Here is a 54868-nt window from a genome sequence, read left to right as displayed (position 1 = left end):
AGCCGCCTTGCCGAGGAGATCGCCGCGGTCGTGCGGGACCGCGGGTCGACGGTCGCGGTCGCGGAATCGCTGACCGCGGGCAGGCTCTCGGCGGCGCTGGGCGCGGCTTCGGGGGCGGGGGACTGGTTCCGCGGCGGTGTGGTCGCGTATTCGACGCAGGTCAAGCGTGCCGTGCTGGGGATGCCGGACTGCTCGCCGGTGTGTGAGTCGGCCGCGGTCGCGATGGCGCGCGGGGTGCGGGAGCTGATGGGCGCGGACATCGCCGTCGCGGTCACCGGCGTCGGCGGCCCGGACAAGCAGGACGGCGAACCCGTCGGCTCGGTGTGGTTCGCGGTCGCCACGCGGGCCGGGGTGCGGTCGCTGCACCGGGATCTCGACGGTGACGCGCCGCAGATCGTCGACGCCACGGTCGACCACGGTCTGGAACTGCTGCTCGACACGGTTCGCGGCAGTTAGCGCCGCGACCGGTTCCTTTCGTCCGATTTGCCCTGTGCTGCTTGCTGATTCGGCATCCTGCCGCGGTGGCGTTTGCTAAGATCGGCGGAACCGGCGTCGGCCGGATCGGGGCACGGTGCGGCGAAGGGAGTTCGGCTGCTCATGACGGCTGATTTCGCCGAACGCCTGAACAAACTGTTCGACATGGTGCATCCGCCGGGACGTAAGCCGCATACCAACGCCGAAGTGTCCGACATGCTCACCACCGCTGGGCACCCCATCTCCAAACCGTATCTGTCCCAATTGCGTTCGGGCCGGCGCAAGAATCCCTCCCCGGAGACCGTCGCCGCACTGGCCCGGTTCTTCAAGGTCGACCCGGCCTACTTCACCGACGACGTCTACGCCGCCAAGATCGACCACGACCTCGAATTGCTGTCCCGCCTACGCGGTTACGGTCTGCGGCGGTTATCGAACCGGGCCTTCGACCTCTCCGAGGAATCACTGAACCTGCTCACCTCCATGGCCGACAAGCTGCGGGCCAGCGAGGGACTGCCGACAACCGATCCCGAGTACGGCGAATAGCGCCTGCACGTGCGCCCGCGGTCCGAATTCGCGGCGAACCCGGAACGCGGCCCGATCCGCCCGCAGAAACAGCGGATGTTTGCTGTCTAGTGACTATTGGCCGAGTGTCCGGTATGTTCCTGGGCATGGCGGATGCTAGCGAGTTGCTCACCTACCAGGTGACGATCTCCCGGCCTGACGACTACGGCGTTTCGTGGTGGCAGGTCGGCAATGCCGGCAGCCCCGCGCAAACTGCCGCGGCGTTGTCCGAGCTGGCCACTCGCTGCGCCCTGGAACTGCCGGCGCCCGCCGGTCACTGCTGGTACGCATGCGATATCCGCCTCGCCGACGACACCCAGGTGGACTACTTCGTCGGCTCGATCCGCACCGCCCAGCTGTGCGACCTGCTCCGCGAGACGGCGGCCCGGATTCTCGATGTGACCTCGGCGGCCTCGCGGGGTGCCGGTGAGGTCGGGCATTCGGTGCCGCCGCGGCGGGGCCGTTACTGACTCGGTGAGCGCACGGCGCGGACCCCGGCGAGGACGACCCGCAGGCCGTGCTCGAATTCGTCATCGGGATCGGTGCCGAAGACGGCGGTGACCATGCGGGCGGCGCGCGGGTAGCGCTCGGCGTCGACGGCACGGGCGAGGTGGTCGGCGTCGTACGGGTTGCCGCGGGTGTACTCGGCGCCGGAGCGGGCCTGTTCCTCGATGACGAAGCCGACCGTGTAGTGCAGCATGATCGGGAAGACCCGGTGCGCCTCGGCGGGCGCGAATCCCGCGTCCTCCAGCGTGCGTAGCGTCAATTCCACTGTGCGCCACATGGCTTCGTCGCTGACGTAGGTGCCGGCCAGCACCTTGGCGCCGTCGCGGTGGCGCAGCATGGCGCGGCGCAGGCGGCTCGCCAGCGCGATCACCCAGTCCTGCCAGCTCTCGCCCTGCCGGGGCGCCTCGACGCCGGTGACGGCGGAGACGAAGACCGCCTGCGCCATCGCGTCGAGCAGTTCGCGTTTGTTCTTCACGTGCCAGTACAGCGCGGGGGCCTGCACGTCCAGCGCCGCGGCCACCTTGCGCATGGTCATGCCGTCGAGGCCGACCTCGTCGAGCAGCCCCAGCGCGGCCTCGGCGATCACCATGGTGTCGAGCTTCACCGCCACCTCTTTCCGTTGGATTGCTTGACAGCTTAACAACGTTCTGGTCTCCTTAACATCGTTAAAGCGAACTTAACGTTGTTAAGGAGACGGTGATGGAGACAACCGATGTCGTGGTGGCCGGTGCCGGCCCGACCGGACTGATGCTGGCGTGCGAACTGCGGCTCGCCGGAGTCGACGTGGTGCTGCTGGACGCGCTGCCCGCCCGGACCGGTGAATCCCGTGCCGGGGGCATTCACGCCCGGACGATGGAGATCTTCGATCAGCGCGGGCTGCTCGACGGGCTACTGGCACAGGGCCGCCCGATCCAGGCGGGGCATTTCGGCGGTCTGCCATTGGATTTCAGCGATCTCGACACCCGTTACCCGTACACGCTCGCGGTCCTGCAATCGGTGATCGAACGGGAATTGGACCGTCGCGCAACGGAATCGGGAGCTCCCGTGCGGTGGGGCGCGCCGGTCACCGGCCTGCGCCAGGACGATGCGGGGGTGACGGTCGAGGTCGGCGGTGCGGCGGAGCCGCGTCGTCTCCGCGCGTCCTACCTCGTCGGCTGCGACGGCGGCCGCAGCGCCGTCCGCAAGCTCGCCGGCATCGATTTCGCCGGAACCGACGCCACCATGACCGGAATGCTGGCCGACGTCGAACTCGCCGCACCGCCGGACGGTCCCGTCTTCGCGCAGCGTCGCGGGGTGGGTGACTTCTCGGTGGTGCAGTTCCAGCCCGGCTGGTACCGCCTCATGGTGCAGCGGTACGACCGGGTGCTGGGGCGTGGCGCGACGCTGAGCTTCGAGGACTTCTACGCGAGCTTCACCGAAATCGCGGGAACCGATTACGGCATGCACGCCCCGCGCTGGGTGTCGCACTACGGAGACGCCGCCCGCCAGGCCGACCGGTATCGCGCCGGGCGTGTGTTCCTCGCCGGGGACGCCGCGCACATCCATTTTCCCGCGGGCGGCCAGGGCCTCAACCTCGGCGTGCAGGACGCGGTGAATCTGGGCTGGAAGCTCGCGATCGCCCTGCGCGGCAACGATTCCGGGGATCTCCTCGACACCTACGAGAGCGAGCGCGCGCCCCTCGCGGCGCGCGTGCTGCACAACACCCGCGCGCAGACGGCGCTGTCGCGGCCCGGTCCGCACACCGACGCGCTGCGCGACATCATGAGCGACCTGATCGGCGCCGATCAGGCGCGGCACCGGCTGGGCCGCATGATCACCGCCCTGGACATCCGGTACGACACCGGCAGCGAGCACCCGCTGGCCGGTCGGCGCGTGCCCGACGTGGACCTCACCACCGACTCCGGCGAGACCCGGGTATGCGAACTGCTGCGCACGGGCCGGCCGATTCTGCTGCGCCGCAACGGGAATCGCGAAACCGATGGGTCCGCCTGGCGCGACCGTATCGATATCGTCGACGTCGCCGTCCGCGACGAGCGCTGGACCGTTCCCGGCATCGGTGAAATCGCCGCGCCTGCCGCCGTTCTCGTCCGGCCCGACGGCTACGCGGCGTGGGTCGCCGACGAACCCGGCGCCGAGGGGCTGGCGGAGGCACTCGGTGCCTGGGTCGGCGGCCGGGTTCGCCGTGAGATCGCTTGACGCTAAGCGGTTTCCGTGTCGGGGTCGTTGTATTTCTGGCCGACGCGGATATGGGCGGTGAGGAGGATGTGGTCGAAGTCGCTGCGGACCGACGGCGGCGGTGGTTGGGCCGTCTCCAGGTCGGCCAGCAGTTGCGCGGACAGATCGCGCAGTTTCACGTTGGTCTCCTGCGACCGCCAGCGGAGCACGTCGAACGCCTGGTGCGCGCTGATGCTGTAGACCCACATCAGTACCCCCTTGGCCTGTTCGATCACGGCCCGCGACTCGTACAGGCCGGGCAGTGTCTCGTCCAGTACTTCCTGCCGCTGCGCGGCGAAGGTGTCGGTGAGATCGAGATAGTAGCCCGCCGTGCCGATCACGGTGCCCGTGTTGTCGATGATGCGGTCGGCGATCACCATGGCCTGGTGTTCCCGGCCCGCGGTGTCGATGAACCGGTGGCGGCTGGAGAACGATCCGCCGGACCGCACCGCCGCCTCGAGGATCTCCTCGACATGCGCGCGGTCCTCGGGATGTTTGTGGGCCAATAGTAGGGCCGTCGTGGGCACGATCTCGCCCGGCGTGTAGCCGTGCATCGCGAAGATCTCGTCGGACCACTCCCACCGCTGGTCGGCGAACCAGAAGCGGAAGCTACCCACTGTCCGCGTCGGCGAGAGGTAGGTGTCTGGGTTGTCGTCGTCCGACGCGTCGACGACTTCCCCGGTCTGCTCCGTCACGGGGCAAGTATTACCGCACCGCCCCGGAAAATCCATTCTCACCAGCACTTTCGCGACACGTTTGCCAGCAGGGGGCGGCGGCCACTGCCAACGCGCGAGGTGGAAAGGGTTCATTTCTGATAGTTCAGCCGCTAATATAAGTGAAAACTTATCAAGGAGGTAGTCATGTCCCTGCTCACCGATCCGGCCGCCATCGCGGGACTGGTGGCCCGCGAGGTCCGCACCGGTTCCCGCGACGGCGCGCCCACCCGCGTCGCCGTCGCCCGCCGCACCTACGGCACCGACCGGGCGGACCTGTGGCACGCGCTCACCGACCGCGAGCGAATTCCGCGCTGGTTCCTGCCGATCAGCGGCGAATTGCGGGTCGGAGGTCGCTATCAGATCGAGGGGAACGCCGGGGGCCTCGTCGAGGAGTGCGAGGAGCCGCGGCGGTTCGCCGTCACCTGGGAAATGGGGCCGCAGATCTCCTGGCTCACGGTCACTCTCACCGCGGACGGGGACGGCACGCAGCTCGAGCTGGTGCACGAGGCGTACGTCGATCCGGAGCTGTGGACGCAGTTCGGGCCCGGGGCCGTGGGTGTCGGCTGGGATCTCGCGCTGATGGGGCTGGGCCTGCATCTGTCGAGCGGGGAACCGGTGGATCCGGCTGCGGGAGAAGCCTTCCCGACGACTCCCGAGGGTTTGGCGTTCGTGCGGACGGCGGCCCGCGGCTGGGCCGACGCGGCCGCCGCGGACGGCGACGATCCGGACACCGCCCACGCGGCCGCCGAGCGGACGGTGTCGTTCTACACCACCGTCCCCGAGGACGATCAGCCGTCCTGATGGGGCTCTCTCCCGCCAAGGTCTTCGAGGCGCTGGCCGACCCCGTCCGGCGCGACATCCTCGAACTCGTCGCCGCCGAGGAGCAGCCCGCGGGAGCCGTCGTGGCCGCCGTGCAGCGCCACACGCGGATCTCGCAGCCCGGCGTCTCCCAGCACCTGAAGGTGCTGCGCGACGCCGGGCTGGTGCTCGTGCGGGCGGAGGGCACCCGGCGCCTCTACGCCCTCGACCGCGCCGGCCTGGAGACCGCACGCGCCTGGCTGGCCGAACTCGCCGACCCACTGGCCCCCTTCGCGCAACCGCTCGACGCGCTCGCCACCGAGGTCGCACGCGGTAAGCGCACCCGCCGCAACCCCACCCACACCACACCGAACACGACAGCCCCCGCCGCCCACCGCGAAGAACCCCCGGACACGAACATCCGCCCCGCATGACCACACCCCGCCCCGTCCCACCGACAATCGCACTACCTCACCGGGTGAGACCGGGTGCGCCGATCCTTGGGTACGTAGGGCGTTGCTGACTCGGGCATGCCGTCCCTGCGTGGGGCAGACGGCCCGGGCGTGCTGATCCCTAGCCGCATGTGGCGTGGTGCCGTGGGTGTGCCGATCACCCGGCGCGGTCGGCGGCGAGCAGGTGCGTGACGCCGTCGCCGGTGAGGTGTTCGCGGGCGGCGGGGCGGCCGGTGAGTAGGAGTAGGAGGGCGGTGGCGGGGCCCTCGATGAGGGGGCCGTCGCCGGTGCTCCACTCGGTATCGGTGGCCGCTAGGCGGAAACCGCCGAAGGTCTTGTGGCAGCCGGACATTCCCGTGCCCCAGACTCGGTCCAGGGCCGCGTGCGCGGCGGCGACCGGCACAGGGCGGGCGATTCCGAGCGGGATTGCGATGTCCTGGCCGTGCACGAGCAGGTCCATCAGGCGGTCGGCGGGTGTGGTGCCCGGCGCCGTCCGTCGCTGCCCGATGCTGTCGCGCAACTGACCGAGTATCGCTGCGGTGGGCGTCCGGTCGGCGTGGCGGATGGCGGTGTCGCGGATCATCCGGTGCAGATTGCCGCGAGCGCGAATCAGGCTGACCAGCAGCAGCAGTCCCGGCCCGGCGGAGGCGGACAGCACGACATGCGCGACCACATCCCGCACGCGCCAGTCCGCGCAGAGCGAGCCGTGCTCCCACTGGTCTTCCGACAACGTCTCCAGCAGGTCGGCCAGGGTCGTGCGCTCGGTCGCCACAGCGCGCCAGAGGTCTTCGGTGGTCATCGTCATCGCTTGCTCCATCGTCCGGGGATGTACCGGTACGGTAGGAACTCCACCGAGGTGGAGGTTCCAGCGATCGTGACCCACAACACATCCGGCGGCGGCCCGATCGGCATCGGCGAGCTGTCGCGGCGGACCGGAGTCCCGGTGCGCACCATCCGTTTCTATTGCGACGAAGCGGTGCTGGAGTCGCGGCGCACCTCGGGCGGGCACCGCGTGTTCGACCCGGCCGTCGCCGTCGATCGGCTGCTGCTCGTGCGCCGCCTCCGGGCACTCGGACTCGGTCTCGCCGCGATCGTGGACGTCCTGGCCGGTACCACCACGATCCCCGCCGCGGTCGCCGCCGAACGCGATGCGCTCGATGCCGAACTGGCCGTGCTGACGTGGCGTCGCGCCGCCCTCCTCGCCGTGGAATCCGCGCCGCCCGCCGCGCAGGCCGCGCACCTGGAACTGCTTGCCGCCGTGGCGGACCGGCGCGGCGCCCAAGATACGGTGGTGGCGTTCTGGCGGCGCGTGCTCACCCCTTTGCCGCCCGCGACGGTCGAGGCGTTCCTCGCGATGCACGTGCCCGCCCTGCCGACTGAGCCGGAACCCCGGCACGTCCTCGCCTACGCCGAATTGTCCACCCTGGCAGCCGATTCCACCTTCCGTGTCGCGATGGCGCGGCGGCTGCGGCAGTCGGGCGAGCTGCCCGATACCAGGAACGGTGCGGCCGAGTCGGATACGGCGCGGGTCCGACACGAGCGGGCGCTGCTGCTCGGGGTGGGGGAGGCGTGCGAGGCCGTGGGCCGGTTGCTCGCCGCGAACCAGCCTCCCCGACCCGGCCCCGAACTCGACCGGTTCATCGATGCGCACGCCACCGCGCGAGAGGAACGCGACACGCCCCGCTTCAGGCGGCAACTATTATGCGGCGCAAGGATTTCCGACCATCGCATCCCGCGCTACTGGCAGCTCACCAGCGAGGTCACCGGGACCGTCACCGTCGGTGACGCCCAGCATTGGCTGCTCCAGGCCCTCGCGCAAGGGGTCGATGACCTGTAGCGCCCACCGGTCTCGGCGCGATAGAGTGCACGGTCGGCGCTCCATGCGGACATTTTCCGGTACTCGGATCGGCGGGAACCAGGGGACAGCGGGCACGCCCGTATCGGGCGGATCGCGTGTCAACCCGCCGGGGACGGATCGCTGTCGAAGGTCACCGGCAGCGTGCGGGGCGAGCGGAACGGGTGCCCGTGCGGCCGGGTGTCCTGGTCCGGCACGAGGGTCAGGTTCGGCAGCCGATCCAGCAGGCATTCCATGGCGACGCGAGTTTCCATGCGGGCCAGGTTCAGGCCCAGGCAGGTATGCGCGCCGGACGCGAAACTGATGTGCGGCAAGCGCTTCCGGGCGATGTCGAACTCCTCGGCGCGCTCCCAGCGGCGCTCGTCGCGGTTCGCCGAGGCCAGGCAGACGTCGATGACCGCACCCGCCGGAACCCGGATGCCGAGCACCTCCACGTCGGTGGTGGCGTGCCGCTGGATCGACGTCAGCGGCGTCTCGTAACGCAGGCCCTCCTCGATCGCCGCGGGGATCAGATCGCGGTCCCGGCGCAGCAGGTCGAACTGATCCGGATGCCGCAGTAGGTGGAACAGTAGATTGCCCGAGGACCGGTAGGTGGTTTCCAGCCCCGCGAGCAGCAGCAGTCGCAGGAACGAGCAGATCGCGTCGTCGCTCAGCCGCTCGCCGTCGACCTCGGCGGTCACCAGGTCGCCGATGATGTCGGCGGTCGGCGCCGAACGCCGTCGGCCGATCTGTTCGAGGAAGTAATCACCCAGCGCCGCAGCGGCTTTCATGCCACGCGCATAGTCGGCGTTGTAGGTGAGCAACTCGATCGCGCGGGCACGGAAGACCGACATGTCCTCCTCCGGCAGCCCCAGCAGTCGCGCGATCACGCGGGTGGGGAACTCGAAGGTGAAGTCCCGCACCAGGTCCGCGTGCCCGGTGGCGGCGACCTCGTCGAGGAGTTGGGTGCAGATCGGCCGCACGATGGCGGGTTCCCAGGCGGCCAGCGACCGGGACTTGAACGCGGCGGCCACCAGATCGCGGTGCGCGCGGTGCCGGTCGCCCTCCATCGCGAGGATGGTCGGTCCCATCAGGGTTCCGATGGTGGCGTCGTAGTTCCTGGAGTTGAAGCCGCGGCTGTCTCGCAGCACGGCGCTGACCGCCTCGTAGGACACGGCCATGTAGCAGTGGCGGTTACGGGCCGACTCGGGCAGCCGGGACAGGTCCATGACCGTGCCCTCGCAGATGTCTCCGACTCGGCGCAGTGCGGCGAAGAAGGGGTACGGGTCGTGGCCGAGGTCGGCCGTATCGACGATCGTCATGATGGGTGTTCCTCGTTTCGGTCACGGAATAGGCTGTGCCGCTACCGAATTGGAGTAGACCACGCCGCCGGTGCCGTCCGGCACACCCGAACGGGTGTACCGCTGTCATTCCGTCGCGGACTCGCCCGGGAAGTAGGTGCCCAGCCTGGCCTCGGTCGCGAAGCACAGGATCCGGGCCGTGCCCGTGTCGCTGGGGTTGTGCCGGGCGTGCGGGCGGCCGGTCTCGAACACGATGAAGTCGCCGGTCTCGAGGTCGTGCACCTCGTGCTCGATGCGATACCGGACCGGACCGCTCACCACGATTTCGTACTGGCGGCCCGAGCCCGCGACGCTCAGGGCGTCGGGACCGCAACCGGGCGGCAAGGTCATGAGCACCCCGACGATGCGACTCGAGAAGCTCGGCGCCAGCAGTTCGAGTTCGGGATCCGCCGGTGTCCGGCGCAGGGTGACGCGATCGGCGCCCCGGACGACGGCGGGAGCGTCCGAAGGCGATTCGAAGAAGGCGTAGACGCCGACGTCCAGCGCCCGCGCGATCGAACCGAGCGCCGCGAACGTCGGATTGCCGACGCCGTTCTCCAAGCGGCTCAGCAACCCGATGCTGACGTTGCTCGCCTGCGCCAGCTGCGCGAGGGTCATCCGGTTGCGGCGCAGCTCCCGGATGCGGTGCCCGATCCGGTGCACCAGCCGGGCGCGCGCCGCGGCGGTGTCCTCGCTCGACATCACTCGGCCTCCGGCCGGAACACCGCCAGATGCTCCACCGGTTCGGCGTTCGCGGCGGAGAGGCGGTGCGGGAACGAGATGAGCAGCGAATCACCCACGTGCAGAAGGTATTCGATGCCGTCCTTGACGATCTCCAGCGCACCGGCCACCACGTAGTACAGCACGTCACCGTGCACCTGCGAGCGCGCGTCGCGGGCTTCCCCCGGCTGCAGCACGGCGAAGGCCACGCCCAGCTCGTGCCCGATCACCGGTGTCAGCAGCTCGATGTCGTGATCGATCGCGGGCGGCTGATACCGGCGGCGTTCCCCGGCGCGCACCACGAGGGTTCGCCGGGCCGGCGGTTGTTCGACGAGCTCGGTGAGATCCATGCCGAGGGTGTCGGCAATCCGCAGCAGCACCTCCACCGTGGGATTTCCGGTGCCGTTCTCGATCTGACTCAACTGGCCCGCGCTGATGTCGGCGCGCTGGGCCAGGCCCTCGAGGCTGAGCATGCCGCGCCGGACCGACCGGATGACCCTGCCGAGTTCGCGGAGCTGGTCGGCGTCCTGCTCCGCCAGCGGCTTCTTCCGCATGGCCTCTTCACTCCTCGTCGTGCGACCGACGGAGCGTAGCAGTTCATCGGGTCCCTTCATTGATTGGATATGAGTTTCCTTCACTGATTGACAACAATATTCATCGATGCTGTACTCGGTGCCAGTTCGATGATTGCGAGGTCGCGGTGTCGGTCACTGACGATGGACCGGGTGCCGATCCGCACGGCAGCGTGCGAGTCCTGTTGTCCGAGATCGGTTCCGGTGTAGCGGAACTGGTCGTTCGCGCCGGTGGCGATCCGGAGTTGCGGGCGCGGCTGATCCGGCTGCAGCGGCACACCGAGAACGCCACGGCCGCGTTGCAGGCGGCGCGCCGGGCGGACGGCGATCGGGGTGAAGATATCGCGGACGCCCTCACGCCGCGCGAGTACGATGTGCTGCGGCTCGTGGCGACGGGCGGTACCAATGGCGAGATCGGCGCCCGGCTCGGGCTGTCGAACAATACCGTCAAGTCTTATTTGCGCGCGGTCATGCAGAAACTGCAGGCGCGGAACCGGGCGCAAGCGGTCGCCAACGCGCGCCGGCACGGTCTGTTGTGAGGCGTCCGCCGGGCGATCCGATATGTGTGCCCGGCAGTAGCGAATAAAAGTCTCGTTCGCCGGTGATCGCCCAGTTTCCGGCATGTCGACATTCTCAAGGTTGCGTTATGAATGTTGCGTGAGTAAAAGTGCTATATCGGATCGGATAATTCTGCGATAGGGGCACTCTGTGATCGCGACAGGCAAGGCTGAAGTGAAAGCCCGGGCCCGTGGGGTCGAGAAGGGGTCTGTCGCACTGTCCCTGCTGGTCTGCTCGATTTTGACGGGCGGAATAGCCACGCTCACGCAATCGTGGTTTACATCTGCAATTGCATTTGTGTTGATAATTCTGGGATTGGCGGTGACGTTCCGGATCCTGCGCCCATGGCGTTGACCCGCGTCCGCCGCCCGATACGTCCGCCGGCGATGCCGCGCGGCTATATCCGAGTCCGATGTCCAGCTACACCCGGGCACACCGAAAGCGATCACGGAATGATCCGCATGGGCTGCGACTTGCCTTGCACGTGCCGGGCGACCCAGCGCTTGAATTGCTCGACGCGGGTGGCGCGCGCGGGCCAGAACTCCTGCACGGCGGCATTGAATTCCGCGCCGAGGATGACCGCGAAGCCGAGGAAGAAGGTGAACAGCAGGAACGCGATCGGAGTGGCCAGCGCGCCGTAACTGATGCCGGTGCGGGTCACCCACGCCAGATACCGGCGCAGCCCGTCGCTGGCGGCCATGAAGAACACGCCCGCCACCAGTGCGCCCCAGAACAGCCGGTGCCACGGCAGCGACTTGTGCAGGGCGAGCTTGTAGAGCGTGGTCAGCCCGACGATGAGCAGCAGCGCGGTGCCCGGGTAGTAGAAGCTGTCCAGCAACCGCAGCCCCGGCTCGCGCCAGCCCTCGGGCAGCGCCCGGCCGATGAGCGTCGGGCCGAGCGCCACCAGCGGCAGCACGAACACGGACACCACCAGGAACAGCACGTACAGCAGCAGCGCGAAGATGCGCTGCCACACCGGATGCCGGGCGTCCTGCTGATCGTGCGCGGCGACGATCGAATCGACGAAGGTCGCCATCGCCGAGGAACCGGCCCACAGCGACAGCACGAAACCGACCGAGACCACCGCGCCGCGCCCGCGCCCCAGCACATCAGCGACGGTAGGGGCGATGAGGTCGTCGACCACGGTGGGACTGAACAGGTTTCGGCTGAAACTGATGATCTTGCCCTCGACGATCTGCACGGTGTCGGGACCGAACCAGCCGCCCACGTAACCGAGACTGCCGAGCAACCCCAGCAGTAGCGGCGCCAGCGACAGCGTCTGCCAGAACGCCGCGGCCGCTGATTTGGCGAAGATCGAATCGTCCCATGCCTTCGCCGCCACCCGGGCGATGAGCTGCCAGGTCCGGTGCAGCGCGCGCCGGGCACGCCGACCCACGGCCGCGCCCGGACTCGGGGCGGCGCTGTCGTCCGGAGTTGGTTCGTGCGCGTCCATCGTGCCTACAGCATCACCTACGACCGCGCCGATTAGGCGAACGGCCGGGAAACGTGTCGCTCGGCGACGGCCGCTCGGTGGGCAGGCGCGCCGCGCGCGACACGCCCGGCTCACGCCCCGCACCGGGTTTCCGGAGCCGCCGCGGGCAGCGCTGCGGAGCCAGCGGTGGCCACCGAGATCCGGACTGCCGGGGCCGCGCGAACCCGGGACCCGCAGGGCGGTCCGGCGGCATGCGATTGGCTTGCTGTCGGTGCGGGTCGCTACTCTCTGTGGAGTGACTTCGGGTGGTGCTGGTTCGTTACGTGCATGGCAGCGCAGGGCTCTCACCAAATATCTGACGACGAAGCCACGCGACTTCCTCGCGGTCGCGACGCCGGGTGCTGGTAAGACCACGTTCGCGCTGCGACTGGCTTCCGAGCTGCTGGCCGACCGCACCGTCGATCAGGTGACGGTGGTCGCGCCCACCGAGCATCTCAAGCATCAGTGGTCGGCGGCGGCGGCGCGCGCCGGGATCGCGCTGGACTCCAACTTCTCCAACTCCACCGGCGGCACCTCCGGCGACTATCACGGCGTGGTGGTCACCTACGCGCAGGTGGCGTCGCATCCGTTCAAGCACCGCGTCCGCACCGAGAACCGCCGCACCCTGGTGATCCTCGACGAGATCCACCACGCCGGTGACGCGAAGAGCTGGGGCGACGCGGCCGCCGAGGCGTTCGGCGACGCGACGCGGCGGCTGGCGCTCACCGGTACCCCGTTCCGCAGCGACGATTCCCAGATTCCGTTCGTCAACTACGAGTCCGACGAGTCCGGATTCCCGCGCTCGCGCGCCGACTACGCCTACGGCTACTCCGAGGCCCTCGCCGACGGCGTCGTGCGGCCGGTGGTCTTCCTGGCCTACTCCGGCGACGCGCACTGGCGCGACAGCGCGGGGGAGGAGTACTCCGCGCGCCTGGGCGAGCCGCTGAGCGCCGAACAGACCGCCCGCGCCTGGCGCACCGCGCTGGACCCGGCCGGGGACTGGATGTCGAAGGTGCTCGGCGCCGCCGACACCCGGCTGCGCCAGCTGCGCGCCACCGGCATGCCCGACGCGGGCGGCCTGGTGATCGCCACCGATCAGGAACGGGCCCGCGACTACGCCGAACTCCTCGAACACATCTCGGGGGCACGGCCGGCGCTGGTGCTGTCCGACGATCCGACCTCTTCCCAGCGGATCGGCGAGTTCGCGGCGAGCACCGATCCGTGGATGGTCGCGGTGCGCATGGTGTCCGAGGGCGTGGACGTGCCGCGCCTGGCCGTCGGCGTGTACGCCACCAGCGCCTCGACGCCGCTGTATTTCGCCCAGGCGATCGGCCGGTTCGTGCGCGCCCGCCGAGCCGGCGAGACCGCGAGCGTCTTCCTGCCCTCCGTGCCGGTGCTGCTGGACCTGGCCGCGCAGCTGGAGATCCAGCGCGATCACGTCATCGGCAAGCCGCATCGCGAGAAGAACGGCCTCGAGGACGAGTTGCTGATCGAGGCCAACAAGCAGCAGGACGAGCCCGGCGAGGAGGAGCGGAAGTTCGTCGCGCTGGCCGCCGACGCCGAACTGGATCAGGTGATCTACGACGGCGATTCGTTCGGCACCGCCACCTTCGCGGGCAGCGACGAGGAGGCCGACTACCTCGGCATCCCGGGCCTGCTCGACGCCGAGCAGATGCGCGCGCTGCTGCGCGACCGCCAGACCCGCCAGGTCGAGGAGCGCAGCGCGGCGGCGGCCGGCGCGGAATCCGGCCCCAGCATCGCGGCCGCGGCCGAACGCGTCGCCACCGCCGACCGCCTCAGCGAATTGCGGCGCGAACTCAACAGCCTGGTCGCCATGCACCACCATCGCACCGGCAAGCCGCACGGCGTCATCCACGGCGAGTTGCGCCGCGAATGTGGTGGCCCGCCAACGGCTTTGGCCACCGCCGACCAACTCTCCCAGCGCATCGCCGCCCTACGCCGCATGTAACCCGGGCCAGGCCGCGAGGGCGCGGTCGATCGCTCGATTCAGCTGAGACAGGTCGGCGCCGTCTCGGGCCTGGACCGAGAGACCGAACAGGACGGTGGCGTAGAACGCGGCCAGTTCGGCGGTGTCGGTATCGGCGGGGAGGTCGCCCTCGGTCACCCCGCGATCGAGCCGACGGCGGATGTCTTCCCCTGTGGCCCTGCGCTTTTCGGTGAGGAAGTCGCGGATCGCGGTGTTGCGGGTGGTGTAGGTGGAGCCGGCCAGCACGACCATGCAGCCGCGCGGTGTGGCGCCGTCGACGTAGGCGCGGGCATTGTCGCGCAGCATGGCCTCGATGGCGGCGCGCGCCGTGGGCTCCGCGCGTAACGCGCGGGCCGTGTACCCGCCCTCGGTGGTCCCGTAGAGTCCCACGGACTCCCGGAACAACTGCTCCTTGCTGCCGAACGCCGCGTACAGGCTGGGCGAGTTGATGCCCATGGCGGAGGTGAGGTCGCTCATCGACGCGCCCTCGTATCCGTGCTCCCAGAACACCTCCATGGCGCGCCGCAATGCCTGCGCCCGATCGAAGGCGCGGGGACGACCCCGTTCGGCCACGGCCGCTCCTTTCTGTGTCAATCGTTAAATATACCCCTTGACGCCCTCGCCCACCGTCTGCTTGAGTCTTTTATGTACTGATCGACACAAAATTAGGAGCCGAGATGAACGACCTGACCGGGACCGTGGCACTCGTGACCGGAGGCAGCCGGGGCATCGGCGCCGCGATCGCGCGGCGGCTGGCCGAGGCGGGCGCCGACGTGGCGCTGACCTACCGCGCCGGTGCGGAGAACGCGGCGAAGGTGGCGGCCGAGATCGAGGCGCTGGGCCGCCGCGCGCTGGTCGTGCGGGCCGACAGCGCCGACGCGGGCGAGACCGTCGCGGCCGTCCATCGCACCGCCGAGTCGCTGGGGCGGCTCGACATCCTGGTCAACAACGCCGGTATCTTCCCGGCCAAGCCGTTCGAGGAATTCACCCTCGACGAGATCGATGAGGCGTTGCACATCCACGCCCGGGCCGCGTTCGTCGCCGCGCAGGCCGCGGTCCGGCACATGACCGAGGGCGGCCGGATCATCAGCATCGGTTCCAATCTGTCCGAGCGGGCGCTGTTCGGCGGCTTGGCGCTGTACAACCTGAGCAAGTCCGCGCTCAACGGCTTCACCAAAGCCCTTGCGCGGGAACTGGGTCCGCGCGGCATCACGGTGAACCTGGTACAGCCCGGCGCCACCGACACCGATATGAATCCGGCGGGCGGTGATCATGCCGGTCAGCAGTTGCAGTTCAATCCGCTGGGCCGGTTCGCCGGTCCCGAGGATGTGGCCGCCATGGTGGCCTTCCTCGCGAGCCCGGCGGGACGCGCGGTCAACGGCGCCGTCGTGACCGTCGACAGCGGCACCAACGCCTGATCAGCGGGCGAAGTACCGCCCCGGCGACACCCCGACCGCGCGATGGAACGCGGCGACGTAGGCGCTGGCCGAGCCGTAGCCGACGCGCTCGGCGATGCGGGCCAGCGGCAGTCCGCCGGCCAGTAGCGGCAGTGAGGCGGCCAGCCGCACCTGAGTTCGCCACTGCCCGAAGGTGATTCCGGTTTCCGCGAGGAACAGCCGGGCCAGTGTTCGCGCGCTGGCGGTGGCGTCCGGTGCGAACTGGGCGAGCGTGCGATCGTCGGCCGGGTCGTACAGCAGGGCGTCGGCGACGGCGCGGGCGCGCGGGTCGGTCGGCAGCGGCGCGCCGACCGGGACCACCTCGACCGGTTCGAGCAGGTCGAACACCACCGCCTCCGCGCGCCGCCGTCGGTCCGCCGCGAGCGGATCGGCGCTGTGCAGGAATACCTCTGGGGCGCGGGTGTTTTCGAGGCCGCCGCCGGTGAGGTAGTCGAACAGTTCGTGCAGCAGGCGGTCGACGCGCAGCAGGGTGGGGGCGGTGAAGCGCACCGGGCAGCGGTCCGGCTCGACGAAGATCCCGCGCATGGCGGCGCCGTCGGGGGTGCCGGTGCGGTGCGGCAGTCCGCCGGGAATCCACAGTGCCCGGGTCGGCGGGAGCACCCACTGGCCGCCGCCGGCCTCGACGGCCAGCACTCCCCGTGAGGCCCAGACGATTTGGTGCTGGGGGTGCCGATGCCGATCGAACCAGAGGCCCGCCGGGAGCACGCGCCCGCCGAATACCATCGCGGTCGGCCCGGCGGGCGCCGCGACATCGAGCAGGTGTCCGTTCTGCGACACAATCTGGCAGCGTAGCGTCTCGCGGCCAGCGACGGGGGCTCCTACCGTCACGGGCATGGGTATGAATCTGGTACACCGCCTGCTCTGCCGCTCCGCCGCCTGGGAACGCGCCAGCGCCACCCGCATCGTGCCGTGGGCGGTGTCGGGTCTCGACCTGGGGGACTCCGCGCTCGAGGTCGGGCCGGGTTACGGCGCGAACGTCGAAGCCTTGCGGCAGTGGGCGCCGGCGCTCACCGGACTCGAGATCGATCCCGTGCTCGCCGCCCGGTTGCGCGATCGCAAGGCCGGTCGCCTGACCGTGCTCGACGGCGACGGCGCCGCGATGCCGCTGCCGGATCACGAGTTCAGCTCGGTCGTGTGCTTCACCATGCTGCATCACGTCCCGTCCCCGCCGCAGCAGGACGACCTGTTCGGCGAGGCCTTCCGCGTCCTGCGCCCGGGCGGCGTCTTCGCGGGCAGCGACGGACTGGACAGCGTCGCCTTCCGCCTGCTCCACCTGGGCGACACCTGCGTCCCCGTACCCCCGGACACCCTGCCAGACCGCCTCGCCCGCATCGGCTTCACCGACATCGAGATCGATCAGGACACGAGAAGTTTCCGCTTCCGCGCCCGCCGCCCGGCCTGATCGACGGGCGTGCGATCTCACCCTGTGTTCACCGCCGAGGCCGGTGCCTCGGCGCTGCCGAAAAATGTTGCGGGGTCAATGGTTTCGAGAGGCGTCCACCGGGGCGGTGCGGTGTCCGAATCGCCGGGCGCGGCGGTGTCCCGGTAGCCCTGCAGATCCAATGCGAGCCAGGGGTTCTCGTCGACTCGCCGGGCCAGGGCGTAGCAGGTGGCGAGCAGGTGCAGGCAGCGAGATTTGCGGGCGGAACAGGAACAATCGGAGTTCAGCAGGCGGGGGGCGACGGAAATGCCTGCGGCGCGCAGGGTCTCGTGCACGTCGTCGGACAGCTCGGCCGTGCCCGGCGGGAGATGTGCCGTGATGGCGGCGATCCGCGCGGCGGGCAGCGGCGCCAGTTCCACGTGGGTCACCGACGCCTGGGCGCCGCGATGGATGGCGGCGCGTACCGTCCGGCCCCCGATCTCCAACTCGACACCGTCGTCGTTGCGGGCGATCCGGCGGGCGCGGGGGAGCAGCGGCTCGGGCCGCGTCACGGACAGCGGCTCGGCCAGGCGCACCCAGTCCCGGCCCCACGCGGTATATCCGAAGTCGTTGTCGGGCAAATCAATTCCCTCGCTTCCGGCGCAGGATCTCCAGCAGGTGCTCGTCGTCGAGGCGGGCCAGCGCCGCCACCCCCGACTCGGCGCCGGTGACGCCGGTATCGGTGAGGTCGGCCAGCGCGGACTTGCGGCCGTGCATCCCGGCGATGTGTTCCTCGACGGTGGTCCCGGTGGTGAGCGTGGTGACGGTGACCGTCCGGGTCTGGCCGATCCGGTGCACGCGGTCCGAGGCCTGCGCCTCCACCGCCGGATTCCACCAGCGGTCGTAGTGCACGACGTCGGCGGCGCGGGTCAGGGTCAGACCCGTTCCGGCCGCACGCAGGCTGAGCACCAGCATCGGCGGCCCGTCCGGTGATTGGAACCGCCGCACGATCTCGGCGCGCCGGGCGGCGTCGAGCCCGCCGTGGAAGAACGGTGCGGTGACACCGAACTGCTCGGCGCAATGGCGCACCAGTAGTTCCCCGGTGCGCCGGTACTGGGTGAAAACCAAAGTGGGAGAGCCGGTCTCGAGGTTGTTGGCGAGCAGGTCGGTGCAGACGTCGAACTTGCCGGAGCGCCCGGCCAGTTCGTCCAGCTCACCGGTCACCAGGCCCGGATGGTTGCACACCTGTTTCAGGGCGGTCAGCGCCGCCAGCACCCGGGTCTGGCGCTGCGTGCCGCTGCCGAAGCCCTCGGCCGCCGCCTGATCGAGCAGCCGGTCGTACAGTCGCTGCTGCTCGTCGGTGAGGTCGCAGACCACATCGCAGTGGATCTTCGGCGGCAGCGCGGCCGCCACCTGAACCTTCTTGCGGGCCAGCACGATCGGCTCCAGGGTGTCCCGCAGCCGGATCGCGGCCCGCTGCGAACCCTCGTGGATCGGCCGCACGAACCGCCGCCGGAACTGCGTCTTGTGCGTGAACGCCTGCGGCGCCACCAGATTGAGCAGTGCCCACAGTTCGTCCAGGTGGTTCTCCACCGGCGTGCCGGTCAGCGCGATCCGGGCGCCGCCGGTGAGCGCCCGCGCCGCGCGCGCCACCTGGGTGCGGGGATTCTTCAGCACCTGCGCCTCGTCGAACACCACTGTCGCCCAGTGTTGTTCGGCCAGCGCCCGGCCGTGCCCGCGCAGCGTGGGGTAACCGGTCACGACGATGGATCCGCCGGGCACGGCGCCGAGTTCCCCGCCGCGCCACACGACCGGTCGCAGCCCCGGCGCGAACCGCTCGATCTCCAGTGCCCAGTTGCCCACCAGCGAGGTCGGGCACACCACCAGTTGCGGTCCGTCGTCGGCACGGCCGAGCAGATAGCCGATCGCCTGCACGGTCTTGCCCAGCCCCATCTCGTCGGCGAGCACCGCGCCGCCGTGCGTCGCGGTGGTCTCTCGCAGCCACGCGATGCCGCCGGCCTGGTACGGGCGCAGGTCGGCCCGCAACGTCGTGCGCAGCTCGGCGAGCACGGCCTGGCTGCCGGCGCAGGCCCGCACGGCTCGATCGGCCGACACGACGGCGGTCCGCGCGGCATTGGGCACGGCGTGCGCGACCGGCGGCAGTTCGGCCGTCGCGCCGCGCAGTACGGTGCGCCAGGCGGTGACCGAGGCGCCCGGGTCGGACAGCGGCACTGTCGCGAACCGGCCGGGTTCGGCCAGCTCGCAGTCGACCGAGGCGACGGTCATGCCCGAGCCGTCGGGCGTGGGCACGGCGAGCGAGACGGGTTCGGTGTCCGCGCCGGAGGCGGGCAGCGGTGCGGAACCATTCCAGGTCCACAGCGCGAACATGTGCCGGTCCGGCAGGTAGGTGGCGTGCGTGGTGGGCAGAGCGACTCTCCTGATCTACGTACTATGTACGAGGTATCCTAACTTCGTACAGGGTACCGATATTCCGCGAGGAGCGCCGTGACCGACGATTCGACCGTCGAGCAGGCAAGACAGCTGCTGAACCTGCTGTGGCGGGAGTCGCTGCCGCGCCGCCCCGGAGCCCGCGGCCCCAAGCCGGGTGTCAGCGTCGACGAGGTGGTGCGCGCCGGGGTGGAGATCGCCGATCGCGAGGGCTACGACAAGGTGTCCATCCGCGCGGTCGCCGCCGTGCTGGGACTCGGTCCGATGAGCCTGTACACCTACGTGCCCAGCAAGGAGGCGCTGATCATCCTGATGGTCGACGCGGTCGCCGCCGAGGACCCGCCGATCGATCCGGCCCTGCCCGTGCGGGACCGCATGGCCGCGATCGCGAGCGTCGTGCGCGCCGAGCTGATCGCCCATCCCTGGCTGCTCGAGGTTCCGCCGTGGCGTCTGGTGCTGGGTCCGGGCCGCCTGCGGCGATACGAACGCCAGCTGGCCGCCCTGGCGGATACGGGCCTGACGGATGTGGAGCTGGATCGAGTGATCGCGGTGCTGTCGGAATTCGCCACCGGCAATGCCCGCATGGCGGTCGCGGCGCGACACAGCGCCCGCGAGATGAGCGACGAGCGATGGTGGGAAGTGCACGGCCCCTTGCTCACTCAGGTGATGCCCGCCACGGAATTTCCCCTCTCCGCGCGCGTCGGGACGACGGTCGGGGAGCAGTACCAGGCGCCGGGCGACCCGGACGGCGCGTTCGAGTACGGGTTGGACCGGTTGCTCACCGGCATCGAGGCCACACTTCCGCGTTGAGGTCCGCGCACACGAAACGGGCGGCCACCCGGCCGCCCGTTATGGGTTTCTGTTGACGGATTCAGTTGTCGATCGGACTGAAGGAGCTGATTACAGCGCCGGTGCCGACTCTGTGTCGATCACGGCTTCGAGCTCACGGAGACGGTCCATGTGCTCATTGGCGTGATGCTGGCAGAAGAGCAACTCGCCACCACCGGGAAGGATCGCACGCACGCGCGCGGCCGCCCCGCAGCGGTCGCAACGATCGACCGCGGTCAGTGGGGTGCTAGTCAGTGTTCCTGGCATGACTCCTCCGTCCTGGATCCCGGCGCAGAAGACCGTTCACCTGGTGTGGGGCCCGCGGTCCCTTCCGCAGGCTCGCTACCGCTACTTCCCAGCAGGGGCTATGACTACTCTGTCAGACGTTCGGGACGGGGGCTTTGTTCCCGGAGATGTTCCTTTGTGTTTTCCCTAACACGACCAGGCATTTCGCTGAAAGCGAACAGCCGGGTAGTACCGGGCGAAGCGTAGGTACCCACTTCCGTGAACAGGCCGATCCAGTTGTCTATCCGGAGACTACCCCGGCGCACCGACAATCACACTCCACTGATGGCAAACTTCGAGGCCACCGGGGGTTTTCGACGGCGTGCCGGGCCCGTGATCACCGGCTATGGTCGAGCGATGGACGCCGACGACTCTCGAAATGCCAAGGCGGGCACCCTTCTTCACCTGTGCACCCGCGCCGAATGGGAGGCCGACCGGGCGGTGGGGGAGCGGCGCCCGCCGTCGCTGGCGGACGTGGGGTTCGTGCATCTGTCCACGCCGGAGCAGGTCCACCTGCCCGCCAACCGCCTGTTCGCCGGCCGGGAGGACGTGGTGTTGCTGTGGCTGGATCCAGGACGCCTGGACGCGCCCGTGCGCTGGGAGCCCGGCGTGCCCTCCGATCCGGCCTCGATGCGTTTTCCGCATCTGTACGGACCGTTGCCGATGGCGGCGGTCACGGCCGTCACCGATTACCGGCCGGGACCCGACGGCCGCTTCGGCGCGCCGCCGCGGGTACCCGCCTGACCCTGCGGCGAGGGTTGCCCATTTAGGCTGGAAACGTGAACGTCGACGTGACTGCCCTGCCCGGCATCGGGGTACGCAAGGACTTCGAGGTGCGATCGGGCCGCCGGGTCGGCGTCGTCGCGCACCGAGACGGTGGTCTGGACCTGATCATCTCCAAACAGGACGATCCGGACGCCTGCGCCGCCCAGGTGCCGCTCACCACCGACGAGGCCGCGGCCCTGGCCAACCTGCTCGGCGCGCCGCAGCTGGTGGAGAAGCTCAACGCCGATCACCGCGACATGCCGGGCATCGTGACCCGGCAGTTGCCGATCGGCGAGCGGTCGCCCTATCAGGGCCGCATGCTGGGTGAGACGCGGCTGCGCACCCGCACCAAGGCCTCGATCGTCGCGGCGATGCGGGCCGGGCAGGTGCATCCGTCACCGGGGCCGGACTTCGTGCTCGCGGCCGGTGACCTGCTGGTCGTTGTCGGCACACCCGACGGTCTGGACGCGGCCCTGGCGATCTTGACCGACGGGTGACCCGGTGGGCTCCACCGCGCTCGCGCTGATCCAGCTCGGTTCGATCCTGTTCGTTCTCGGAGTGCTCGGGCGCGTGGCCGGAGGCTTCGGAATGTCCCCGATCCCGCTGTATCTGCTGGGCGGCTTGGCCTTCGGCGACGGTGGGGTCATCCGGCTGGAATCGGCGGCCGAATTCGGCCATGTCGCCGGCGAGATCGGCGTGGTGCTGCTGCTGTTGCTGCTCGGCCTGGAGTACACCGCGGCCGAATTGGTGACCGGGCTGCGCCGCTCCTGGGCGGCGGGCCTGTTCGACATCGTCGCCAACGCGACACCGGGAGTGGTGGTGGCGCTGCTGCTCGGCTGGGGCGTGGTCGGCGCGGTGACGATGGGCGGCGTCACCTACATCTCCTCGTCCGGGATCGCGGCCAAGGTGCTCAACGATCTGGGGCGGCTGGGTAACCGGGAGACGCCGGTGGTGCTGTCGATCCTGGTGTTCGAGGATCTGACGATGGCGGTGTACCTGCCGCTGCTCACCACGTTGCTGGCCGGGGTCGGTTATCTGGCGGGGCTGCGGTCGCTGGCGATCGCGCTGCTGGCCATCGCCTTCGTGCTGGTGGTGGCGTTGCGCTACGGGCGGTTCGTGTCGGCCATCGTGGATTCCGCCGACAAAGAAGTGTTCCTGCTCAAGCTGTTCGGCGCCGCGCTGCTGGTGGCCGGGCTGGCGTCGGCGCTGAACGTGTCGGCGGCGGTCGGCGCGTTCCTGCTCGGCATCGCCATCTCCGGGTCGACCGCGCAAAACGCGGCGAAGCTGCTGGAACCGCTGCGCGACCTGTTCGCCGCGATCTTCTTCGTGGCGTTCGGGCTCAACACCGACCCCCGGGCCATTCCGCCGGTGCTGGGCTGGGCGGTGCTGCTGGCCGTGGTGTCCGTGCTGACGAAGGTGGCGACCGGCTGGCTGGCGTCCGCGGGACAGGGAATCCGGCGGATGGGCCGCGCGCGGGCCGGGGCCGCGCTCGTCGCGCGGGGCGAATTCTCCATCGTCATCGCGGGTCTGGCGGTGACGGTGGGCGCGGTGGACGGTGAGCTGGCCGCGCTGGCCTCGGCCTACGTGTTCCTGATGGCCGTGCTGGGTCCGATCGCCGCGCGGATCGTCGAGCCCGTAGTGGGGCTGGCGCAGCGGTCGTTTCGCCGCGCGCCCGCGGACGGTTGAGCCGACCGGGCCGCGGCGCCGTCGTGCCCGGCCGGACGATCAGGCCGAATCCGCCTCGCCGCGTGCGGTTTCGGGCGTGGCATGGCGTCGCCCGGTCCGCCGTTCCAGTCGGCGCGCGACCGTGAGCGCTACCGCCCCGACCAGTAATCCGATCAGCACCGCGGTCAGATGGCCGTAATCGGTGAAAGTGCGCCCGCGCCAGGCGAGTAGCCCGAACCAGGCCACCAGCCCGCCCGCCCACACCAGCCGCGCCACGCCGGACAGGTGGTACGCCAGCGCCGCCAGGACGGCCGAGAAGCCATAGGACGCACCGACATCCGAGACGACCGCCACCTTCAGCGGAATCAGCCGGTGATGGACGGCGTAGGCGGTGCCGGTGACCGTGATCAGCGTCGCGCCGACGTGCCCTGCGGCGAAGACCAGCACCCAGCGCACGGTGCCCAGCCAGCGTTCGGCCCACGCCATCACGGTCAGGAACCCGAGCACGATCGTCCACGGGAAGCCGCCCTCGGTCCAGAACGCCGAGGCGACCAGCACCTGCACCGGGTCGTCGCGCATGTTGTGCAGATTCGTCGACACCGACAGGATCAGGCGGTGCCCGGCGATATCGCTGATGCCCCGCATCGTCCACCAGGTCACGAACAGCGTGAAGGCGTACGCGCAGGCGGCCGGGGCGCCACCGAGATGATCATGTACCGCCCGCGCCGCGCGGTACACCCGGAGGCGGCCGTGCCACCACTCCCGCACCACCCGCACGCCGTGCTCGAGGTCGACGGTCCGGGTCCACGGTGAGTGATAGTGGTGCAGGACGGAGGCGGGCACGTCAGCAAGTGTGACCTGTCCCGAGCCCCCTCGCCCGGCGGCGCGCCCCGCCGTACTCCGAGGTGCCGTTGCTCGCTCGCCTGACCCAGCGGCAGCGCGCCTCGACCCCGGCGGCACCGCACGCCGGGGCCTGCGTGGCACGCCGACGTTCGGGCCGGGTTGGTGTCGGGTCATACCCCGGCAACAAACGCCAACCGAACGGCAACATCGCCGGACCAGAATCGGCGCGGAGGACGCCGACCGAGTGCCGCAGGAGGACCGCGTGACGATATACCGCCAAAGCTTGGGCGGCACCACCTACGCGTTCGACGGACTGGTGGAATTGCTCGCCAAGGCGACACCGCGCCGCAGCGGGGACGAACTGGCCGGATGCGCGGCACAGTCCGACGCCGAACGGGCCGCCGCGCAGTGGGCGCTGGCCGAGGTGCCGCTGCGCGAGTTCCTGACCGAACCGGTGGTGCCCTACGAAACCGACGAGGTCACCCGATTGATCATCGACACCCACGATCGGGCCGCGTTCGCTCCGGTGGCACATCTGAGTGTCGGCGGGCTGCGCGATTGGCTGCTGTCGGCGGCGGCGCGAGGCGACTCGACCGCACTGACGGCGGTGTCCCCAGGCCTGACTCCCGAAATGGCGGCCGCAGTAAGCAAACTCATGCGCAACCAAGATCTGATCGCGGTGGCCCGCGCGGTGCGGGTGCGCTCCGGATTCCGGACCACCATCGGACATCCCGGCACCCTCGCCACCCGGTTGCAGCCCAACCATCCCACCGACGACCCCCGCGGGATCGCCGCGGCCGTCCTGGACGGGCTGCTGCTCGGCTGCGGCGATGCCGTCATCGGCGTGAACCCGGCGACCGATTCCCCCAGGGCCACAGCGGATCTGCTGCGCCTGCTGGACGACGTGCGCCTGCGCTACGACATTCCGGCCCAGTCCTGCGTGCTCGCGCATGTTACGACCACGCTCGACCTGATCGCGTCCGGTGCGCCGGTCGATCTGGTGTTCCAGTCGCTCGGCGGCACCGAGGGCGCCAATTCCGGCTTCGGCGTGGACATCTCGCTGCTGCGCGAGGCCGACGAGGCGGGGCGGTCGCTGCGGCGGGGCACTGTGGGCGACAACGTGATGTACTTCGAGACCGGCCAGGGCTCGGCGCTGAGCGCGGGCGCGCATCTGGGCACCGGCGGCAAGCCGGTCGACCAGCAGACCTTGGAGGCCCGGGCGTACGGCGTCGCGCGCGCGTTGGATCCGCTGCTGGTGAATACGGTGGTGGGTTTCATCGGGCCCGAGTACCTCTACGACGGCAAGCAGATCATCCGGGCGGGACTCGAGGACCACTGCTGCGGCAAGCTGCTGGGCCTGCCGATGGGCGTCGACGTGTGCTACACCAACCACGCCGAGGCCGACTCCGACGATATGGACACGCTGCTGACCCTGCTGGGCGCCGCGGGCGCGGCCTTCGTCATCGCGGTCCCCGGCGCCGACGACGTCATGCTCGGTTACCAGAGTCTGAGCTTCCACGACGCGCTGTACGCCCGCGCGGTACTCGGTCTCGACCCCGCGCCGGAATTCGCGGCCTGGCTCGACCGGCTCGGCCTGCGGGACGCCCACGGCCGCATTCGCGAGGTGCCGCCTCTGTCCTCGCCCCTGCGCGCGCTGGCGGGGTCGCGATGAACGCGAACCGAGATGATCCGATGACCGGCGGCGCCGCGGATGTGTCCCCGCCGGTCGGCTCGGTGGCAATGAACCAGGCTGCGGCGCAAGACTTCTGGGACGAGCTCCGAAAGCTCACCCAGGCCCGGATCGGACTGGGTCGGGCGGGCGACGCGCTACCGACGCGGCGGGTGCTGGAGCTCGCGGCGGCGCACGCCGAGGCCCGCGACGCGGTGCACACCCCGCTCGACGTGGCATCCCTGACGGCAGCCGTGACCGAACTCGGACTCGGCCGCCCGATACACGTGCGCAGCCGCGCTGCGGACCGTTCGGAGTACCTGCGGCGGCCGGACCTGGGCAGGCTACCGGAAACCGATCTCGCGCAAGAGCTTTCGCCGGACGGTTGTGACATCGCGGTGATCCTGGCGGACGGCCTGTCGCCCCGCGCCGTGCACGAGCACGGACCGGCCGTGCTCGCCGCGTTGAAAGACGAACTGGCACAGCGATATCGGCTGGCGCCGCCGGTCATCGCCACCCAGGCCCGGGTCGCGCTGGGCGATCACATCGGACAAGCCCTGCGGGCGGATACCGTCCTGGTGCTCATCGGCGAGCGGCCGGGACTCTCGGTGGCCGACAGTCTCGGCGTCTACCTCACCCACCGGCCGCGGCCCGGATGTGCCGACTCCCAACGTAATTGCGTCTCGAACATCCATCCGCCGGAGGGGCTGGGCTATGCGGCGGCCGCGCAGGTGGTCGCCGGTCTGGTGGCCGGGGCGCGGCGGCTGGGCCGCTCCGGGGTGGAACTCAAGGACACCTCCGGCCGCGCCGAGGTGGCTGCCACGGCGGGGCGGATCATCGACACGTGATGGCTTCACCATCGGCGCCTGTCGAAGTCGTCCGGCGGCCCGTCGAGGGTCTGTGTGCGGCTCGGCCAGTACCGGCTGGCGTGCTGGCCGCGGATGCGGGTGAGATCCGGTTCGTCGACATCGGTGATGCCCACCTGCAGCAACAGCAGCAGCGTGACCATGCTGACCCCGACGATCAGCGGCGTCAGCAGTTGATGCGCCTGTGCGCCGCCCGGAGCGTGCAGATGCCCGGTCATCTGCGCCTGCATCGCGAACATGCCGGTGTAGTGCATGCCGCACACCGCCAGCCCCATGATCAGCGCCGCGCCGACGGTGGCGGCGAGCCCACGCACGTGCAACGCGAACCACAGTGCCGCCGTTGCCGCGACCACCGCGATGATGAGCGACAGCAGCACGATCCAGGGGTCGTAGTGCACCGCGACATCGGTCTTCATGGCGTACATCCCGGCGTAGTGCATGGCGCCGACGCCGAGCCCGGTGACGGTGCCGCCGGTCAGCAGCGCGTAACCGCCGCCCCGCCGCCGGAGGACGATGGACAGGCCCACCCACACCACGCCCATCGCGATCGCCGCGCTCACCAGGGTGATCGGGATGTTGTAGCGAATCGTCGCATTGCGCACCGAAAAGCCCAACATCGCAATGAAATGCATGACCCAGATCCCGGTCCCGCCGAGCGCGATGGCCGCCGTGACGATCCAGCCGTCGGGCCGGCTGCTACCGCGGGCGCGGACCATGCAGCGCAGAGCTAGCAACGAGCCGGTGACGGACATCAGATAGGCCAGTGCGGGCGTCAGCCACCCGTACGTGAAGTGATTGACTTCCAGCATGCGGACTCCTTGCCAGAACGCTTCCCGCCGACTGCATTACGGCGACACGCCGGAACAGTAGCGGCGTACTCGCTGGTAGTAAATTTGCAGCAGAACTATTAGGGAAATTAGCTGAGTTTGCTGGACCGGATGCGCGCAGGTAGCGGGCGTGTCGAAACCCGACGCCACCGCCTGATCCGATGTTCACCCCCCTTGACACACGCGAGGCGACTGGCAAACCGACCGCACCGCTTCATGAATCCCTACATCGGGGACATCGGCCGCAGATCCAGCCGATGCATCATTCGATCGACCAGGTCGGGCGGAATGCCAGGTTCGCGGCGGGCGGCCAGCGCCTCGGTGCGGCCCGCCTCGAGCACCTCGTTGCTGATGGCCCGCATCTTGCCGGTGAAACGCAGGCTCCGGTCGACCGACTTGCTGTCGTCGGCGGCCTCGGCCGCCTCCGGATCCGCGCGGACCAGGCGCCGTTCGAACCCCTCACGCATGCGCTGATAGATCTCGTCGGGCAGATCCTCGCTGTCGGCGATCTCCTCGAGCCGGGCCAGTTCGGCGCGCAGGATGCGAGTCCACAAGCGGCGCTCCAGCATTCGCTCCTGCTCGGTGTCGGCCTGCACGTGGGTGCCGCGCACCACGGCGGGCAGCGTCGGTCCCTGCACCAGCAGCGTGAACAGCACCACGGTGAACGCGATGAACAGCACCTCGGCCCGTCCCGGGAAGTCCGCGCCCGCGTCGGTCGTCAGGGGCAGCGCCACCGCCAGCGCGACGGTGACCACGCCGCGCATCCCCGCCCACCACGTCACGACCGACTCGCGCCAGGTGTGCGGCTCGTCGGTGTCGCGGCGACCCCACCAGCGCTGGAACACCTCGGTGGTGATCAGCAGCCAGACCAGGCGCAGCAGCACCACCACGGCGACCACCGCGGCCGCGCCGCCCAGCAGCCGCTGCCAGTCCGGTCCCGTCGCGGCCAGGATGGTGGTGAGTTCGAGACCGATCAGGCCGAAGGCCACGCCGGTCACCAGCAGGTCGATCACATCCCAGAACGAATCGCCGACGATGCGGTACGCGCTGTCGCTGAAATCCGCCGCCGCGTCGGTGAGGTACAGCGCGCACACCAGCACGGCCAGCACCGCCGACCCGTGCCACGCCTCCGCCAGCCCGTACGCGGCGAACGGCAGCAGCAGGCCGAGCGCCACCTGCCAGGCGGCCTCACTCAATGTGCGCATCAGGCGACTTCCGGCCCAGCCCAGAGCGAGCCCGACCGCGATCGCCACCACCGCCGACACCAGGAAATCGAGCGCGGTGTGCCAGGCCGAGAATCGCCCGGTGACCACCGCCTGCACCGCCACGTTGTAGAGCACCACCGCCGTGACATCGTTGAACAGACCCTCGCCCTCCAGCACCGCGACCAATCGGCGCGGCAGCCCCAGCCGATCGGCGACCGCGCTGGCCGCCACCGGATCCGGCGGCGCCACCACCGCGCCCAGCGCCACCGCGGTAGCCAGCGGCACGCCCGGATACCAGGCGTGGAACACCGCCGCCACCGCCGCGGCCGTGGCGATCACCAGCCCGACCGCGCGCAGCAGGATCGGCCCGGCATTGGCCGCGAACTGCTGCCACGAGGTCCGCCGCGCGGAGGCGTACAGCAGCGGCGGCAATACCAGCGGCAGGATCAGTTCGGGGTTGATATCGAGGTTGGGCACGGCCGGAATCACCGCGAGTGCGAGGCCGAATACCGTCATCAGTACGGCCGGTGCGAGTCCGATTCGGCGACCCAATGGTTGCGCGAGGATGGTCGCGAACGCCAGCACGAATATCAGCACCAACTGGGTCATGTGTTTTTGGCCTCCGCTTCGCTTCGGCGGCCGGGGGCCTCGTGACCCCGGGCCTTCCCTCCTCCGCTCCTCCGCTTCGCTCCCCCGCTCCGTCAGTCCAGGCCCGGGGCGGCCCCCGGTGGGAGGGTGCACTTTTGGATGAGGGAAGCGTGGGTCGTGTCGTTGTGCTTGCGGGGCAACCGCCTTGGCAGTATTGCCGGTGAATGCGAAACGCCGCCGGAGTTCCGGCGGCGTTTCGCGTATCTGGTGCTTGCTCTAGTCCAGGTAGTCCCGCAGGACCTGGGAGCGGCTGGGGTGGCGGAGCTTGCTCATGGTCTTCGACTCGATCTGGCGGATGCGCTCTCGGGTGACCCCGTACACCTGGCCGATCTCGTCGAGGGTGCGGGGCTGGCCGTCGGTGAGGCCGAAGCGCAGCCGGACCACGCCCGCCTCGCGCTCGGAGAGCGTCTCCAGGACCGACTGCAGCTGATCCTGCAGCAGGGTGAAGCTCACCGCGTCGACCGCGACGACCGCCTCGGAGTCCTCGATGAAGTCGCCTAGCTGGGAATCGCCCTCGTCGCCGATGGTCTGATCCAGCGAGATGGGCTCGCGGGCGTACTGCTGGATCTCGAGGACCTTCTCCGGGGTGATGTCCATTTCCTTGGCGAGTTCCTCGGGCGTGGGCTCGCGGCCCAGGTCCTGCAGCAACTCGCGCTGGATACGGCCCAGCTTGTTGATGACCTCGACCATGTGCACCGGGATGCGGATGGTGCGGGCCTGGTCGGCCATCGCGCGGGTGATGGCCTGCCGAATCCACCAGGTGGCGTACGTGGAGAACTTGTAGCCCTTGGTGTAGTCGAACTTCTCGACCGCGCGGATCAGGCCCAGGTTGCCCTCCTGGATCAGGTCCAGGAACGCCATGCCGCGGCCGGTGTAGCGCTTGGCCAGCGAGACCACCAAGCGGAGGTTGGCCTCCAGCAGGTGGTTCTTGGCGCGGTTGCCGTCGCGCATGATCCACTGCAGATCGCGACGGCCCTGCACCGGCAGCTTCTCGCCCTTGTCGGCGAACTCGCGCAGCTTCTCGGTGGCGTAGAGCCCGGCCTCGATGCGCTTGGCGAGTTCCACCTCCTCCTCGGCGTTGAGCAGCGCGACCTTGCCGATCTGCTTGAGGTAGGCGCGCACCGAGTCGGCGGAAGCGGTGAGTTCGGCGTCCTTGCGGGCCTGCCGGAGCGCCTCGGACTCCTCCTCGTCCCAGACGAAGTCGCCGGAGGCCTTGTCCTTCTCCGTCGGCTCTTCGGCCTCGGCTTCCTCATCGTCGGCGACGGTGACCTCCTCGGCGATCTCGGTCTCGTCGGTCAGGTCGTCGTCGGTGACTTCCAGACTGTCCAGATCGTCGAGTTCGATCGACTCGTCGTCGATGGTCTCGTCGGTCTCGTTCTCGGCGCCGGGCGCGCCCTTCTTCGCCGCGGCCTTCTTGGCCGGCGCCTTCTTGGCCGCCGCCTTGGCCCCGGCCTTCTTGGCGGGAGCCTTCTTCGCGGCGGTCTTCTTGGCGGGAGCCTTCTTGGCGGCAGCCTTCTTGACCGGCCGTGCTGCGGTGCTGTCGATGGAGTCGGCGGCCTCGGCCGATTCGGCGGTCTCTCGGGTATTCGTGGCTACCACGTACGCCCTTTCGTGACGGTCTCGTGCGGCGTCACGCCAGAGTGATCTTCCGGCGGAGCGGTTCTGTCGGGGTTAAACCCGGCTCTCCGGCCGGGGTCGGTTTCCGGCTCACCGCCGGTCATGCGTTCCATTGTAACGATCCGGGCGGAGTGCGATGCCGCAGCCTCGCTGGTTGCCGGGTCGATCACGGTGCGATCCCGGCGTCGACGGCCATCGCGGCGCCCACGATTCCCGCCGTGTTGCGCAGATCCGCCGCCACCACCGGAGTCCGGTTGCCCAGCAACGGGATCCAGTGCTCGGCGTCGCGACTGATGCCGCCACCGGCCACGAAGACGTCCGGCCACAGCAGGTTCTCGAGGGTGACCAGCACCTTGGTCACCTGAGCCGACCACTCCTTGTACGACAGCTTCTTTCGTTCCTTCACCGACGAAGCGGCGCGGTGCTCTGCTTCCTTGCCGTCGACCAGGATGTGGCCGAATTCCGTATTCGGCACCAGCGTGCCGTGGTACAGCAGCGCCGAGCCGATGCCGGTGCCGAAGGTCAGCAGCATGACCAGCCCGTCGATCTTGCTGGCCGCGCCGTACCGGTCCTCGGCCATCCCGGCGGCGTCGGCGTCGTTGAGCACGACCACGTCGCGGCCGCCGAGCGCCGCGGAGAACAGCAGCCGGGCGTCGGTGTCGATCCAGGCCTTATTGATATTGGCGGCGGTGCGGGCCACGCCGTTGACCACCACGCTGGGCAGTGTGAGACCGACCGGCCCGCCCCAGTCCGCCTGGGCGACCAGTTTCGCGACCGTTTCGGCGACGGCGTTCGGGGTGGACGGCTGCGGTGTGGCGATCTTGATGCGCTCGTGCGCGAGTTCGCCGGTGGCGAGGTCGACCACCGCGCCCTTCACCCCGCTACCCCCGATGTCGATACCGAATGCTTGCCCCCGAGCGGACATTGACAGTCTCCTCGTTTCCCTGTGGCGCCGGCCCTGATCGCAGGTGCGCGCGGCACGATACACGGCGTTGTGTGACGGGTTCGCACGACCACCGGATCTGTGTCGTGCCCGACAAGCCTAATGCGCGGGGCGCGGGATCTGTGCTGCGATGGATGTCGTGCGCGATACGAATCCCTCACCGTCCGCCGCCGTCACCGACCCAGCCCGGCCCGCTCCGGACCCGATCGACCCCGCGGAGATCGCCGAATTACGCCGTGTCGCAGTGCATCTCGCGCACACCGCGGCCGCCCATGTGCGCGCCCGCCGGCCCGAGGTCTTCGGGTCGGGCGAGGACGCGCAGGACGCGGTGCGGGCCAAGAGCTCGCCCACCGATCCGGTCACGGTCGTCGACACCGAGACCGAGCAGCTGATCCGGCGGTTGCTCGCCGACCTGCGCCCGGGCGAGCCGGTGCTGGGGGAGGAGGGCGGCGGCAGCCTGGGTGCGGATCGGCAGGTCGTCTGGGTGGTCGACCCGATCGACGGCACCGTGAACTTCATGTACGGGATCCCCGCCTACGCCGTCTCGGTGGCCGCCATGCGCGGCGGGCGGTCGCTGGCCGGCGCGGTGGCCGACGTCGCCGGCGCGCAGACCTACAGCGCCGGACTGGGCGCCGGCGCCACCCGCACCGGACCGGACGACATCGCGATCCCGTTGCGCTGCAACGAAGTCGACTCGGTCGCCATGACGCTACTGGCCACCGGCTTCGGCTACGGCGCGGCGCGGCGGGCCCGGCAGGGACGGCTGATCGGCGAACTGCTCCCGCACGTGCGCGACATCCGCCGCATCGGCTCGGCGGCGCTGGACCTGTGCATGGTCGCCGCCGGCCGGGCCGACGCCCACTACGAACACGGGCTGAACACCTGGGACTGGGCGGCGGGCGCGCTGATCGCCGCCGAGGCCGGCGCCCGGCTGGTGCTGCCGCCGGCGGGTACGGTCAGCAAGACCGGGGAACTGGTGGTCGCCGCCGCGCCGGGCATCGCGGAAGAATTGCTCGAATTGTTCGACCGGCTCGGCGTGTCGGAGGCGATTCCGGAGAGCTGACGCCTCAGCAGGTGCCCTTGCGGGCGGCGTCGAGCAGGGTGGAGTCGATCGCCGGTCCGCCGGGCGCCGGGTTCTTCAGCGACCGCAGCACCTCCTCGGCGTCGGTCGACGGGCGCACCTCGTTGCCGAACAGCGAGCCCAGCGCCAGATCGACGGTGTCGTCGTTGCGCTTGTCCTCGACCAGCTCCGCGCAGGGGGAGACCAGTTGCACCGCCGCGGCGGCCGGGCGGCCGTTGACGCCGAAGCGAATCTGCCCGGTGCACACCAGATCACCGTTGAGGTAGACCGGATCGTTGGCGAACTGCGGCGCCGGCGGGCTCGCGAAGCCGAGATCGCTGAGGCGAGAAGCGATGTGCTCGGCCAGGCCGCGCTGTCCGGAAGCGTTGTAGACGCGCACCTTCGACTGGGTCAGCGGCGCCGGTTCCACATCCTGCAGGCGCGACGGCGAGACCCGCTGGCCCAGCGGCGCCGGCTGCGGGGCATTCGGATCGGCCACCGGCGACGGCGAATTGCACGCCATGGCCGCATGGCTCTTGCTCTCGGTCGTCAGGGCCTTGATCCACACGATCGCGCAGATCAATGCCAGGATCGCGACGAGCGCGACCCAGGGTTGGTACCGGCGGCGCAGGAACGGGCGCCCTTTGTCGTCGACGGCGCTGCCTTCGGTGATCAGTGAAACCACACGCACACCTTACGAGTTCGGCTCGCACAATCCCGCATGCGGACACCGGGAGTGGCGGCGCGCGCGGCGCGAGGGGCAGGTGTGCGACAGATATCGCAGGGGTAACGATTCGTCGGACGCTCGGGCACGAAATCGGCACTGTCCAGGGGAGGCGATGACGATTACCCCTCAGTTTCGACGCGCTCGGGTTTTGATTGCGACTTTTGCCTCGGTGTCCGCTATTGTCTGGCGGCTGATTCGAATCGACAGATGTGAATCAGGGCGGAGATTTCGGGAACAACCAGGACATGTCCTGCGTTGACCGAGCGCGATCCGGTACAGGTCCACCAGATCTGGCCCGGTCGGCGACCGGTGTACACGTGACGTACACCACCGGCGGGGCGGCGTCGCCGAGCCGATTCCCAGGAATCGGCCCAGGTGGGGCCGGTCCGGGATATACGGAGTAAGGACGAGGGGAAGACGACATGGCAACCGACTATGACGCACCGAGGCGTACCGAAACCGACGAGGTGTCGGAGGACTCGCTGGAGGAGCTGAAGGCTCGTCGCAACGAGGCCGCGTCCGCCGTCGTGGATGTCGACGACAGCGATACCGCGGAATCGTTCGAACTTCCCGGGGCGGACCTGTCCGAGGAAGTGCTGTCGGTTCGGGTGATCCCGAAGCAGGCCGACGAGTTCACCTGCTCGAGCTGTTTTCTGGTGCATCACCGCAGCCGGCTCGCCAGCGAAGCGGGCGGTCAGCTGATCTGCATGGATTGCGCAGCCTGAGTATTCAGCGGATAGAACTACCATCACTCCGCGCTCGGCAGCCCCGGGCGCGGCCGGAATATGCGCGTGCCCGGCGCAGCCTGGCCGGCCGGCGTCTGCCGGTCAGCTCGCGTCGCGCACGCCGAGCGCTTTCAGCACCCGGTCGGGCCGGCGCGTACTGACCAACCAGTACGGTGCCGGATCGTCCGGGTCGTCGAGTACCAGCAGCAACAGGGGCCCGATCCAGGGCCGATGCTGAACATAGGCGGCGGGGTCGAGCTGCCTGCCCAGCGCCGCACTCTTCGCGCTGGTCGGGACCGCCGCTGCCCGGGCCACATACGTTACCGGCAAATGTGCCCGGTCCGCTCGTAATTCGATCGTTCCACCGGCATCCGGTCCGACCTCGACGCGATGCCGGCTCAGCCACAGCAGCGCCCATACCGGGACCGGGAGCAGCAGCACGTACGGCAGCCAGGCCCGAATGCCCGGCGCGCCCATGTGCACCTCCGCGGCCAGCAGGCCCGCGATGGCCAAGCCCACCGGCCACCACCACAGCGGCACCCACAGACGTTCCGTGTAGGCGGGGGTGGCGTTCGGGGGTCGGTTCATGGCCTCGGATGCTGCGGCGGCTGGGGTGGCATCGGGGGTCGGCGCGGACTGGTCGGGCACCACATCAGACTAAGTCAGCGCGCGGCGCCGGAGTGCGGCGGGAGCAGGTCGTTCCGCTGGTCGCGCTCCGGCCATGTCGCTGTCGGAGCGGTACGCCGACCGCGTAGGCTCGCTGTACGTGACCGGTATTCCACCTATCTCCCTGCTGCGGCTCGATCCCGGCATTCCTGTCCCCACCCGCGCGCACCCGGGTGACGCGGGCGTGGACCTGTGCACCACCGAGGACGTCATCCTGGAGCCGGGGGAGCGGGTGCTCGTCGGCACGGGTATCGCCGTCGCACTGCCGATCGGCACGGTCGGTCTCATCCATCCGCGATCCGGGCTGGCCGCCAAGACCGGGCTGTCGATCGTCAACACCCCGGGCACGGTCGACGCGGGGTATCGGGGCGAGATCAAGGTCTGCCTGATCAACCACGATCCGCGCACTCCGATCGAGCTGCGCCGCGGCGACCGGATCGCGCAGCTGCTGGTGCAGCGGGTCGAGCTGGTCGATTTCGTGGAGGTCGAGGAACTCGACGACACCGCGCGGGGCGCGGGTGGATACGGGTCCAGCGGCGGGCACGCCAGTCTCGCCGCTGACGCCGCCGGCGCGGGCGCCGGCAAGGAGGCATGACGATGTTCGGACGCAAGCGCAGACGCGACGACGACGCTCCCGCCAGAGGTCACTACGACGACGACACCTGGTACGACGAGGACGAATACGACGCCGAGGCGGAGTACGAGGAGTACGAGGACGACTACGACGAGTCGACCTACCGCACCGACGAGACGCCGGTCTACCGCACCGACGAGACCCCCGCCTACCGCACCGGCCAGCAACCGGCCTACCGCACGGGCCAGCAGCCCGCGTACCGCACCGGCCAGCAGCCCGCCTATCGTCCCGGCGAAACGCCCGCCCCTCTCACCGGGGAGCAGCCCGCGTATCGGCCGGGCGAAGCACCTGCCCACCGCACGGGGGAACAGCCTGCCTACCGGCCAGGCGAAGCACCTGTTCGCCGCGTTGGGGAGCAGCCTGCGTATCGGCCGGGAGAGACCCCTGCCCGTCACACCGGCGAGCAGCCTGCGTATCGGCCGGGCGAAGCACCTGTCCATCGAACTGGGGAACAGCCTGCGTATCGGCCGGGCGAGACGCCTGCCCGTCACACCGGGGAGCAGCCCGCGTATCGGCCGGGCGAAGCACCTGCCCACCGCACCGGGGAACAGCCCGCTTATCCGCCGATCCAAACTCCTGTCCACCGCACCGGTCGGCGTGGTGAGATCCCTCCGTACGGCACTGGGGAGCAGCCTGCGTATCGGCCGGGTGAGGCTCCTGCGCCTCGTGCTGGGAAGCGGCCTGCGTATCCGCGGGGTGAGACGCCTCCGCCTCGCACCGGCGAGCAGCCTGCATTCCGGCGTGGTGAGACACCTGTGCCTCGCACTGGCGAGCAGCCTGCTTATCGGCCGGGCGAGACGCCCGCTCACCGGACCGGGGAACAGCCCGCTTATCGGCGCGGGGAGGGACCCGCACAGCGGACCGGGGCGCAGCCTGCCTATCGGCCGGGCGAGGCGCCCGCTCCGCGCTCCGCGCAACAGCCCGCTTATCGGCCGGATGAGCCCGCCCGTCGGCCGAGGGAAACCCCCGCTCCTCGAACCGGCCGCCAGCCCGCATACCTGGCGGATGATGAGGCCGCCCCGCGGACGGGTCAGCAACCGGCCTACCGGACCGGCCAGCAACCTGCGTACCGGACCGGCCAGCAACCGGCCTATCGGACCGGCGAGCAGCCCGCCTATCGGACCGGCGAGCACCCGGCCTATCGGACCGGGCAGCAGCCCGCCTACCGCGAGGACGACTACGACGACGACGCCTGGCCCGGCCAGGAACACGACACCGATCCGTCCGGGCGCACCGGGCCCTACGACTACGAGGATGTCGCCGACGTACTCGAGGATGTCGGCGATCAGCGACTGGACCTGGGCTCGGTAATCCTGCCCGTCCCCGAGGGCGGCCAGCTCCAGGTGGAGATGACGCCCGACGGCACGCCACAGGCCGTCCACCTGGCCACCGAGCACGGCCGCCTGACCGTGGCCGCCTACGCCGCGCCGAAGTCACCCGGGCAGTGGCGCTCGGTCGTCAACGACCTGCGCGACTCGCTACGCAAGGACGGCGCGCAGGTGTCGGTCCAGAACGGCCCCTGGGGCCGAGAGCTACACGCCGTCACCCAGGGCGCCGACCTGCGCTTCATCGGCGTCGACGGATATCGCTGGATGCTGCGCTTGGTCGCCGCGGGCCCCTCGGGTTCGGTGGACGAGGGCACACCACTCGTCCAGGCGGCCCGCGCCATCGTCAGCGAGACAGTGGTCCGCCGCGGCGAAGAACCGCTCCCCGTCCGCGAGCCCCTCCCCGTAGTCCTCCCACAGGAACTCGCCGACCAGCTCACCGCGGCCCACCAACAACAGGTCGAAGCACAAGAACAGGCCCGAGCCGCCCAGGTAGCAGAAGCCCAAGCCCACGCCACCGGCCAATACCCCACCATCACCCCCGACGAACCCCCCCAACCCCGCCGCGGCACAGAAGGCTCCGCCATGCAACAACTCGGCCTCAACTAACCCACCCCGCCTCGGCCCCACCGTCGTTCAGCGTTGGGGGTCGAAGGCTCGGGCTACGGCGAGGCTGTCTTCGTAGACGTGGTTGCGGGTGATCAGACCGTTTTCGACGGTCACGTGCAGGACGAAGCGGGCTCGGTAGGGGCGGCCGGTGGGGCGGGCGGTCTGCCGGATCTCGCCCAGGACCACCGCATCGGGACCGTCGACGAGGATGCGCTCGACCTCGGTCGCGGCCTCTTCCGGGATGTGGTGGCCGCGCAGTTGCCGGTAGTGGTCGGCCGCGTCGGCGCGGGTGCTGCGGTGCACGATCCACGGCGTGGCGTCGCGGCCGTGTTCGTCCGCGGGCCAGCTCAGCTTCCAATCGTATTCGGGCGCATACAGTTCGGCGATCCGATCGGGGTCACCCGCGGCCATGCGGCGCAGCAGTTCCTCGACGGTGGCGCGGGTGGTCGGGCCTTCGGTGATCATGCCGATCACGATGCCGGACACAGATGCGGTGGTCGATTACCTCACGGGTAATACCCTTGGACCACAGCGGGTTCGGTCAGCGGTGCGTGGCGTGCCGCCCGGCCAAGCGGGCCAGGCCGCGGCACCCCAGGATGCCGGGATCGGCGCCCAGTTCGGCGAGGGTGATGCGGTGCAGTTCGGACCGCGGGATCAGCGCCGCCCAGCGTTCGGCGACCGCGAGCGGATGCACCGGATCGTCCACTGCCGTCACGATGGTCGCCGGAACACTCAGCCCCGCAAGGGTTTCCGGAGTCGGCCACGGATAGGCCGCGGCTTCCTCCAGCGCCTCGGGCAGGTGCGGCCACTGGGCGGTCCAGGACTGGGTGAGGGCCGCGGCCAGCCAATCCGGGCTGCTGTCGCGCATACGTCCGACGACCGCCTCGAGCCCGTCGGCGCGCAGCTGCGCCGCGGTGGTCGCGGCACTGAGCGCCGCCGGGCAGCCCCCGGCGTCGTCACCGGTCCACGCGGGCAGCGCGGCGATCACGCCGAAGGCCGAATCCGCCCGCGCGCGAGCCCATTCGACCGCGATGGCGGCGCCGAGCGAGATACCGGCCGCGAGCACCGGCCCCGACCGCGCCGCGGTATCCAGCGCGGCGCGGCAGCTGGCCACCACCGCGCGCGGGTCGGGCTCCACCGCCAGGAACGGCAGATCCAGTGCGGCACAGGCGGGTCCGAAGGCGCGACGGGCGAAGTCGGCGTCCGAGCCGGTACCGGGCAGGGCGACGACGAGGGCCGGGCGGGGTAGATCGGGCACGCGCCGAAGCCTACGCGGCGGGGGCGCCGATTCCGGGGAGGGCGGGTGCGTTGCCGCCGGCGATCCGGGCCTCGTGGTGACCTGGGCCACCCTCTCGAGCTTCGAGGTGGAAAACCGCTGCACATTGGGTATCCACGGATGTGGGCGGCCTCGCGTGGCGAGGGGTCGAACGTCCATCTACAGTTGGCGATATACGGCCGCTCGGCCGGTCGTGTGGGAAACCCGACGACGTGGAGCCCACGCCGTCTGCAGTGCAGGAAGTGTTGCAAGATGCCTTTCACAGGCGGAAACAAGGCAGGATCCGGGACTGCCGGGCGCAAGGCGGGTCCCGACAGCGGGTACTTCCGTCGCCTGGGTCGTAGGTTGACCGCCGATCTGGACCACCTCGACGCCGAGGAACTGGCCGAGACCTCCGAAGCCTCCGGCGCCTGCCGGGCAGACGAATGCCGACGTGGTGAGGAGGTCACCATGCTGGGCAAGCTGCGCAGCGTGGAGGCGTGTCCGAAGGCCGCGGGGGCGAACTGCAGGCCGAGTTCTTCGACGGCACCGACGCGGTGACACTGGTATGGATCGGGCGGCGGCGCATCCCCGGGATCGATCCGGGACGCCGTATCCTGGTCCGCGGCCGCATCGGGGAGCGTGATGGGGCCAAGGTGATCTTCAACCCCTACTACGAACTACGTGAGAACTCCTGACGCATGCCGATTCCCAGCAGCGACGACCGGGCCGACCGCTCCGCCGTCGTAGACAGCGAACGGTCCGCCCGCGCGGACGACGCGACATACGACCCCGAACCCGGCGAGCCCGAGCCCACCGGCCCCCTGGAACAGACCCTGCTGGAACAGTTGGGCGGCTTCAGCGGCCTGATCTACTCCACGCTGCCGGTCCTGGTGTTCGTCCCGGCCAACGCCCTGTGGGGCCTGACCGCGGCGATCTGGTCGGCGCTCGGCGTCGCGGCGGCGATCCTGGTGTGGCGGCTGATACGCCGCGATCCGGTGCAGCCGGCGATCTCCGGTTTCATCGGCGTCGGCGTGTGCGCGTTCATCGCCTACCGAATGGGCGCGGCCAAGGGTTTCTTCGCGTTCGGCATCTGGGCCAGCCTCGTCTACAGCGGTGTGTTCCTGGTGTCGCTGCTGGTGCGCTGGCCGCTGGCCGGAGTGATCTGGGGATGGCTCAACGGGCACGGCACCGACTGGCGTTCGGACCGCCGGGTGATGCGCCTGTACGACCTGGCCACCGTGGTGTGGGTGATCGTGTTCGGCGCCCGCTACCTGGTGCAGTCCCAGCTCTACGACCATGACGCCACGGGCATGCTGGCCGTGGCCCGCATCGCGATGGGCTGGCCCCTGACCGCCCTCGCGCTCCTGGTCACCGTGTGGGCCGTGCGCAAGGCCGGACATCTGCCGCGCTCCAGCCGCGGCGGCGAGCCGGCCGCCGGCCGTCATCGGGTCGACTGACCGTCCGCCCCCGCCGAACCGGGCGTTTCGATCATGAACCGAAACGCCGATAGCCCCGAACATCCTGGTGTGCCCACACCTTTGGGGGCCCCGCGCGCAACCAGGTGGGGATGAACCCACCCCTGGGGTACCTATTTCGCGACCGCCGTTCATCGCAGGATTCTTGGTAAGACCAGCGATCGGCGAAAGGATCCGCCAGTGGGTACCGAGGGCAACACGGTGGCAACACAGGACCGGCCGAAGCGTCGCGGCACCCGGTCACCGATGGCCACCGCCGCCGGTTCGGAGAGCCGCAGGGCCGCGGCCGAACTGGATCGGTTGATCGGACCGGCCGCCGCGGGCGACCGGCAGGCGGTCACCGAGATCATCAAGATCGTCCAGCCGCTGGTGCGGCGGTACTGCGCGGCCCGCATCGGCAGCGGCGGGCACCTGCACGTCACCGCCGAGGACATCGCCCAGGAGATCTGCATCGCGACCGTGCAGGCCATTCCGCGCTACCGCGATCAGGGCAAGTCGTTCCTGGCGTTCGTCTACGGCATCTCGGCCAACAAGGTCGCCGACGCCTTCCGCCGCGCCCAGCAGCAGCCCGCCTATCCCGTCGCCGAATTCCCCGACCAGCCCTCCACCGCGGCGGGCCCGGAGGAGATGGCGCTGGTGTCCGAGCGCCGCCGGGCCACCCGCGAACTGATGAAGGTGCTGGCCCCCGCCCACCGCGAGGTGCTGGTCATGCGCATCGTGCTGGGCTGGACCGCGGCGCAGACCGCCGAGGCCATCGGCACCAGCCCCGGCGTGGTGCGGGTGATGCAGCACCGGGCGCTGAACAAGCTGCGCGCCGAGCTGAAGATCTCCCGCTCTTAGTCGACGCGCTCGCCGATACCGTTGACGCCCAATGATTTCCGCAGTTCGTCCTCCGCCTCCACCGAGGTCACGAACAGCAGCTCGTCCTCGCCTTCGAGCGGATCGTCGGCCTGCGGCACGATGACCCGGCCGCCGCGCAGGATCGTCACCAGGGCGGCGTCGCGGGGAAGCTTCAGCGTCCGAACGGCCTTGCCGGCCAGCGGGGTGTCGGCCGGCAAGGTGATCTCGACCAGATTGGCCTGCCCTTGACGCAGCGTCATCAGCCGCACCAGATCACCGACCGACACGGCCTCCTCGGCCAGCGACGCCAACAGCCGCGGCGTGGACACCGCCACGTCCACGCCCCACGAGTTGTCGAACAGCCACTCGTTGCGCGGGTCGTTGACCCGGGCCACCACCCGCCGGACCCCGAACTCGGTCTTGGCGAGCAGGCTGAACACCAGATTCGCCTTGTCGTCACCGGTGGCCGCGATGACCACCTCGTATTCCTGCAGCCGGGCCTCCTCGAGCAGTTCCAGCTCGCAGGCGTCGCCGTGCACCCAGGTCGCCGCGGGGACGGCCGCCGGATCGACGTGATCAATACGGCGCTCCAGCAGCATCAGCTCGTGGCCGCCGCGGATCAGTTCCTGGGCGATGGATCGGCCGACCGCGCCGGCACCGGCGATCGCTACCTTCACGACTTGTCCTCGCTCGACGGTGGATCGGCGGCCAGCGCGGCGGCGGCGCCGACGCTGCCGGAAGTGGCCGCGACATAGACGATGTCGTCGGCCTGCAGCACGGTCTTGTTGCCGGGCAGCACGCCCTGTCCGAACCGGATGAGGAACGCGACGCGGGCGCCGGTCGCCTCCTCCAACTCTCGCACGGTACGCCCGTACCAGTCCTCGTGCAGGTCGAGCGCGGTGACCGCGACCGTCCCGGTGGGGTCGCGCCAGGTGGCGCCGTCCGCCTCGTTGAGCAGGGCGCGCAGGAAACGGTCGGTCGTCCACGGCACGGTCGCGATGGTGGGGATGCCCAGGCGCTCGTAGACGGCGGCGCGCTTGGCGTCGTAGATGCGCGCCACCACGCGCTCCACGCCGAAGTTTTCCCGCGCCACCCGCGCCGAGATGATGTTGGAGTTGTCGCCGGAGGAGACCGCCGCGAACGCACCGGCCCGCTCGATGCCCGCGCGCAGCAGCACATCCCGATCGAAGCCGACGCCGGTGATCCGTTCCCCGCCGAAGTCCTTGCCCAGGCGCAGGAACGCGCTGGAATCCCGGTCGATCACGGCCACGTCGTGACCGACCCGGTCCAGGGCGCGGGCGAGTGCGGAACCCACTCGCCCGCACCCCATGATCACTACGTACACCCTGCCAACCCCAATTCCCGAAAACCGTGATGTGCGGTCTGGTTCCCTGTGGGTGGAACCGTACCCGCTGACCATCGACCACAGCCACGTTCCCCCTCCGTCCGCCCTTCAAACCCGCCGCAGGGCATGGCGGGTGCGGTCGGCATCCCCGGAGCAACCGTCGCGCGGCGCGCGAGAATCGAGGCCACGGCGGCTGGGCGCGGGTGGGCGGGACTGCCTTATGCTCGCAGGAGTGTCCAAGTTGACGACGGCCGCGAAGCGAATGGTGGTCGGCCGCCCATTCCGCAGCGATTCATTGGGTCATACGCTGCTGCCCAAGCGAATCGCGCTGCCGGTATTCGCCTCCGATGCCCTGTCCTCGGTGGCCTATGCCCCCGAGGAGATCTTTCTCGTCCTGTCCACGGCGGGTCTGTCGGCCTACGTGTACGCGCCGTGGGTCGGGCTGGCGGTGGCGGCGGTGATGGCGGTCGTCGTGGCCAGCTATCGGCAAAACGTGCACGCCTATCCGTCCGGTGGCGGTGACTACGAGGTCGCCACGGTGAACCTCGGGCCGACAGCGGGTTTGACGGTGGGCAGCGCGCTGCTGGTCGACTACGTGCTGACCGTCGCGGTATCGATCTCCTCGGCGGCGTCGAATATCGGTTCGGCGGTGCCGTTCGTCGATACCCACAAGGTGTTGTTCGCGGTCGTGGCGATCGTCGTGCTGACCGCGATGAATCTGCGTGGCGTGCGGGAGTCCGGGACCATGTTCGCCGTCCCGACCTACGCGTTCATGGTCGGCATGTTCCTCATGCTGGCGTGGGGATTCGTGCGGATCGAGGTGTTCGGTGACGAGGTGCACGCCGAATCCTTCGGGTTCGCCCTGGAGGGCGAGAACGCGCATCTGCAGGGCATCGCCTTCGCCTTCCTCATCGCGCGGGCCTTCTCGTCCGGCTGTGCAGCACTGACCGGTGTCGAGGCCATCAGCAACGGGGTGCCGGCGTTCCGGAAACCCAAGTCCCGCAATGCCGCGACCACGCTGCTGATGCTCGGGCTGGTCGCGATCTCGCTGCTGATCGGCATCATCCTGCTGGCGCGCCGGATCGGCCTGGTCTACGCGCACGACGCCGCCGATCTGGTCGGCGCGCCGCCCGGTTATCAGCAGAAGACGCTGATCGCGCAGCTGGCGCACGCGGTGTTCCAGGGCTTCCCGGCCGGGTTCTATTTCCTGACCGTGGTGACCGCGCTGATCCTGGTACTCGCGGCCAATACCGCGTTCAACGGATTCCCGGTGCTCGGCTCGATCCTGGCGCAGGACCGGTTCCTGCCGCGCCAGCTGCACACGCGGGGGGATCGGCTCGCGTTCAGCAACGGCATCCTGTTCCTCTCCGGCGCCGCGATCGCGTTCGTGGTGCTGTTCGGCGCCGAGGTGACGCGGCTGATCCAGCTCTACATCGTGGGCGTGTTCGTGTCGTTCGTGCTGAGCCAGACCGGCATGCTGCGGCATTGGACCAGGTTGCTGCGCACCGAGACCGATCCGGCGCTGCGGCGGCGCATGATGCGGTCGCGGGTGATCAACGGCATCGGGCTCACCATGACCGGCGCGGTGCTGATCATCGTGCTGCTCACCAAGTTCCTGGCCGGCGCCTGGATCGCCATCGTCACCATGGCGGCGATCTTCGTGCTGATGAGAATGATTCGCCGCCACTACGATTCGGTGTCGACCGAACTCGACGAGCAGACCTGGGACGGGGTACTGCCCAGCCGCACCCACTCCATCGTGCTGGTGTCGAAGCTGCATCTGCCGACCCGCCGCGCGATCGCCTACGCGCGCGCGACCCGGCCGGACATGCTCGAGGCGGTCACGGTGAACGTCGACGAGGCCGACACCCGCCAGCTGGTGCGGGAGTGGGAGAAGAGCGATATCCCGGTGCCGCTGAAGGTGGTCGAGTCGCCGTACCGCGAGATCACCAAGCCTGTAGTGGATTACGTCAAGCGCGTCCGCAAGGACGCGCCCCGCGACGTGGTGACGGTATTCATCCCCGAATACGTAGTCGGGCACTGGTGGGAACAGTTGCTGCACAACCAGAGCGCCCTGCGCCTCAAGGGCCGGTTGCTGTTCGAACCCGGCGTGATGGTGACCAGCGTGCCGTGGCAGCTGAGTTCCTCCTCGGCGAAGGCCGGTCAGGCGGGCATCGAGAGCGCGCCCGGTGCGGTGCGCCGAGGTTACGGCGAGCGACAGTGACGGGACAGCGTCCGAGGTACGAGGACGGCGGTGTCGCGAGGTTCGCGGGCCGATGCTGCTCCGGGTGGTACCGGCCTGCGCGCCGGTGGTGTGACGACCGCCCGTCCGTCGTGTCGGTGGGTGGGCGATGAGCGCCGGGCGTGGAAGTGATTGGGAGGGGGAGGTTTTCGAGGTTCGGTTGGGTGCGCCCGGGCACGGTGGATTCTGTGTCGCGCGCTACGAGGGGCGGGTGCTGTTCGTGCGGCACGGACTGCCGGGGGAACTGGTGCGGGCGCGGGTGACCGAGGATCGCGGGAAGTCGTTCTGCCGGGCCGACGCGGTCGAGATTCTGGAGGCGTCGCCGGATCGCGTGCCCGCAACGTGCTCGGTATCGGGCCCGGGCGGGGCCGGTTGCTGTGACTTCTCCTTCGCGACTCCCCGTGCGCAGCGGGAACTGAAGGCCGCCGTGGTCGCCGAGCAGTTGCGCCGGGTGGCGGGCTGGGAGACCGAGGTCGAGGTGGAGCCTATCCCTTTGGGCGGCAGTGTGTTCGAGCAGCGGCCGGACACACAGGACGCGCAGGGGGCCGGTGGGTGGCGGACTCGGGTGCGGTTGGTTGTCGATGCGGACGGGCGCGCGGGGGTGCACCGGTATCGCAGCACCGATGTGCTGGCGGATCTGCGCTGCCCGCAACCGGTTTCGGGTGTCATGGACGGCATTGCCGAGCGGACGTGGACGCCGGGCGCGGAACTCGTCGTTGCCGTCGACGGAGACGGCCTGCGGCACATCGTGGAGCTGGCGCCCACGCGACAGGGTGGTCGCCACGGCGGAGATCGGCGCAGCACCGCGGCGCGGCGGGCGGCGGCGCACGCGGCCCGGCCCGAACGGATCGTCGAAGGCAGCGGGCGGGCGGTCCAGTACGTGGCCGGACGACGCTGGGAGGTGTCGGCGACCGGTTTCTGGCAGCCGCATATCGGTGCGGCGCAATGCTATTCCGATGTGGTCGCGGAATGGTCGGCGGCCGAGCCCGGCGCCACGACGTGGGATCTCTACAGCGGCGCGGGCGTATTCGCCGCCCGTCTCGCCGAGCAGGTGGGGGTCACAGGTGTGGTGCACGGCGTCGAATCCGCGCGCTCGGCGGTGGCCGACGGCACCGCCGCACTGCGCGATCTGCCCACGGTCGGCCTGAGCGCGCAGCGCGTGGAACGCTGGCTGACCGACCGAACCGATTCGCCCACACCACAAGTCGTCGTCCTCGACCCGCCACGCGCCGGTGCCGGGAAGGACGTGATCACCGCCCTGGCCGCCGCCACCCCCGCCCGCATCGTCCACATCGGCTGCGACCCAGCCGCTTTCGCCCGCGACATCGGCCTCTACCGCACAGCGGGCTACCACGTCACCCACCTCCGCGCCTTCGACGCCTTCCCCGCCACCCACCACGTCGAATGCCTCGCCCTCCTGGAGCGCACCAGTCCCTGATTGCCACCCCATTCCTACGGCGCAAGTACGGCAAGGTGTCCTGAGCCCGCTCCACGGCCGGCGACTCATGCGCGAATTCGGCTACGAGGTCGCCAGCCGGCACGGCGAGCGTGGCCTCACTGAATCCGCGTGGAGGGCCTGGCTGGGCCCGGTGGCTGAATTGTGCCGAGCGGTCGGGCTCAATCGTGTGGAGGTGACCGCTCGGGTAACTCGTCGCACTGGCGGCGGCGGTTGTTGTGCCTGTCAGTCCAGAAGCCAGGTGGCGCGGAGGGTGGCGGAGAGTTCGGATTCGCCGTATTCGATGGGGACGGGGGAGGCCGGGGCGGCCATCGCGACCATTTTGAACTCGGAGCCGCCGAGCGGGGCGGGGGCGGCGGTGGTGTTCTCGGTGATCTCGAGCACGGGGCCCAGGGCGCGGCCGGCGCGGGCGGCGTAGCGGGTGGCCTTGGCGTGGGCGTCGTCCCAGGCGGCGTCGCGGGCGCGCACCAGCAGGGTTTCGGTGTCGGCGAAGGTGAGGTTCAGCCCGCCGAGACGGACGTCGTCGCCGCCCGCCTCGACGGCGTGGGCCACCACGGTCGCCGGATCGGGATCGCCGGAGTCGGTCCGGTCCGTGCGCAGCGACACGGTCAGCGCGGTGGTCGCGACGTAGCCGGTGATGCGGGAGCCGCTGTCCTCGGTCCACGTGGTCTCGGTGCGGACCGACAGCCCGCTGGTGCCGATGTCGGTGGAGCGCACGCCGTCCCCGCGCAGCGCGGCGGTGACTGCCGCGGTGCGCTCACCGGCCTGGCCGTAGGCGAGCGCGACCGTGCTCGCGCGGGTCTCGATGGAGATCGACACCCGCATCAGGTCCGGCGTGCCGTGGGCGGTCCCGTGTCCGAAAGTGGTGACGGTGGCGGGGTGGTGTCGGTCGTCGGTCATCCGGCCTCCTGCGTGTGTGATAGGTGCGGCCACCCGGTCCGCCCTCCGACGCGTCCGAGCAGTGTTCTCGATACTGCCCTCTCGCACAGCCGTTGCCCAGCAGGTGGTCCGGTGCGGATATGTCACGCCTCACAACACGCCGCAGTGTCCTGGGCGCGCTTGCCATTCTGGTCATCAGGGTCCTGGACGGCTCCGTAGACTGTCTGAAACTAACGAGCCATCCAGAGGGAGTAATAGCGGTGGGAGTTCTTTCCCGGGTCGATACGCCCGAGGACCTGCGCCGGCTCACGGCGTCGGAGCTCGAGCAACTCGCGGAGGAGATTCGCGAGTTCCTGGTTCGCAAGGTCGCGGTGACGGGTGGTCATCTGGGACCGAACCTCGGAGTGGTGGAGTTGACGATCGCGCTGCATCGAAGTTTCGATTCGCCGGCCGATCCCATCATCTTCGACACCGGCCATCAGGCCTACGTGCACAAGATCCTCACCGGTCGCCAGGACGGGTTCGACACGCTCCGCAAGCAGGGAGGGCTGTCCGGCTACCCGAGCCGGTCCGAGAGCGCGCACGACTGGGTGGAGTCCTCGCACGCCTCGGCCTCGCTGTCCTACGCCGACGGCCTGGCCAAGGCGTTCGCGCTGACCGGCCAGCGGCGGCACGTGGTCGCGGTGGTCGGCGACGGCGCGCTCACCGGCGGCATGTGCTGGGAGGCGCTGAACAATATCGCCGCCGGACCGGACCGCTCGCTGATCGTGGTCGTCAACGACAACGGCCGCTCCTACTCGCCGACCATCGGCGGTCTGGCCGACCGGCTCAGCGCACTGCGCATGCAGCCCGCCTACGAGCAGGCGCTCGACGCCACCAAGCGGTTCGTGCAAGGGATTCCGCACGTGGGCAGCTCGGCGTACTCGATGCTGCACGCACTCAAGGCCGGGATCAAGGACGCGGTGGCCCCGCAGGAACTGTTCAGCGATCTCGGCCTGAAATATCTCGGCCCGGTGGACGGCCACGATACGGCCGCGCTGGAGGCTGCGCTGCGGCGCGCCAAGGACTTCGGCGGCCCGGCCATCGTGCACGTGGTCACGCAGAAGGGGCACGGGTACCGGCACGCCGAGGACCACGAGGCCGATCAGATGCACTCGATCGGCGCCATCGATCCGGCGACCGGTCAGCCGCGCGGCGGCAAGTCCGTCGGCTGGACCTCGGTGTTCTCCGACGAGCTGATCCGCCAGGGCGAGCAGCGCGACGACATCGTCGCGATCACCGCCGCCATGCCCGGCCCGACCGGGCTGACTCCCTTCGGCAAGCGCTTCCCGGATCGCATGTTCGATGTCGGCATCGCCGAACAGCACGCCGTGACCTCCGCGGCCGGCCTCGCTCTGGGCGGGCTGCACCCGGTGGTCGCCATCTACTCGACCTTCCTCAACCGCGCTTTCGACCAGCTGCTGATGGACGTGGCGCTGCTACGCCTGCCGGTGACCCTGGTGCTCGACCGGGCCGGGGTGACCGGCGACGACGGCGCCAGCCACAACGGTATGTGGGACCTGTCGGTGCTGGGGATCGTGCCCGGCATCCGCGTCGCGGCCCCGCGCGACGCGACGACCCTGCGCGAGGAACTGGCCGAGGCGCTGTCGGTGCAGGACGGACCGACCGCCGTCCGATTCCCGAAAGGCGCTGTGCCCGAGGACCTCTCGGCGGTGGAGCGGTTGGACGGCGTGGACGTGCTGCGCATGCCCGAGGGCGGCACCGCGCAGACCGTCCGCGGCGACGTGCTGCTGGTCGCGGTGGGCCCGTTCGCCCAGCACGCCGTGCAGGCCGCGGATCTGCTGACCGCCGAAGGCTTCTCGGTCACCGTGCTGGATCCGCGCTGGGTGCTGCCGGTCTCCGACACGGTGGTGAAGCTGGCCGAGAACTACCGGCTGGTTGTCACCATCGAGGACGGCGGCATGCACGGCGGCATCGGCTGCACGCTGTCGTCGCGGCTGCGCGCGGCGGGCATGGACGTGCCGGCCCGCGATCTCGGTGTGCCGCAGCAATTCCTGGACCACGGCTCACGCGCCCAGATCCATCAGGAGTTGGGTCTCACCCCGGAAGATATCGCCCGTCGGGTCACCGGCTGGCTGGGCGGGATCTGAACCTCCGGGCGGTACCCGGGCTCCGGGTAGCCGTCGGCCGTCGCGTCGTCCGATTCGGCTGTCGGCTCGGGACTTTCGCGAAGATTCTGTAACAGGTTACAGTTCCTTCCCAGTCGTCCGGGAGGTAGTCGCATGTCGTTCGTACTCGTCGAGAAGCCGCGTCCGCAGATCGCGCTGGTCACCCTGAATCGCCCCGAGCGGATGAACGCCATGGCCTTCGACGTGATGGTCCCGCTGCGCGAGACGCTGGAGGCGGTGGCCGCCGACAACGACGTGCGCGTGGTGGTGCTCACCGGCGCCGGTCCCGGCTTCTGCTCCGGGGCAGACCTGCAGGGCGCGGGCAAGGTGCCCAATGTCGGCGGGCTCACCCGCACTACCATCGCGCGCCGCTCGATGGACCTGCTCAACGACGTGATGATCGCGCTGCGCCGCATGCATCAGCCGGTGATCGCGGCGGTGAACGGCGCGGCCATCGGCGGCGGCTTCTGTCTGAGTGTCGGCGCGGACATCCGCCTCGCCGCCGAGGGCGCCTATTTCCGCGCGGCGGGCATCAACAACGGGCTCGCCTCGACCGAACTGGGCATGAGCTATCTGCTGCCACGGGCTATCGGCGCGTCGCGGGCCTTCGAGATCATGCTGTCCGGCCGCGACGTGGACGCCGCCGAGGCCGAGCGCATCGGCCTGGTCTCGCGCACAGTGCCCGCGGAGGAACTCCTCGACGCGTGCTACGACCTGGCGGAGCGCATCATCGGATTCAGCCGGGTCGGCACCGAACTCACCAAGCGCATGCTGTGGAGCGGAATGGAGGCAGGCAGCTTCGAATCCCACATGCAACACGAGGGCACAGCACAGTTGTACGTCCGGCTGACCACGGAGAACTTCGACGAGGCGATCCGCGCCCGCCGAGACCGCCGCACCCCGGTGTACGAGGACTGAGCAGTCGCTCCACGGCGGCAAGGCGGCCCGGCTATGACGATCGTCATCCCGGCATGCGTTTGGTCGGGATCCACGTCAGCGCACTGGATTCCGGCCAGAAGCATGCCGGAATGACGCAGGGATCACCGCTGCGGCCTATCGGACGAGGCGCTAGTCGAACAGCGCGGCTGCCAGGCGGGGGGCGGCGAGCTCGCGCTGCCATGGTCGTGCGCCCCCGGCTTTCAGGTAGTCGTCGATGGCTTGGGCGGGGGCGTCGGGGGCCGTGCCGGAGCGGAATTCCGGTAACCCGTCCCAGCACAGCCTGCGCAGCAGGTCGGGGGTGAGCAGGTTTTCCACCGGTATCGAATGTTCTTCCGACAGTTCGCTCATGGCGGCGCGAGCGCGGGTGAGGCGGGCGGCGGCGGCCGGATCGCGGCGCTCCCAGCGGTTCACCGGGGGCGGACCGTCGTAGGGCTGGGTCAGCGTCGGCAGGTCGGATTCCGGTAGTGCCCGGGCCCGGTCCACCGCGGCCAGCCACTCTCGCGAATGCCGCCGCTGGCGCGGACCTCCGAAGACGGGCAGCGCGCGCAATTGGCCGATCGATTTCGGATCCGCCTGCGCCGCAGCGATGATCGCCGAATCCGGCAGTACCCGCGCCGGCGCCACGTCCCGGTGGCGTGCCAACTGGTCACGGGCCGACCATAATTCGCGCACCACGGCGAGCTGACGCGTGCGGCGCAGGGCGTGGATGCCGGAGGTGCGCCGCCAGCGGTCGGCCTTCGGCGCGGCAGGCTCGGTGGTGCGCACATGCTCGAATTCCTGTGCCGCCCACTCGGTCTTGCCCTGCTTCTCGAGCGAGGCCGCGACCTCGTCGCGTAACTCGAGTAACAGCTCCACGTCGAGGGCGGCGTAGTTCAGCCATTCCGCGGGCAACGGGCGGGTCGACCAGTCGGCCGCGCCGTGCCCCTTGCGTAGCTCGCGGCCCAGCAGCTTCTCCACCATCGCCGCCAGCCCGACCCGCTCGAACCCGGCCAGCCGCCCGCCCAGTTCGGTATCGAACAGCCGCGCCGGCCGCAGCCCCAGTTCGGCCAGCCCGGGTAGATCCTGGTCCGCCGAGTGCAGCACCCACTCGAGGTCGTTGATCGCCTCGGCCAGCGGCGCGAGCGCGTCGGTCACCGGGATCGGATCGATGAGGAAGGTCCCCGACCCCCGGCGGCGCAATTGGATCAGATAGGCGCGGTTGGAATAGCGGAACCCCGAGGCGCGCTCGGCGTCGACGGCCAGCGGTCCCGCGCCGGCGGCGAGGCGGGCCGCGGCGTCGGCGACGGCCGCGGCCGTCTCGAGCACCGGTGGCACGCCGTCCACCGGTGCCAGCAATGGCACGACGGCATCGTCGTTCCCTTCGATCCGCGTGGGGTTCTCGGACTCGTCGGCAACGGGCATAGCCCAGAACTTTACGTGGCGGTCAGAACTGGTCGTCGGCAATCTGCGGACGCGGCCGCAAATGAGTTATGCCCGCGGGCGGCAAACCGGCCGCGTAGGCCAGTACTTCGCAGAAAGCCTCGACGTGTGGTCCGAGATCTGTGGAGCCGACCGTCCAGGATGCTCGCAGCTCCAGCTGGTAGGCCCGCGGGGGACCGGCGATATCGCCGTAGCGGACCGAACTAGTGGAGGTGACGGTGCCGCCCAGCGCGGTGAACGGCTCGGCCCGCGATTCCAGGGCGTCCACCAGCCAGCTCCAGGCCACCTCCGGCAGCAGCGGATCGCCGGCCAGCGCGGCGTCGATATCGGCCTGGATGTAGGCCACGAGACGGAACACACCGTGCCAGGCCTCGTGGCCGTTGGGGTCGTGTAGCAGGATCAGCCGCCCGAACGCGTCGCCCTCGGAATCGACCGGAACCACGTTCGCGTCCGGATGTTTGACTTCGGCTCCGATGGCGTATGAATAAGGTGCCAGGCGCTGTGGCGGCCGGATCGGTGCAAGCTCGATCCTGGGGTGCACGGATGCGCTGCCCATCGCATCGACCGCGGCGCGAAACTGGGCTGGTTCGCTGTCCGGGCCCGGGGTCGGTGCGGCGCCGTCGCGGAAGTCGAGCGGTGTCACGAAGGTGACGGTAGACCTGAACGGCCCGAGGCGGTCGGAGGCGCGCCGCTGCGTGCATTCTGGCGTTCGCAGTGAGGATGTGCGTCGGTGACCGTCGACCACGTGGCGAAGACCGATCGCGAGCCCGCATACGATAGCGGTGATGAGCACTCCAACTCGCCGCCGGTTGTCCGATGCGCCGTTCCTCGCTGCCGCCACCGGCGGCACGCCGAACCGGCGTCCCGTCTGGTTCATGCGGCAGGCCGGGCGGTCGCTGCCCGAGTACCGGGAGGTGCGGGCGGGCGTCGGCATGCTGGAGTCGTGCTTCGATCCCGAGCTGCTGTGCGAGATCACGCTGCAGCCGGTCCGGCGGCACGGGGTCGACGCGGCGATCCTGTTCTCCGACATCGTCGTTCCCCTCAAGGCGGCCGGAATCGACCTCGACATCGTGCCCGGCGTGGGACCGGTGATCGCGAATCCGGTGCGTACCGCCGACGATGTGCGCGCCCTGCCCCGGCTGCGCCGCGAGGAGGTCGGCGCTGTCATCGACGGCGTGCGGCTGCTGCTGGACGAACTCGGTGACACGCCGCTGATCGGATTCGCCGGTGCCCCTTTCACTCTCGCCTCCTATCTGGTGGAGGGCGGGCCCAGCAAGAACCACGAGCGCACCAAGGCGATGATGCTCGCCGACTCCGACACCTGGCATACGCTGCTGGGCCTGCTCACCGACATCACCATCGAATTCCTGCGCGCGCAGCTCGGCGCCGGTGTGGACGCCGTGCAGCTGTTCGACTCCTGGGCCGGTGCGCTGTCGCTCGCGCAGTACCGGGAGTTCGTGCTGCCGCATTCGGCGCGGGTGTTCGCCGAGCTGGCGGCCGCCGACGTGCCGCGCATCCACTTCGGGGTGGGCACGGGCGAGTTGCTGGGCGCGATGGGTGAGGCGGGCGCCGACGTGGTCGGGGTGGACTGGCGGGTGCCGCTCACCGACGCGGTACGCCGGGTCGGTGCCGGAAAGGCGTTGCAGGGCAACCTGGATCCCGCGGTGCTGTTCGCCGGGCCCGCGGTGATCGAGCGCGAGGTGCGCCGCATCGCCCACGAGGCCGACGAGGCGATCGCGATGGGGGCCACCGGCCACATCTTCAACCTCGGCCACGGTGTGCTGCCCCAGACCGACCCGGGCGCTATCACCGCCACGGTCGAGCTGATCCACAACCTGCCCGTGCCGTTGTAGGCGGGCTACCACTCCCCGAGCGGCCGCACGTCCCAGGACAATCGGATGCCGGGCTTGGTGTGCAGTGTCAGCGGTTCGTGCGTGTCGCCGTGGAACCACAGCCGCAGGCCCTCGCGGTCGGGCTCGCGCAGCACGATCAGCCGGTCGACCCGGCGCAGGCGCCCCAGATAGGCGATCTCCTCGTCGCCCGAGTACATACTCAAGTAGGCGTCTCCGGCCGTCGGGTCCAGCGAGAAGAGCACGGTCGTGCTGCGCCGGGTCAAGCGGAACGAGTGCAGCCCCACCGGCCAGTCGAGATCGTCGTGCCCCCGGGTCGGCTCGTCCTCGAACAGCCAGATCAGCTCTGCCAGGTCGGGAATCTCCATGCGGCCACCGTATGTGCCGCGGCGGGGTCGGTGGCCCGTAACGGTCGGTCGCGCTGGTGCGGGTACCTTCCAGAACAGGGCATGCGGTGGTCCGCAGGGGTGCGGCCGCCCGCGTGCGACGGGTGTGAGCGGGCGAGGAGTGATCGATGCGGATCGCGGTGGTGGGTGCGGGGATCAGCGGGCTGGTGGCCGCGTATCGGCTCCGGAAGGCGCTGGGCCCGGAACTCGAGCTGGTGCTGCTGGAGCGGTCCGAGCGGATCGGCGGCATTCTGCGCACCGACGATATCGCGGGGGAGCCGGTCGACCTGGGGGCGGAGGCGTTCGTGGGCCGTCGGCCCGAAATCCCCGCTCTGCTGGACGAATTGGGTTTGGCGGACCAGCTGGTGTACCCGGCGGGGAAACGCCCACTCATCTGGTCGGGAGGGGCGGCGCACCCGCTGCCGGAACGCACGCTGATGGGAATTCCGGCCGGGCCGGAGGCAGTGGCCGGGCTGGTCGACGAGGCGACGCTGGCATGGATCGCGGACGAGCCCGCGCGGCCGTTCGACTGGGTACGCGGCGCTGACATGGCGGTCGGTGAACTCGTCGCCGCCCGGTTCGGGGAGCAGGTGGTGCGGCGCAGTGTGGATCCGCTGCTCGGGGGAGTGTATGCGGGACTGGCGAATTCGATCGGCGTGCGGGCCGCGCTGCCGACCCTGGCCGCCGCCCTCGACGCGGGCGCGGCGAGCCTGTCACAGGCGGTCACCGACGCGCTGCCGCCGCCCTCGACCGCACCTGTCTTCGGCGGCATCCGCGACGGATACCGGGTGCTGCTGGACGCGCTGCTGAAAGCCGCCGCGCCCGCGCTCGAAATGGGCCGTGCCCCAAGGAAACTGACGCGGACGCCGAATGGCTGGCGGCTCGACGTGGTGGGTGGGATGGGCTCGGTCGGCAAAATGGGCTCGGCGGGCGAGATGGACCTGGTGGGCGAGATGGGCGCGGTGGGCGAGATGGGTTCGGGGGGCGAGATGGACCTGGTGGGCGAGATGGGCGCGGTGGGCGAGATGGGTTCGGGGGGCGAGATGGACCTGGTGGACGGGATGGGCTCGGCGGACGCGGTGGGCGAGTTGGACGCGGTGGTCCTCGCGACCCCCGCGCCGGTGACGGCAACCCTGTTGCGTGCGGTGGCACCGGCCGCAGCGGCCGCGACAGCTGGGATCGAGCTGTCCTCGTCGGCGGTCGTCGCCCTGGCGCTGCCCGTGGACACGCCGCTG

55 protein-coding genes and 2 pseudogenes (2 of these 57 cut by a window edge) are annotated in these 54868 nt (G+C 70.0%); 30 read left to right on the top strand and 27 right to left on the bottom strand.

The window, feature by feature from the left end:
• The 3 genes from ACFMRZ_RS10055 to ACFMRZ_RS10045 form a co-directional block, all read left to right on the top strand.
• Nucleotides 1-456, top strand: partial view of a CinA family protein gene (locus ACFMRZ_RS10055; protein ID WP_280275087.1) — the 3' portion only. Its footprint begins 9 nt before the window's first position; the window shows 456 of its 465 coding nt (coding positions 10-465); the start codon falls outside the window, past its left edge; its stop codon occupies nucleotides 454-456.
• A 141-nt stretch (nucleotides 457-597) separates the two neighbouring features.
• Nucleotides 598-1017 carry a helix-turn-helix transcriptional regulator gene (locus ACFMRZ_RS10050; RefSeq protein ID WP_280363175.1) on the top strand — a complete coding sequence of 140 codons (420 nt, stop codon included), beginning with the start codon at nucleotides 598-600 and terminating at the stop codon, nucleotides 1015-1017.
• Between the two features lie 125 nt (nucleotides 1018-1142).
• On the top strand, nucleotides 1143-1505 hold the full coding sequence (locus ACFMRZ_RS10045; protein WP_280363177.1) for a hypothetical protein: 363 nt from the start codon (nucleotides 1143-1145) through the stop codon (nucleotides 1503-1505).
• Here ACFMRZ_RS10045 and ACFMRZ_RS10040 read toward each other — a convergent pair.
• Nucleotides 1499-2146, bottom strand: a complete 648-nt coding sequence (locus ACFMRZ_RS10040) for a TetR/AcrR family transcriptional regulator C-terminal domain-containing protein (protein WP_400178863.1) — start codon at nucleotides 2144-2146, stop codon at nucleotides 1499-1501. The two genes, ACFMRZ_RS10045 and ACFMRZ_RS10040, sit on opposite strands and share 7 nt — an antisense overlap.
• Before the next feature lie 95 nt (nucleotides 2147-2241).
• On the opposite strand from ACFMRZ_RS10040, the gene ACFMRZ_RS10035 reads away from it, so the two are divergent.
• Nucleotides 2242-3738 (top strand): FAD-dependent monooxygenase, encoded by a 1497-nt coding sequence (locus tag ACFMRZ_RS10035; RefSeq protein WP_400178862.1) that lies wholly within the window; start codon nucleotides 2242-2244, stop codon nucleotides 3736-3738.
• 2 nt (nucleotides 3739-3740) lie between these two features.
• Here ACFMRZ_RS10035 and ACFMRZ_RS10030 read toward each other — a convergent pair whose 3' ends face one another.
• The gene (locus ACFMRZ_RS10030; protein ID WP_400178861.1) at nucleotides 3741-4487 is read right to left on the bottom strand and encodes a PAS and ANTAR domain-containing protein; all 747 of its coding nucleotides are present in this window, start codon (nucleotides 4485-4487) and stop codon (nucleotides 3741-3743) included.
• A gap of 129 nt (nucleotides 4488-4616) precedes the next feature.
• Here ACFMRZ_RS10030 and ACFMRZ_RS10025 point away from each other — a divergent pair, with 129 nt between their 5' ends.
• Nucleotides 4617-5273, top strand: coding sequence for an SRPBCC family protein (locus ACFMRZ_RS10025; RefSeq protein WP_400178860.1), 657 nt, complete (start codon nucleotides 4617-4619; stop codon nucleotides 5271-5273).
• The gene (locus ACFMRZ_RS10020) at nucleotides 5273-5704 is read left to right on the top strand and encodes an ArsR/SmtB family transcription factor (protein WP_400178859.1); all 432 of its coding nucleotides are present in this window, start codon (nucleotides 5273-5275) and stop codon (nucleotides 5702-5704) included. Before ACFMRZ_RS10025 ends, ACFMRZ_RS10020 begins: the two co-directional genes overlap by 1 nt.
• Before the next feature lie 175 nt (nucleotides 5705-5879).
• Here the strand turns inward: ACFMRZ_RS10020 and ACFMRZ_RS10015 are convergent, their stop codons facing one another.
• A complete protein-coding gene (locus ACFMRZ_RS10015; protein ID WP_400178858.1) occupies nucleotides 5880-6527 on the bottom strand; it encodes a maleylpyruvate isomerase family mycothiol-dependent enzyme in 648 nt (215 codons plus the stop codon).
• A 69-nt stretch (nucleotides 6528-6596) separates the two neighbouring features.
• On the opposite strand from ACFMRZ_RS10015, the gene ACFMRZ_RS10010 reads away from it, so the two are divergent.
• On the top strand, nucleotides 6597-7559 hold the full coding sequence (locus ACFMRZ_RS10010; protein ID WP_400178857.1) for a MerR family transcriptional regulator: 963 nt from the start codon (nucleotides 6597-6599) through the stop codon (nucleotides 7557-7559).
• A 119-nt stretch (nucleotides 7560-7678) separates the two neighbouring features.
• Here ACFMRZ_RS10010 and ACFMRZ_RS10005 read toward each other — a convergent pair whose 3' ends face one another.
• The 3 genes from ACFMRZ_RS10005 to ACFMRZ_RS09995 all read right to left on the bottom strand — a co-directional run bounded on the left by ACFMRZ_RS10005 (nucleotide 7679) and on the right by ACFMRZ_RS09995 (nucleotide 10170).
• Nucleotides 7679-8878: a cytochrome P450 gene (locus tag ACFMRZ_RS10005; RefSeq protein WP_400178856.1), complete on the bottom strand. Its 1200-nt coding sequence runs from the start codon at nucleotides 8876-8878 to the stop codon at nucleotides 7679-7681.
• A gap of 105 nt (nucleotides 8879-8983) precedes the next feature.
• Entirely contained in the window at nucleotides 8984-9598 is a 615-nt protein-coding gene (locus ACFMRZ_RS10000) for a helix-turn-helix domain-containing protein (RefSeq protein WP_400178855.1), read from the bottom strand.
• Nucleotides 9598-10170, bottom strand: a complete 573-nt coding sequence (locus tag ACFMRZ_RS09995; RefSeq protein WP_280363198.1) for a helix-turn-helix domain-containing protein — start codon at nucleotides 10168-10170, stop codon at nucleotides 9598-9600. The genes ACFMRZ_RS10000 and ACFMRZ_RS09995 overlap by 1 nt, the downstream gene beginning before the upstream one ends.
• A gap of 203 nt (nucleotides 10171-10373) precedes the next feature.
• On the opposite strand from ACFMRZ_RS09995, the gene ACFMRZ_RS09990 reads away from it, so the two are divergent.
• Nucleotides 10374-10727 (top strand): response regulator transcription factor, encoded by a 354-nt coding sequence (locus tag ACFMRZ_RS09990; RefSeq protein ID WP_400178854.1) that lies wholly within the window; start codon nucleotides 10374-10376, stop codon nucleotides 10725-10727.
• A 464-nt stretch (nucleotides 10728-11191) separates the two neighbouring features.
• Here ACFMRZ_RS09990 and ACFMRZ_RS09985 read toward each other — a convergent pair whose 3' ends face one another.
• On the bottom strand, nucleotides 11192-12199 hold the full coding sequence (locus ACFMRZ_RS09985) for a YihY/virulence factor BrkB family protein (RefSeq protein ID WP_400178853.1): 1008 nt from the start codon (nucleotides 12197-12199) through the stop codon (nucleotides 11192-11194).
• Nucleotides 12200-12473: 274 nt separating this feature from the next.
• On the opposite strand from ACFMRZ_RS09985, the gene ACFMRZ_RS09980 reads away from it, so the two are divergent.
• The gene (locus ACFMRZ_RS09980; protein ID WP_280275073.1) at nucleotides 12474-14186 is read left to right on the top strand and encodes a DEAD/DEAH box helicase; all 1713 of its coding nucleotides are present in this window, start codon (nucleotides 12474-12476) and stop codon (nucleotides 14184-14186) included.
• Here ACFMRZ_RS09980 and ACFMRZ_RS09975 read toward each other — a convergent pair.
• Entirely contained in the window at nucleotides 14172-14777 is a 606-nt protein-coding gene (locus tag ACFMRZ_RS09975) for a TetR/AcrR family transcriptional regulator (protein WP_400178852.1), read from the bottom strand. The two genes, ACFMRZ_RS09980 and ACFMRZ_RS09975, sit on opposite strands and share 15 nt — an antisense overlap.
• A gap of 104 nt (nucleotides 14778-14881) precedes the next feature.
• Here ACFMRZ_RS09975 and ACFMRZ_RS09970 point away from each other — a divergent pair, with 104 nt between their 5' ends.
• Nucleotides 14882-15622, top strand: a complete 741-nt coding sequence (locus tag ACFMRZ_RS09970; RefSeq protein WP_400178851.1) for an SDR family NAD(P)-dependent oxidoreductase — start codon at nucleotides 14882-14884, stop codon at nucleotides 15620-15622.
• Here the strand turns inward: ACFMRZ_RS09970 and ACFMRZ_RS09965 are convergent, their stop codons facing one another.
• Entirely contained in the window at nucleotides 15623-16438 is an 816-nt protein-coding gene (locus ACFMRZ_RS09965) for an AraC family transcriptional regulator (RefSeq protein ID WP_400178850.1), read from the bottom strand. It abuts the gene before it with no gap.
• Nucleotides 16439-16493: 55 nt separating this feature from the next.
• Here ACFMRZ_RS09965 and ACFMRZ_RS09960 point away from each other — a divergent pair, with 55 nt between their 5' ends.
• Complete coding sequence (locus ACFMRZ_RS09960; RefSeq protein WP_400178849.1) at nucleotides 16494-17063, top strand: class I SAM-dependent methyltransferase; 570 nt, start codon at nucleotides 16494-16496, stop codon at nucleotides 17061-17063.
• Between the two features lie 17 nt (nucleotides 17064-17080).
• Here ACFMRZ_RS09960 and ACFMRZ_RS09955 read toward each other — a convergent pair whose 3' ends face one another.
• Nucleotides 17081-17662 (bottom strand): hypothetical protein, encoded by a 582-nt coding sequence (locus ACFMRZ_RS09955; protein ID WP_400178847.1) that lies wholly within the window; start codon nucleotides 17660-17662, stop codon nucleotides 17081-17083.
• 1 nt (nucleotide 17663) lies between these two features.
• Nucleotides 17664-19409 carry a DEAD/DEAH box helicase gene (locus ACFMRZ_RS09950; RefSeq protein WP_400178846.1) on the bottom strand — a complete coding sequence of 582 codons (1746 nt, stop codon included), beginning with the start codon at nucleotides 19407-19409 and terminating at the stop codon, nucleotides 17664-17666.
• Between the two features lie 117 nt (nucleotides 19410-19526).
• Between ACFMRZ_RS09950 and ACFMRZ_RS09945 the strand changes: the two genes are divergently transcribed.
• Nucleotides 19527-20279: a TetR/AcrR family transcriptional regulator gene (locus tag ACFMRZ_RS09945; RefSeq protein ID WP_400178845.1), complete on the top strand. Its 753-nt coding sequence runs from the start codon at nucleotides 19527-19529 to the stop codon at nucleotides 20277-20279.
• Between the two features lie 90 nt (nucleotides 20280-20369).
• On the opposite strand, the gene ACFMRZ_RS09940 is transcribed toward ACFMRZ_RS09945, so the two are convergent.
• Complete coding sequence (locus ACFMRZ_RS09940) at nucleotides 20370-20564, bottom strand: hypothetical protein (protein WP_024805954.1); 195 nt, start codon at nucleotides 20562-20564, stop codon at nucleotides 20370-20372.
• 375 nt (nucleotides 20565-20939) lie between these two features.
• On the opposite strand from ACFMRZ_RS09940, the gene ACFMRZ_RS09935 reads away from it, so the two are divergent.
• Genes ACFMRZ_RS09935 through ACFMRZ_RS09925 form a run of 3 tightly spaced genes read left to right on the top strand, consistent with a single transcriptional unit; the run spans nucleotide 20940 to nucleotide 23033 of the window.
• Entirely contained in the window at nucleotides 20940-21326 is a 387-nt protein-coding gene (locus ACFMRZ_RS09935) for a DUF952 domain-containing protein (protein WP_400178844.1), read from the top strand.
• 35 nt (nucleotides 21327-21361) lie between these two features.
• A complete protein-coding gene (locus ACFMRZ_RS09930; RefSeq protein ID WP_280275064.1) occupies nucleotides 21362-21844 on the top strand; it encodes a cation:proton antiporter regulatory subunit in 483 nt (160 codons plus the stop codon).
• Between the two features lie 4 nt (nucleotides 21845-21848).
• Nucleotides 21849-23033 (top strand): cation:proton antiporter, encoded by a 1185-nt coding sequence (locus tag ACFMRZ_RS09925; protein WP_400178843.1) that lies wholly within the window; start codon nucleotides 21849-21851, stop codon nucleotides 23031-23033.
• Between the two features lie 39 nt (nucleotides 23034-23072).
• Here ACFMRZ_RS09925 and ACFMRZ_RS09920 read toward each other — a convergent pair whose 3' ends face one another.
• Nucleotides 23073-23855 carry a rhomboid-like protein gene (locus tag ACFMRZ_RS09920; RefSeq protein ID WP_400178842.1) on the bottom strand — a complete coding sequence of 261 codons (783 nt, stop codon included), beginning with the start codon at nucleotides 23853-23855 and terminating at the stop codon, nucleotides 23073-23075.
• Between the two features lie 262 nt (nucleotides 23856-24117).
• Between ACFMRZ_RS09920 and ACFMRZ_RS09915 the strand changes: the two genes are divergently transcribed.
• Entirely contained in the window at nucleotides 24118-25527 is a 1410-nt protein-coding gene (locus ACFMRZ_RS09915) for an ethanolamine ammonia-lyase subunit EutB (protein WP_400178840.1), read from the top strand.
• Nucleotides 25528-25595: 68 nt separating this feature from the next.
• The gene (eutC, locus tag ACFMRZ_RS09910; protein WP_400182818.1) at nucleotides 25596-26372 is read left to right on the top strand and encodes an ethanolamine ammonia-lyase subunit EutC; all 777 of its coding nucleotides are present in this window, start codon (nucleotides 25596-25598) and stop codon (nucleotides 26370-26372) included.
• A gap of 5 nt (nucleotides 26373-26377) precedes the next feature.
• Here the strand turns inward: eutC and ACFMRZ_RS09905 are convergent, their stop codons facing one another.
• The 4 genes from ACFMRZ_RS09905 to ppgK form a co-directional block, all read right to left on the bottom strand.
• On the bottom strand, nucleotides 26378-27199 hold the full coding sequence (locus ACFMRZ_RS09905; RefSeq protein ID WP_400178839.1) for an MHYT domain-containing protein: 822 nt from the start codon (nucleotides 27197-27199) through the stop codon (nucleotides 26378-26380).
• A gap of 242 nt (nucleotides 27200-27441) precedes the next feature.
• Complete coding sequence (locus ACFMRZ_RS09900) at nucleotides 27442-29031, bottom strand: Na+/H+ antiporter (RefSeq protein ID WP_280363226.1); 1590 nt, start codon at nucleotides 29029-29031, stop codon at nucleotides 27442-27444.
• A 255-nt stretch (nucleotides 29032-29286) separates the two neighbouring features.
• Complete coding sequence (locus ACFMRZ_RS09895; RefSeq protein ID WP_280272049.1) at nucleotides 29287-30669, bottom strand: RNA polymerase sigma factor; 1383 nt, start codon at nucleotides 30667-30669, stop codon at nucleotides 29287-29289.
• 184 nt (nucleotides 30670-30853) lie between these two features.
• The gene (ppgK, locus tag ACFMRZ_RS09890; protein WP_400178838.1) at nucleotides 30854-31612 is read right to left on the bottom strand and encodes a polyphosphate--glucose phosphotransferase; all 759 of its coding nucleotides are present in this window, start codon (nucleotides 31610-31612) and stop codon (nucleotides 30854-30856) included.
• 223 nt (nucleotides 31613-31835) lie between these two features.
• On the opposite strand from ppgK, the gene ACFMRZ_RS09885 reads away from it, so the two are divergent.
• Nucleotides 31836-32693, top strand: a complete 858-nt coding sequence (locus tag ACFMRZ_RS09885) for an inositol monophosphatase family protein (RefSeq protein ID WP_400182817.1) — start codon at nucleotides 31836-31838, stop codon at nucleotides 32691-32693.
• Between the two features lie 4 nt (nucleotides 32694-32697).
• On the opposite strand, the gene cei is transcribed toward ACFMRZ_RS09885, so the two are convergent.
• Entirely contained in the window at nucleotides 32698-33375 is a 678-nt protein-coding gene (gene cei, locus ACFMRZ_RS09880; RefSeq protein WP_280272046.1) for an envelope integrity protein Cei, read from the bottom strand.
• 464 nt (nucleotides 33376-33839) lie between these two features.
• Here cei and ACFMRZ_RS09875 point away from each other — a divergent pair, with 464 nt between their 5' ends.
• Entirely contained in the window at nucleotides 33840-34142 is a 303-nt protein-coding gene (locus tag ACFMRZ_RS09875) for a DUF4193 domain-containing protein (protein WP_280272045.1), read from the top strand.
• A 102-nt stretch (nucleotides 34143-34244) separates the two neighbouring features.
• On the opposite strand, the gene ACFMRZ_RS09870 is transcribed toward ACFMRZ_RS09875, so the two are convergent.
• Complete coding sequence (locus tag ACFMRZ_RS09870) at nucleotides 34245-34730, bottom strand: DUF3093 domain-containing protein (protein ID WP_400182816.1); 486 nt, start codon at nucleotides 34728-34730, stop codon at nucleotides 34245-34247.
• 133 nt (nucleotides 34731-34863) lie between these two features.
• Between ACFMRZ_RS09870 and dut the strand changes: the two genes are divergently transcribed.
• The gene (dut, locus tag ACFMRZ_RS09865) at nucleotides 34864-35403 is read left to right on the top strand and encodes a dUTP diphosphatase (protein ID WP_280272044.1); all 540 of its coding nucleotides are present in this window, start codon (nucleotides 34864-34866) and stop codon (nucleotides 35401-35403) included.
• A gap of 1184 nt (nucleotides 35404-36587) precedes the next feature.
• Nucleotides 36588-37376, top strand: a pseudogene (locus tag ACFMRZ_RS09860) (DUF3710 domain-containing protein); the annotation flags it as partial.
• Nucleotides 37377-37403: 27 nt separating this feature from the next.
• Here ACFMRZ_RS09860 and ACFMRZ_RS09855 read toward each other — a convergent pair.
• Together ACFMRZ_RS09855 and ACFMRZ_RS09850 are read right to left on the bottom strand one after the other, a co-directional pair.
• Complete coding sequence (locus ACFMRZ_RS09855) at nucleotides 37404-37841, bottom strand: nuclear transport factor 2 family protein (protein ID WP_400178837.1); 438 nt, start codon at nucleotides 37839-37841, stop codon at nucleotides 37404-37406.
• A 76-nt stretch (nucleotides 37842-37917) separates the two neighbouring features.
• Complete coding sequence (locus ACFMRZ_RS09850; protein WP_400178836.1) at nucleotides 37918-38634, bottom strand: alpha/beta fold hydrolase; 717 nt, start codon at nucleotides 38632-38634, stop codon at nucleotides 37918-37920.
• Nucleotides 38635-38904: 270 nt separating this feature from the next.
• Between ACFMRZ_RS09850 and ACFMRZ_RS09845 the strand changes: the two are divergent.
• The 3 genes and pseudogenes from ACFMRZ_RS09845 to ACFMRZ_RS09835 all read left to right on the top strand — a co-directional run bounded on the left by ACFMRZ_RS09845 (nucleotide 38905) and on the right by ACFMRZ_RS09835 (nucleotide 40949).
• Nucleotides 38905-39329: pseudogene (locus tag ACFMRZ_RS09845) on the top strand (OB-fold nucleic acid binding domain-containing protein).
• A gap of 3 nt (nucleotides 39330-39332) precedes the next feature.
• Complete coding sequence (locus ACFMRZ_RS09840; RefSeq protein WP_342213851.1) at nucleotides 39333-40091, top strand: DUF3159 domain-containing protein; 759 nt, start codon at nucleotides 39333-39335, stop codon at nucleotides 40089-40091.
• Between the two features lie 264 nt (nucleotides 40092-40355).
• Nucleotides 40356-40949, top strand: a complete 594-nt coding sequence (locus tag ACFMRZ_RS09835) for a sigma-70 family RNA polymerase sigma factor (RefSeq protein WP_280272051.1) — start codon at nucleotides 40356-40358, stop codon at nucleotides 40947-40949.
• Here ACFMRZ_RS09835 and ACFMRZ_RS09830 read toward each other — a convergent pair.
• The gene (locus ACFMRZ_RS09830; RefSeq protein ID WP_400178835.1) at nucleotides 40946-41626 is read right to left on the bottom strand and encodes a potassium channel family protein; all 681 of its coding nucleotides are present in this window, start codon (nucleotides 41624-41626) and stop codon (nucleotides 40946-40948) included. The two genes, ACFMRZ_RS09835 and ACFMRZ_RS09830, sit on opposite strands and share 4 nt — an antisense overlap.
• A complete protein-coding gene (locus ACFMRZ_RS09825) occupies nucleotides 41623-42369 on the bottom strand; it encodes a potassium channel family protein (protein WP_400178834.1) in 747 nt (248 codons plus the stop codon). The genes ACFMRZ_RS09830 and ACFMRZ_RS09825 overlap by 4 nt, the downstream gene beginning before the upstream one ends.
• 157 nt (nucleotides 42370-42526) lie before the next feature.
• Here ACFMRZ_RS09825 and ACFMRZ_RS09820 point away from each other — a divergent pair, with 157 nt between their 5' ends.
• Together ACFMRZ_RS09820 and ACFMRZ_RS09815 are read left to right on the top strand one after the other, a co-directional pair.
• Nucleotides 42527-44518 carry an APC family permease gene (locus ACFMRZ_RS09820; protein ID WP_280366082.1) on the top strand — a complete coding sequence of 664 codons (1992 nt, stop codon included), beginning with the start codon at nucleotides 42527-42529 and terminating at the stop codon, nucleotides 44516-44518.
• A gap of 127 nt (nucleotides 44519-44645) precedes the next feature.
• Entirely contained in the window at nucleotides 44646-45974 is a 1329-nt protein-coding gene (locus ACFMRZ_RS09815; RefSeq protein WP_400178832.1) for a class I SAM-dependent RNA methyltransferase, read from the top strand.
• 243 nt (nucleotides 45975-46217) lie between these two features.
• Here ACFMRZ_RS09815 and ACFMRZ_RS09810 read toward each other — a convergent pair whose 3' ends face one another.
• Complete coding sequence (locus tag ACFMRZ_RS09810; protein WP_400178831.1) at nucleotides 46218-46892, bottom strand: SIMPL domain-containing protein; 675 nt, start codon at nucleotides 46890-46892, stop codon at nucleotides 46218-46220.
• 239 nt (nucleotides 46893-47131) lie between these two features.
• Between ACFMRZ_RS09810 and dxs the strand changes: the two genes are divergently transcribed.
• Together dxs and ACFMRZ_RS09800 are read left to right on the top strand one after the other, a co-directional pair.
• The gene (dxs, locus tag ACFMRZ_RS09805) at nucleotides 47132-49021 is read left to right on the top strand and encodes a 1-deoxy-D-xylulose-5-phosphate synthase (RefSeq protein WP_400178830.1); all 1890 of its coding nucleotides are present in this window, start codon (nucleotides 47132-47134) and stop codon (nucleotides 49019-49021) included.
• 132 nt (nucleotides 49022-49153) lie between these two features.
• Entirely contained in the window at nucleotides 49154-49957 is an 804-nt protein-coding gene (locus ACFMRZ_RS09800) for an enoyl-CoA hydratase (protein ID WP_400178829.1), read from the top strand.
• A 150-nt stretch (nucleotides 49958-50107) separates the two neighbouring features.
• Here the strand turns inward: ACFMRZ_RS09800 and ACFMRZ_RS09795 are convergent, their stop codons facing one another.
• Nucleotides 50108-51379, bottom strand: coding sequence for an HRDC domain-containing protein (locus ACFMRZ_RS09795; protein ID WP_400178828.1), 1272 nt, complete (start codon nucleotides 51377-51379; stop codon nucleotides 50108-50110).
• Between the two features lie 22 nt (nucleotides 51380-51401).
• Nucleotides 51402-52040 (bottom strand): DUF3000 domain-containing protein, encoded by a 639-nt coding sequence (locus ACFMRZ_RS09790; protein ID WP_280272038.1) that lies wholly within the window; start codon nucleotides 52038-52040, stop codon nucleotides 51402-51404.
• 142 nt (nucleotides 52041-52182) lie between these two features.
• Here ACFMRZ_RS09790 and hemE point away from each other — a divergent pair, with 142 nt between their 5' ends.
• Entirely contained in the window at nucleotides 52183-53250 is a 1068-nt protein-coding gene (gene hemE / locus ACFMRZ_RS09785) for a uroporphyrinogen decarboxylase (protein ID WP_400178827.1), read from the top strand.
• Nucleotides 53251-53255: 5 nt separating this feature from the next.
• Here the strand turns inward: hemE and ACFMRZ_RS09780 are convergent, their stop codons facing one another.
• A complete protein-coding gene (locus ACFMRZ_RS09780) occupies nucleotides 53256-53615 on the bottom strand; it encodes a hypothetical protein (RefSeq protein ID WP_400178826.1) in 360 nt (119 codons plus the stop codon).
• A 146-nt stretch (nucleotides 53616-53761) separates the two neighbouring features.
• Between ACFMRZ_RS09780 and ACFMRZ_RS09775 the strand changes: the two genes are divergently transcribed.
• Nucleotides 53762-54868 carry the 5' portion of an FAD-dependent oxidoreductase gene (locus ACFMRZ_RS09775; RefSeq protein ID WP_400178825.1) on the top strand. The gene runs 429 nt beyond the window's last position, so only the first 1107 of its 1536 coding nucleotides appear in the window; its start codon is at nucleotides 53762-53764; its stop codon lies beyond the right edge, outside the window.

Origin of the sequence: Nocardia sp. N2S4-5 (assembly GCF_044628355.1) — a bacterium.
Taxonomy (GTDB): domain Bacteria; phylum Actinomycetota; class Actinomycetes; order Mycobacteriales; family Mycobacteriaceae; genus Nocardia; species Nocardia wallacei_B.
Note: the sequence above shows the minus strand (reverse complement) of the source record. Positions and strands in the feature narration are given on the sequence as shown.

What these genes read in the sequence shown, in the direction of transcription:
- ACFMRZ_RS10050 (WP_280363175.1), top strand. Translation starts at nt 598, where the DNA reads ATGACGGCTGATTTCGCCGAACGCCTGAACAAACTGTTCGACATGGTG.
- ACFMRZ_RS10045 (WP_280363177.1), top strand. Translation starts at nt 1,143, where the DNA reads ATGGCGGATGCTAGCGAGTTGCTCACCTACCAGGTGACGATCTCCCGG.
- ACFMRZ_RS10035 (WP_400178862.1), top strand. Translation starts at nt 2,242, where the DNA reads ATGGAGACAACCGATGTCGTGGTGGCCGGTGCCGGCCCGACCGGACTG.
- ACFMRZ_RS10030 (WP_400178861.1), bottom strand. Translation starts at nt 4,487, where the DNA reads ATGGATTTTCCGGGGCGGTGCGGTAATACTTGCCCCGTGACGGAGCAG.
- ACFMRZ_RS10025 (WP_400178860.1), top strand. Translation starts at nt 4,617, where the DNA reads ATGTCCCTGCTCACCGATCCGGCCGCCATCGCGGGACTGGTGGCCCGC.
- ACFMRZ_RS10020 (WP_400178859.1), top strand. Translation starts at nt 5,273, where the DNA reads ATGGGGCTCTCTCCCGCCAAGGTCTTCGAGGCGCTGGCCGACCCCGTC.
- ACFMRZ_RS10015 (WP_400178858.1), bottom strand. Translation starts at nt 6,527, where the DNA reads ATGACGATGACCACCGAAGACCTCTGGCGCGCTGTGGCGACCGAGCGC.
- ACFMRZ_RS10005 (WP_400178856.1), bottom strand. Translation starts at nt 8,878, where the DNA reads ATGACGATCGTCGATACGGCCGACCTCGGCCACGACCCGTACCCCTTC.
- ACFMRZ_RS10000 (WP_400178855.1), bottom strand. Translation starts at nt 9,598, where the DNA reads ATGTCGAGCGAGGACACCGCCGCGGCGCGCGCCCGGCTGGTGCACCGG.
- ACFMRZ_RS09995 (WP_280363198.1), bottom strand. Translation starts at nt 10,170, where the DNA reads ATGCGGAAGAAGCCGCTGGCGGAGCAGGACGCCGACCAGCTCCGCGAA.
- ACFMRZ_RS09985 (WP_400178853.1), bottom strand. Translation starts at nt 12,199, where the DNA reads ATGGACGCGCACGAACCAACTCCGGACGACAGCGCCGCCCCGAGTCCG.
- ACFMRZ_RS09970 (WP_400178851.1), top strand. Translation starts at nt 14,882, where the DNA reads ATGAACGACCTGACCGGGACCGTGGCACTCGTGACCGGAGGCAGCCGG.
- ACFMRZ_RS09960 (WP_400178849.1), top strand. Translation starts at nt 16,494, where the DNA reads ATGGGTATGAATCTGGTACACCGCCTGCTCTGCCGCTCCGCCGCCTGG.
- ACFMRZ_RS09950 (WP_400178846.1), bottom strand. Translation starts at nt 19,409, where the DNA reads ATGTTCGCGCTGTGGACCTGGAATGGTTCCGCACCGCTGCCCGCCTCC.
- ACFMRZ_RS09940 (WP_024805954.1), bottom strand. Translation starts at nt 20,564, where the DNA reads ATGCCAGGAACACTGACTAGCACCCCACTGACCGCGGTCGATCGTTGC.
- ACFMRZ_RS09935 (WP_400178844.1), top strand. Translation starts at nt 20,940, where the DNA reads ATGGACGCCGACGACTCTCGAAATGCCAAGGCGGGCACCCTTCTTCAC.
- eutC (WP_400182818.1), top strand. Translation starts at nt 25,596, where the DNA reads ATGAACCAGGCTGCGGCGCAAGACTTCTGGGACGAGCTCCGAAAGCTC.
- ACFMRZ_RS09905 (WP_400178839.1), bottom strand. Translation starts at nt 27,199, where the DNA reads ATGCTGGAAGTCAATCACTTCACGTACGGGTGGCTGACGCCCGCACTG.
- ACFMRZ_RS09900 (WP_280363226.1), bottom strand. Translation starts at nt 29,031, where the DNA reads ATGACCCAGTTGGTGCTGATATTCGTGCTGGCGTTCGCGACCATCCTC.
- ppgK (WP_400178838.1), bottom strand. Translation starts at nt 31,612, where the DNA reads ATGTCCGCTCGGGGGCAAGCATTCGGTATCGACATCGGGGGTAGCGGG.
- ACFMRZ_RS09875 (WP_280272045.1), top strand. Translation starts at nt 33,840, where the DNA reads ATGGCAACCGACTATGACGCACCGAGGCGTACCGAAACCGACGAGGTG.
- ACFMRZ_RS09870 (WP_400182816.1), bottom strand. Translation starts at nt 34,730, where the DNA reads ATGAACCGACCCCCGAACGCCACCCCCGCCTACACGGAACGTCTGTGG.
- dut (WP_280272044.1), top strand. Translation starts at nt 34,864, where the DNA reads ATGTCGCTGTCGGAGCGGTACGCCGACCGCGTAGGCTCGCTGTACGTG.
- ACFMRZ_RS09855 (WP_400178837.1), bottom strand. Translation starts at nt 37,841, where the DNA reads ATGATCACCGAAGGCCCGACCACCCGCGCCACCGTCGAGGAACTGCTG.
- ACFMRZ_RS09840 (WP_342213851.1), top strand. Translation starts at nt 39,333, where the DNA reads ATGCCGATTCCCAGCAGCGACGACCGGGCCGACCGCTCCGCCGTCGTA.
- ACFMRZ_RS09835 (WP_280272051.1), top strand. Translation starts at nt 40,356, where the DNA reads ATGGCCACCGCCGCCGGTTCGGAGAGCCGCAGGGCCGCGGCCGAACTG.
- ACFMRZ_RS09825 (WP_400178834.1), bottom strand. Translation starts at nt 42,369, where the DNA reads ATGGTCAGCGGGTACGGTTCCACCCACAGGGAACCAGACCGCACATCA.
- ACFMRZ_RS09815 (WP_400178832.1), top strand. Translation starts at nt 44,646, where the DNA reads ATGAGCGCCGGGCGTGGAAGTGATTGGGAGGGGGAGGTTTTCGAGGTT.
- ACFMRZ_RS09810 (WP_400178831.1), bottom strand. Translation starts at nt 46,892, where the DNA reads ATGACCGACGACCGACACCACCCCGCCACCGTCACCACTTTCGGACAC.
- ACFMRZ_RS09800 (WP_400178829.1), top strand. Translation starts at nt 49,154, where the DNA reads ATGTCGTTCGTACTCGTCGAGAAGCCGCGTCCGCAGATCGCGCTGGTC.
- ACFMRZ_RS09795 (WP_400178828.1), bottom strand. Translation starts at nt 51,379, where the DNA reads ATGCCCGTTGCCGACGAGTCCGAGAACCCCACGCGGATCGAAGGGAAC.
- hemE (WP_400178827.1), top strand. Translation starts at nt 52,183, where the DNA reads ATGAGCACTCCAACTCGCCGCCGGTTGTCCGATGCGCCGTTCCTCGCT.
- ACFMRZ_RS09780 (WP_400178826.1), bottom strand. Translation starts at nt 53,615, where the DNA reads ATGGAGATTCCCGACCTGGCAGAGCTGATCTGGCTGTTCGAGGACGAG.